This is a genomic window from Streptomyces sp. 3N207 (assembly GCF_052246355.1).
Taxonomy (GTDB): domain Bacteria; phylum Actinomycetota; class Actinomycetes; order Streptomycetales; family Streptomycetaceae; genus Streptomyces.
Genome location: NZ_JBQQBV010000008.1, coordinates 171,221 through 228,414 on the forward strand (window position 1 = coordinate 171,221; position 57,194 = coordinate 228,414).

A 57,194-nucleotide genomic window follows, 5' to 3' on the forward strand; every position below is an offset into this window, starting at 1 on the left:
GGCCCAGGCTCCGTCCCCGGCCGGGGCCGCGGCTCGGCCCCGGCCTCCGGAGGCGGCGCTCAGCCGAGGGGCGACCTCTGCGTCACGGCGTCGCGGACCACGTCCGGCTTGTTGGAGATGATGCCGTCCACACCCGCGTCGGCGACCTTACGGGCGGTGCCGGCGTCGTTCACGGTCCAGGTGAAGACCTCCAGCGTCTTGTTGTGGGGGCCCTTGAGCGCGTGAACGGCGTTCACGTACTTCTCGGTGGCGTCCGTGTAGGTGGGGTTGATCTGGTCGGTGAACTTGGCGTATTCCTTCAGGTCGCTGGTCTTCGGGGTGCCCAGGAAGCCCGTCTTCACCTGGGACTGCTGCTGGTGGATCCTCTTGACCGACGCCTTGTCGAAGCTCTGGATGATCAGCTTGTTCCTGGTGTTGAGGCCCAGAAAGCCCTTGGACCGCAGCGTGGCGAGGGTCTCGCGTTCGATGCCGGGGTAGAGGCCGGGCGACTTGAGCTCCAGCAGGAGCTCCTGCCCGTTCCTGTTCAGCCGGTCCAGGAACTCGTTCAGGGTGGGGATTTTCTGGCCCTTGAACTTGCTGCCGAACCAGCTGCCGGCGTCCAGCGTCTTGATCTCCTTGAGGGTGAAGTCGGAGACCTTCCACGGGCTGCGGTCCGGGAAGCGTTTCTCGACGTTCGTGGTGCGGGAGAGCGTGGTGTCGTGGATGACGATGAGCTTGCCGTCCTTGGTGCGCTGCACGTCGTTCTCGACCCAGTCGATGCCGAGATCGTGGGCCTTGTCGACGGCGGCGAGCGTGTTCTCCGGCGCGTAACCGGATGCTCCCCTGTGCGCAACCGGAACGGGGGCCTTGCGTGGCTTTCGGACACCAGGCTTCGAAGCAGGTGTCTCGGCGCCGGTGGGTTCGGCAGCGTAGGCGGGCTCGGGATCGGCGGGTTCGGGGTCGACGGGATCGACGACGGGCTCCGGTGTCTGTCTCGCCGACCGATCCGAGGCCGCGGCGGTCGGCGCGGCGGTGAGGAAGAGCGCGCTCATACCCAGCAGCGCACCTGCGGCGGTAGCGGTCAGCGGGCGTATCGACATGCGGGACTCCTCGCTTGTGCTGCACGGACTGCCGAAACAGTTCCCGATGCGCAATACAAACAAGCGGGGACAAAGTGGCGTAGAGCTGAACGAGCGGTGCATGAGCCGCTGACCTGCGACGGAACAAATTGGCAGCTATCTGCCAGTGGGGGGTAGTTTGCGGGCGGGAGCCCGCTGTCAGTGGTGAGTCGTACCGTTGTGAGCATGCGGCCCAACACCGAGATCCAACGCAAGGTGGCGCCCTTCGAGGTCGTCAGCCCGTACCAGCCCAGCGGCGACCAGCCGACCGCCATCGCGGAGCTCGCACAGCGGGTCACCGCAGATGAGAAGGACGTCGTGCTGCTGGGTGCCACGGGCACCGGCAAGTCGGCCACCACTGCATGGATGATCGAGAAGCTCCAGCGCCCGACGCTGGTGATGGCGCCGAACAAGACCCTGGCGGCGCAACTCGCCAACGAGTTCCGCGAGCTGCTGCCGAACAACGCGGTCGAGTATTTCGTCTCGTACTACGACTACTACCAGCCGGAGGCGTACGTCCCGCAGACGGACACCTACATCGAGAAGGACTCCTCGATCAACGAGGAGGTCGAACGTCTGCGCCACAGTGCGACGAACTCGCTGCTCACCCGGCGTGATGTGGTCGTCGTCGCCTCCGTCTCCTGCATCTACGGCCTGGGCACCCCGCAGGAGTACGTGGACCGCATGGTCCCGCTGAAGATCGGCCAGGAGGTCGACAGGGACGAGCTGCTGCGCCGCTTCGTCGACGTGCAGTACACCCGCAACGACATGTCCTTCACCCGGGGCACCTTCCGGGTCCGGGGCGACACCATCGAGATCTTCCCGGTCTACGAGGAGCTGGCCGTCCGCATCGAGATGTTCGGTGACGAGATCGAGGCCCTCTCCACCCTCCACCCGCTCACCGGCGAGGTGATCACGGACGACCAGGAGCTGTACGTCTTCCCCGCCTCCCACTACGTGGCGGGCCCGGAGCGCATGGAGCGCGCCATCGGCGCGATCGAGGCCGAGCTGACCGAGACGCTGGCCACGCTGGAGAAGCAGGGCAAGCTCCTGGAGGCCCAGCGGCTGCGGATGCGGACGACGTACGACATCGAGATGATGCGCCAGATCGGCACCTGCTCCGGCATCGAGAACTACTCGCGGCACATCGACGGCCGTGACCCCGGCTCCGCGCCGCACACCCTGCTGGACTACTTCCCCGACGACTTCCTGCTGGTCATCGACGAGTCGCACCAGACGGTCCCGCAGATCGGCGCCATGTACGAGGGCGACGCGGCGCGCAAGCGCACACTGATCGACCACGGCTTCCGGCTGCCCTCAGCGCTCGACAACCGCCCGCTGAAGTGGGAGGAGTTCCTGGCGCGCACCGACCAGACGGTCTACCTCTCGGCGACGCCGGGCCCCTACGAGCTGGCCCGCTCCGACGGCTACGTGGAGCAGGTCATCCGCCCCACCGGGCTGGTCGACCCGGAGGTGGTCGTCAAGCCGACCGAGGGCCAGATCGACGACCTGGTGCACGAGATCCGGCTGCGCGAGGAGCGCAACGAGCGGGTGCTGGTCACCACCCTCACCAAGAAGATGGCCGAGGATCTGACGGACTACTTCCTGGAGCTGGGCATCCAGGTCCGCTATCTGCACAGCGACGTGGACACCCTGCGCCGCATCGAGCTGCTGCGCGAGCTGCGCTCGGGCGAGTACGACGTGCTGGTGGGCATCAACCTGCTGCGTGAGGGCCTCGACCTGCCGGAGGTCTCCCTGGTGGCCATCCTGGACGCCGACAAGGAGGGCTTCCTGCGCTCCGGCACCTCCCTGATCCAGACCATCGGCCGCGCGGCCCGTAACGTCTCCGGCCAGGTGCACATGTACGCGGACCAGGTCACCCCCGGTATGCAGCGGGCGATCGAGGAGACCAACCGGCGCCGCGAGAAGCAGATCGCCTACAACGAGGAACACGGCATCGACCCCGAGCCGCTGCGCAAGAAGATCGGCGACATCGTCGCGGACATCGTCCGCGAGGAGATCGACACCGAGACGCTGCTGGACACGGGCTACCGCAAGCGGGACGAGACGGGCAAGGGCAAGACCAAGGCGCCCACCCCCGCCAAGAGCCGGGCCGCCAAGGGTGCCGCAGCCGGCGAGCTGACCGACCGGCCCGCCGCCGAACTGGCCCAGACCATCGAGGAGCTGACCGAGCGGATGCGCGCTGCCGCCGCCGAGCTCCAGTTCGAGGTGGCCGCCCGGCTGCGTGACGAGGTCGGTGAACTGAAGAAGGAGCTGCGCCAGATGAAGGAGGCGGGGCTCAAGTAACGCCGGGCACGGGGACCGCCCGCACGGAGCACTGTGGGTAGCGGCCCCGCGTGGAGTGTTGCAAGACCGACACAAGTCCAGGGCGGCCGTCCGGGCTGTCGGTGCCCTTGCGTAGGGTTCTGTGCCTGGTGGCCGTCGGCCGGTGGCGGCCCCGGTTCAAGAGAGGGGACGCACGTGTCGGTCAACTTGTCCAAGGGCCAGGGGATCAGCCTTCAGAAGAGCGACGGAGCCACGCTCACGGCGGTGCGCATGGGCCTGGGCTGGCAGTCCGCACAGCGTCGGGGGCTGTTCGGCAAGCGCTCGAAGGAGATCGACCTCGACGCGTCGGCGGTGCTCTTCGCCGACAAGCAGCCGGTCGACGTGGTCTTCTTCCGCCACCTGGTGAGCGACGACGGCTCGGTCAAGCACACCGGTGACAACCTGGTGGGCGGCGCGGGGCAGGGCGGCGACGACGAGGCGATCCTGGTGGACCTGCAGCGCGTTCCGGTCCACATCGACCAGATCGTCTTCACGGTCAACTCGTTCACCGGGCAGACCTTCACCGAGGTCGAGAACGCCTTCTGCCGCCTCGTCGACGAGACCAACGGTCAGGAGATGGCCCGTTACACCCTCACCGGTGGCGGCCAGTACACCGCGCAGATCATGGCCAAGGTCCACCGGCAGGGCAACGGGTGGCAGATGACCGCCATCGGTGAGCCCGCCAACGGCCGCACCTTCCAGGACCTGATGCCGACGATCCTGCCGAAGCTGTAACAGGCCGGGATTGCGCCGCAGGTGTGACGAGCCACAGGGGAGAGGCACGACGATGACGGCCGAGCTGGTCCGGGGGCAGAACCACCCGCTGCCCGGGACCCGGGTGGAGATCCGGGTGACGGCGGGCACCCCGATCGTCGCCGGGGCGACGCTCAACGACGAGCAGGGGCGGATGCGCGACGCGGGGTGGATCGCCCACCCCGCAGCGCCGCAGCTGCCCGGGATCGAGGTGTCCCGCCAGGCGGCGGCCGTGCACCACCTCGCCGTCGATCCGGGTGCACTGCCGCAGGACGTCCACCGGGTGAACATCCTGCTGGCCCTGCCGACGGTGCCGGGCGCCCCGGCCGGCTTCGCGGGTCTCGCCGCGCCGTTCCTCGCCGTCACCGGCCAGGACGGTGAGCAGATCGTCAGCTACACGGTGACGGGGCTGAGCGCCGAGTCCGCCGTGGTCGCCCTGGAGCTGTATCTGCGCCAGGACACCTGGAAGGTCCGGGCCGTCGGGCAGGGTTACGCCGACGGGCTGGCCGCGATGCTCGCCGACCAGGGCCTGGCCGAGGCGCACGCGCTCGCCGACACCATCAACGAGGCGGTGGCCGCCGGGATGGCCCGCTCGGTGGCGCCCGCACCGGACCGGCCGACCCGGCATGCAGCGGGCGCCCGCACGGAGGCGGGACAGTCCGCCGCGGCTCCGGCCCAGCCCGCTGCCGAGGCCCAGCAGTCCGCCGCCCGGGCCGGGACAGGCACCGGCGGCGGCCCGATCGACTACCGCCACCCGCGGCGCGCGACCGCCGCTCCGCAGCCCGCGGCCGGGCCCGCACAGTCCGCGGCCGTGCCTCCGCAGTCCGGTGCCGGGCCGCAGGGCGAGGGCGGCGACAGCTCCCAGCCCGTCGCCGGGGACGCCCCCGGCTGGTCGATGGAGGAGCGGCTCTACAACCAGGTCTGGGGCATGTTCGAGGACCTGGCCCGCAGTGTCGCGGCCTACCGCTCGGCCGTCGACTTCGCCGACTCCCGCATGGACCGCGAGCTCGAGGGCGTGCTCGACGATCCGCGGACCCGCACCGGCCCCGTGGCGGACGCCGCCCGCGCCGAGGCCCGGGCCAAGCACAGCGCGCTGGTGGAGCAGGCCCGTGCGGTGCTGGAGCGGGACATGGCCCAGCTGGAGGCCGAGTCCGAGGTGGTCGAGCCGGCGCTGCCGCCGGCGCTGGCCCGCTGGGACAATCCCGTCTGGCAGGCGTACGAGCCGCCCGCCGAGCGCCCCATGGCCCTCCGGGTGGGTGATCTGAGCATTCCGGAGCGCGCCGAGCTGTGCATCCCCATGCTGGTGCGGCTGCCGCTGGAGCGGGGCCTGTGGATCGACAGCGGTCGGCTGCGGGGCGGTGAGGCCGGTCTGGCGGACGCGGACGAGCTGCGCCGCCTCGCGCAGCTGACCGCCACCGCGCTGGCTGCCCGTATCGTCGCCGTACACCCCGCAGACGAGATGACCCTGCATGTCATCGACCCGGCAGGCTCGGCCGCCACCTCGCTGCTGCCGCTGGTGGAGTCCGGCGTGCTGCGGGAGCCGCCCGCCGCGGGTGCCTCCGGGGTGGCGCGCACCCTGGAGCGGTTGACGCAGCGCGTCGACCTCGTCCAGATGGCGGTACGCAGCCGGGCCACCGATGCCCTCCCGCCTGACCTGGATCTGGCCGACCAGCTGCTGGTCGTGCACGACTTCCCGCACGGCTTCGACGACCGCGCCGTCAACCAGCTGCGCTACCTCGCGGACGAGGGCCCCTCGGTCGGGGTCAGCCTGCTGATGGTCGCGGACCGGGACGAGGCGCGCGGTTACGGACCGGTTCTCGACCCGCTGTGGCGGTCACTGATGCGGCTGACGCCGGTGCCGGACGACCATCTCGCCGACCCGTGGGTGGGCCACGCCTGGACGTACGAGCCGCCGCTGGCGCCCAGCAACAGCCAGGTCGTGCCGCAGGTGCTGCGCCGTGTCGTGGCCGCGCGGCACTCCTCCGGGGGCTGAGCGGACGGGCCTGAGCGGCGGCCTGGGCCGGAGGGTGGAGCAGGCGGGCTGAGCCAGGGCTGAGCAAGGAGCGCTCAGCAGGTGGCGCTTCTCCGACAACCGGGGCCTGGGCTCCCCCAGATCCCCGGGCTTTACCTTTTCATGGGATTACTTTACTCTCTCTTCAACGGAGGGGAGTATTCCCAGCCACGCGGTGACCCCGTCAGTACGGGCCGGACAGGACGGTCCCGGGGCACCGGCCCGATCCGCTGTGGGCGGCGCGCTCGGGTGGAAGAGACCTCCGGCCCATGCTCGAATGCAAGCCGGAGGAATAGTTCATGGAGATATCCATGACCGTCTGGGCGCTGACCATCGTCGGTCTGTGCGCCCTCATCGCGGTCGACTTCTTCATCGGCGGCCGCAAGCCGCACGATGTCTCGCTCAAGGAAGCAGGCATCTGGACGACCGTCTGGATCGTCCTCGCCGCCATCTTCGGGCTCGGCCTCTTCATGTTCGGGGACGGTCAGACGTCCGGTGAGTTCTTCGCGGGCTTCATCACCGAGAAGTCGCTCAGCGTCGACAACCTCTTCGTCTTCGTGCTGATCATGGCGAAGTTCGCGGTGCCGTCCATCTACCAGCAGCGGGTGCTGATGGTGGGGGTGCTGATCGCGCTGGTGCTGCGCGGCGTGTTCATCGCGGCGGGCGCCGCGATCATCTCGACCTTCTCCTGGGTGTTCTTCATCTTCGGGGCCTTCCTCATCTGGACCGCCTGGAAGCTGATCCAGGAGGCCCGCTCCGGCGAGGAAGAGGAGGAGTTCGAGGAGAACAGGCTGCTCAAGGCGGTCGAGCGGCGCTTCCCCTCGACGGACAAGTACCACGGCACCAAGCTGTTCATCGTCGAGAACGGCAAGCGGCTGATGACGCCGATGCTGATCGTGATGCTCGCGATCGGCACCACCGATGTGCTGTTCGCGCTGGACTCCATCCCCGCGATCTTCGGTCTCACCCAGGACCCGTACATCGTCTTCACCGCGAACGCCTTCGCCCTGATGGGCCTGCGGCAGCTGTACTTCCTGATCGGCGGACTGCTGCAGAAGCTGGTCCACCTGTCCTACGGGCTCTCGGTCATCCTGGGCTTCATCGGCGTCAAGCTGGTGCTGCACGCGCTGCACGAGACCGGGGTGCATGTGCCGGAGATCAGCATTCCGGTCTCGCTGGGCGTCATCTGCGCCGTGCTGATCGTCACGACGATCACCTCGCTGATGGCCTCCCGTAAGCAGTCGCAGGCAGCCGAGGCTGCCGAGAGGGAGAAGGAAGAGCAGGCCCACGCCGACTCCTGATACAGCGGCCGGGAACCCACCCCGCGCCCTCCGGTCTCCGGCCCCGCCCCGCCACTCCTTCCGGTAGGGGGCGGGGCCGGGATCTTCCGGCAGGCTTTCCGCAGCGGCTCCGGGCTATCGGGTGACGGTCACCTTCTGCTCGGCGCGTTCTCCGTTGACGATCACCGAAAGAGTGACCGTGCCGGGACTGCGCCCGGTGAGGGTGCCGCCCGCCGGATCGTACGAGGCCACACAGCGGCCACGCGGCACGGTGCCCTTCACACACAGCCCCGGTGAGCCCGGCCAGTCCGCGCTCACCGGCCAGCCGACCGGGACCCGGCGCGCGGTCGGTCCGCTGCCCTGCTGCACCGTCGCCGACGCCCTGGCCTCGCCGCCCACCGCGAGCCGTTCGGGCGCGTCCAGCAACAGCGCGTCCACATGGGCGCGGGTCTGCGCCGAGATCCAGTCACCGTCGCGCGGGGGCCGTCCCTGGCCGACGCCCAGCAGCGACCAGCCGGTGAAGCCGCCCTTGTCCGGCGGTGCGGCGGGAGCCTTGCCCGAGTTCCCGTTCACCAGATACGGGACGCCGTCCACCCGGGAGGCGTCGAAGGCACCGACATGCCCCGCCACCAGCGCCGCGCCCTTGCCCGAGCGGCTGCGGAAATCGGCCAGCCACCGCTCCAGCAGATCGGCCTCCATCCGGTCGGTGAGCCTGCTGGCCCGCTGAGGCGTCGGATCGCGCGGCGGTACATGCTCGATCACGGCGACCGAGTCGATGTTCCGGTCCCGCGCCGCGTCGTCCAACTGCCGCCGCAGTTCCTGGAACTGTGCGTATCCACCGCCTCGTATCGTCAGCGACGAGGTGTCCAGCGTGATGAAGCGCGTCCCGCGGTGGTCGAAGGTGCGCTGCGCGGGGCCGAACTCCTTGACGAAGTTGGCGATCGAGCCGCCCATCACCTCGTGGTTGCCCGGCACGTAGTACCAGTCGACCGCGTCGCCCAGCTCCTCCTCCAGTATCTTCCGTGCGAACGCCAGATCAGCCGGGGCGCCCTCGTCCACCAGATCCCCGTTGACGAACAGGAAGTCGGGCCGTGCGGCGCGGATCTCGCGCAGGGTCCGGCGTGCCTGCCGTACGGCCTCGCTGTCCGGGTCGCGCGCCACGAACTGGGCGTCCGACATCACCGCGAACCGCCAGTCGCGGCCGGCCGTGTCGGCGGCGGTGGAGATCAGCGGATCGTGCGGGCGCCCGGCGGCCGGAAGGTCGACATCCGGCGGCGTCCGCGCGACCAGTTCGTCCAGTACCACCTCACCCTTGTACTGCGCGGTGGGACGGGTCTCGGCGAGGTAGAAACGGCGCAGCTTCAGCGGATAGGTCACCCCCTCCGGCACCTCGAAGGTGACCCGCTGCCAGCCCTTCCACTCCACCAGCGGTCCGCGCAGTATCTGGTCGGTGCCTGCCGCGTCCTTGAGATGGAGCGAGGGCCAGGCCCCCGAGCCGTCGCCCTTTATCCACATGGTGAAGCTGCGCGGCTGGCCGGAAATCTCCCGTTCGGCGGGCGGGTTGGCGTAGGCGGCGCGGGTGGCCGTCGACTGGGTGAAGTCGTAGCTGAGCTTGAGCCCGCCACCCTCCTGGCCGGCCGGCTCGGCCGCCACCGCGCCGGTGGCGCGGGCACCGCTGAACGACCACTTGGCCGCGTCGTCGAAATCGGCCACCTGCTGTTCCCGCAGCCCGACCGTGACGGCCAGCCGCGTCGTGTGTCCCCGCACCGTGACGGTCACCGTGCCCGAGGCGGAATCCTGCCCGGAACGGGTCCGGACGGTGAACGCACCGGCGGCGCTGTCCTTGTCCGGAACGATGGAGAAAAGCGAACGGTCGTACGACAGCTGCGCGTCGCCCGGCTCGATGGGCGCGCTGTTGCCGTCCGCGTCGTAACCGATCAGCCTGAACGACTCGCTCGCGGCGCCGTCCGCCAGCGCCACCCGGTCCGTGGTGGGCCGGAGGCGGTCGAGCTCGCCGAGGACGCGCAGCTCGGTGGATCCCTTCGCCGCGCCGGCACGTGCGGTGACATCGGTGCTGCCGGTCCGGCGCGCCGTGAAGACGCCCTGCCCGTCGACCCGGCCCACGTCCGGCCGCGTCGTGCGCCACCCCGGCCGCGGCGCGCCGTCGGCGGGGCCGTACGTCTCGTCGTACGGGGCGGCGGTCAGTTTGCGCGTCAGGCCGGGGAAGACGCGGTCGGGGTGGCCGCCCGGCATGTTGTCCGCCGTGGCCGCCTTGCCCGGGTCGACGGCCGTCTTCACCCAGAAGCCGGACAGTCGCCCTGAACCCTCGGGAGCGGTCAGCGCCAGACCGTCGGGTACCTCGCGCTCCTCGCCGTCGGAGGGCGAATTCTCCACCCCGAGCGTGGCGCCGCCCGGCTCGCGGGCCAGCAGGGTGGAGGAGCCGCCGCCGTCCAGGTTGAGGGCGTTGTAGGCGCCCAAGTCCCGCATCATCCGGCCGAGTTCGGTCAGCGTCACCCCGCCCGAGGCGGCCTGCCTGCCGTCCACCGTCAGCACATGCATCGTGCCGCCGTCCTTGGAGAATCCGACCGCTGTGCGGGGCGCCGCCGCGTTGTTCGGCCTGCCCTCCCAGTCCTGCGGCTTCCCGTCCTCGACCAGCACCCCGCGCCCGCCGACCGCCGTACGCGGCACGGACGAGCCGTCGTCGGTACGCACCCGGTACGTCCAGCTGACCGGGTCCCCGGTGTGCAGCTCGGCCAGCTGCTCGGCGCCGTCCCCCCGGCCGATGAGGACACCGACGCCCTCGGGGATGTCACCCTTTCCGGGCTTCTCGGCCACGGAGGCGACCTTGCCGTCCTCGACGGTCACCTCCGTCACGTCCGAGTCCTGGTCGACCGTCAGCGCCCGGTCAGCCGCGCCCCAGTTCGCGTCGTACAGCCCGATGCCGTCCTCGGGGACGTTCGCGGCGTCCCGGCCGCCGAGCGGTGCGGTGTCCTCCGGGAGGGTGACGGTGCCCTCGAAGTACAGGTCCAGGATGCGGCCCGCCGCCTCGGGGCCGACGCCGACCGCTTCGGAGACGCCCGGGGCGGGGGAGTGGGTGGGCTTGCCGTCGCGTACGCCGGGGCCGAGCGGGGCGCCCGTCTCGTGGATGTCGAAGAAGTCGGCGTTGAACGCGGCGACGGTGCGGCGTCCCTTGCCGGGGTCGTGCGCCTTGGCCAGCTCGCTGACCGTCCGGCGCTCGGTGACCTTGCCGGAGGAGAGGTAGTCGGCCGTGGCCCCGGTGCGGCCGCTGCCGAGCTTGAAGGTGAGGGCGTCGGCCCGCAGCCACTTGTCGGATTCGAGCCGGTCGAAGGAGGTGAGTTCGGCGCCGGGGGCGATGGGGCGGGTGGTGCGCGAGAGCTCCATGCCGTCGCCGTCGGCCACGGCTTCCGGCTCCGGTCGCGGCTCGTCAACGGCTGAGGCTGTTGTTGTCGGTCGGGCGGTGGATTCGTCGGCCGTCGCCAAGGCCGTGCCGGCCGGCAGCAGACCTGCCAGCAGCGCGGAGACGGCTGCTGGGAGCAGCGACCTGGCGAGTCTTGCGCGAGCGTGGACCTGTCTCACAACGTCCCCCACAAAGACCAGTGTTCTCGGCACTTTTTGCGCACAGTGCCGCACAGGGTCCCAAGGGGGACCTGTCCACACCAGAGGGACGGAAGGAAGTCGCAGGAAACGCTGCGTTTCTTCCACCGGTTGGCCGCAGGGGGCTCCACCAACCGTTAGCCCGCGATGAGCTTCCCCTTCTTCACCTTCACCGGTACCGAGGGCAGCGCCTTGGCGGCGGGGCCCTTTGCCACCTTGCCGGTGTCCACCTGGAAACGGCTTCCGTGCCGCGGGCACACCGCGACGTCACCGTCGATCTCGCCGAGCAGGGCTCCCTGGTGGGTGCACACGGCGCTGAACGCCTTGAAATCACCCTTCTCGGGCTGTGACACCACCATCTTCTGCTCGGCGAACAGCTTGGCGCCGCCCACCGGCACGGCTTCCGCGTCGCCCAGCTCGACAGGCTTGTCGGACGCCGGTGCCGCCGACTCCTCGTCGGATCCGCCGCCTCCGCCGCCTCCGCCGCACGCCGCGGCCGTCAGTCCCAGTGCGGCCAACGCGGCGCCGCACAGCACAGTGCGGCGCGTGGTCGGCGTTTCCTCGCTCGTCGTCACGCGCCGCACTCTAGTCCGCGGCACCGTTCGGCGCACCAGGCGTGCGCACTCGATCAGCTCTTGCGGGCTGCCGACTTCTTGGCGGCGGCACCCTTTGCGGCGGCGGTGGCCTTCTTGGCCGGGGCCTTCTTCGCGGCGGCGCGCTTCGCGGGGGCCTTCTTCGCAACGGGCTTCACCGGGTCCGCGTCGCTGACCCGGTCGCCCAGCACGTCGCGCAGGAACTTACCGGTGTGGCTGGTCGGCACCGCAGCCACCTGCTCCGGAGTGCCCTCGGCGATCACCAGCCCACCGCCGTTACCGCCCTCCGGACCGAGGTCCACGACCCAGTCGGCGGTCTTGATGACGTCGAGGTTGTGCTCGATGACCATCACCGAGTTGCCCTTTTCGACCAGGCCGTCCAGGACGCCGATCAGTTTCCTGATGTCCTCGAAGTGCAGGCCGGTCGTTGGTTCGTCCAGCACGTAGACGGTGCGTCCCGTCGACCGCTTCTGGAGCTCACTGGCGAGCTTCACCCGCTGCGCCTCGCCACCCGAAAGAGTCGGCGCGGACTGGCCGAGCCGCACATATCCCAGGCCGACATCGTTGAGCGTCCTGAGGTGACGGGCGATGGCGGGCACCGCCTCGAAGAAGTCCAGGGCCTGCTCTATCGGCATGTCCAGGACCTCGGCGATGTTCTTGCCCTTGTAGTGCACCTCCAGGGTCTCCCGGTTGTAGCGCGCACCGTGGCAGACCTCGCAGGGGACGTACACGTCCGGCAGGAAGTTCATCTCGATCTTGATGGTGCCGTCGCCCGCGCAGTTCTCGCAGCGGCCGCCCTTGACGTTGAAGGAGAAGCGGCCCTGCTGGTAGCCGCGGACCTTCGCCTCCGTCGTCTCGGCGAACAGCTTGCGCACATGGTCGAAGACGCCGGTGTACGTGGCCGGATTCGAGCGCGGCGTACGGCCGATCGGCGACTGGTCGACGTGCACCACCTTGTCGACCAGATCGTCACCCTCGACGCGGGTGTGCCTGCCGGGCACCGTCTTGGCACCCTGCAGCTCGCGCGCCAGGTGCGTGTAGAGGATGTCGTTGACCAGCGTCGACTTGCCGGACCCGGACACGCCCGTGACGGCGGTCAGGACGCCCAGCGGGAAGGAGACGTCGATGTTGCGGAGGTTGTTCTCACGCGCGCCGCGTACGGTCAACTGCCGTTCCGGGTCGATGGGGCGGCGCACCGGTGGGGTGGGGATCTCGCGCTTGCCGGACAGATACTCGCCGGTGACGGAGTCCTCGTTGGCCAGCAGTTGCTTCAACGGTCCGCTGTGGACGACCTTGCCGCCGTGCTCGCCGGCGCCGGGGCCGATGTCCACCACCCAGTCGGACGCCTTGATGGTGTCCTCGTCGTGTTCGACGACGATGAGCGTGTTGCCCAGGTCGCGCAGCCGCACCAGGGTCTCGATCAGCCGGTGGTTGTCGCGCTGGTGCAGCCCGATGGAGGGCTCGTCCAGTACGTACAACACGCCGACCAGCCCGGAGCCGATCTGGGTGGCCAGCCGGATGCGCTGGGCCTCGCCGCCGGAGAGGGTGCCTGCGGCGCGGTTGAGCGTCAGATAGTCCAGGCCGACGTCGACCAGGAAGCGCAGCCGTTCGTTGACCTCCTTGAGGACCCGCTCGGCGATCTGCCGGTCGCGTCCGGACAGCTTCATCTCGCGCAGGAAGTCGGCGCACTCGTTGATCGACATCGCGGAGACCTCCGCGATGGACCTGCCCTGCACGGTCACGGCCAACACCAGCGGCTTGAGCCGGGTGCCCTCACAGGCCGGGCAATGCACCTCGCGCATATAGCCCTCGAAGCGCTCCCGGCTGCTGTCGGTCTCCGCCTCCGAGTGCCGCCGCTTGACGAACGGGACGACGCCCTCGAACGCGGTGGTGTACGCGCGCTCCCGGCCGTACCGGTTGCGGTAGCGGACCTCCACCTGTGTCTTGTGGCCGTACAGCAGTGCCTTCTTGGCGCGCGCGGGCAGCCCCGCCCACGGGATGTCCGTACGGAAGCCGAGCGCGTCGGCCAGCGCGCCGATGAGGCGGCCGAAGTACTCCTTGGTGTGCCCGTGCGACCAGGGGTGCAGTGCGCCCTCGTCCAGCGACCTGTCCTCGTCGGGGACGATCAGCTCCGGGTCGACCTCCATCCGGGTGCCGATGCCGGTGCACACCTGGCAGGCACCGAAGGGCGAGTTGAAGGAGAAGGAGCGCGGCTCCAGCTCCTCGAACGAGAGGTCGTCCTGGGGGCAGTACAGGTGCTCGGAGTACATCCGCTCACGCTGCGGGTCGTCCGGCTCCAGGTCGACGAAGTCGAGGATGACCATGCCGCCGGAGAGGCCGAGCGCGGTTTCCACCGAGTCGGTGAGCCGCCGCTTGGCGCTGCTCTTGACGGTCAGGCGGTCGACGACCACCTCGATCGTGTGTTTCTCCTGCTTCTTCAGCTGCGGCGGCTCGGACAGCTGGATGGTCGCTCCGTCGACCCGGGCGCGGCTGTAGCCCTTGGTCTGGAGCTCGTTGAAGAGGTCGACGAACTCGCCCTTGCGCTGGCGCACCAGCGGGGAGAGCACCTGGAAGCGGCTGCCCTCCTCCAGGTCGAGCACCTTGTCCACGATGGCCTGCGGCGACTGGCGGGCGATCGGCCGGCCGCAGACCGGGCAGTGCGGCTTGCCGATGCGGGCGTAGAGCAGCCGCAGATAGTCGTAGACCTCGGTGATGGTGCCCACCGTCGAGCGCGGGTTGCGCGAGGTCGACTTCTGGTCGATGGAGACCGCGGGGGAGAGGCCCTCGATGAAGTCGACGTCGGGCTTGTCCATCTGCCCGAGGAACTGCCGTGCGTAGGCGGACAGCGACTCCACGTAGCGTCGCTGGCCCTCGGCGAAAATCGTGTCGAAGGCGAGCGAGGACTTCCCGGAGCCCGAGAGCCCCGTGAACACGATGAGCGAGTCACGGGGGAGGTCTATCGAGACGTTCTGCAGGTTGTGCTCGCGAGCGCCACGGACGAGAAGACGATCGGCCACGCCTGTTGGCACCTTTCGTGTGGGAATCGGGGCCCGCGACGGCGCGGGAACCCCGACCAAGAGTAGGACGGCGCCGCCCGGAGTGTCGTTCGCTTCCGGTTCGGGAGCCGGACCTGACTCTATAGCACGTGCTTTCGAATTCTGGCGGGCCTTGCCATCTTCCCCACGAACGAGGGACCCCAGTAGCTTTGGATCATGACCACGCCTGCGCACGACGCCGAACTCGTACGGACCGCGACCGGTCACCTCCTCAGCCACACCGTCAAGCTGGAGGCCCCCGAGGTGGCCGAGCCCTCGCATCTGCCGGGCTGGACCCGCGCCCACGTGCTCACCCACCTCGCGCGCAACGCCGAAGCCCTCGTCAACGTGCTGGCGGGCAAGCCGATGTACGCCGGCGCGGAAGCCCGCGAGGCGGACATCGAGCGTGGCGCCGGCCGCTCCCTCGACGAGCTCGTCGACGATGTCCGGGCCAGCTCCTCCCGACTGGAGAGCGCCTTCGCGGCACTCGGGGACGAGGACTGGAACCGCACCGTCACCCTCCGCAACGGTGTGACCGATCTCGCCTCCTCCATCCCGTTCCGCCGCTGGATCGAGGTCGAGCTGCACCACGTGGACCTCGGCATCGGATACACGCTGGAGGACCTGCCGGGCACCTTCGTGGACCGGGAGCTGGCCAACATGGCCCGCCGCTTCTCGGAGCACCCCGACATCCCGGTCGCCGTCGAGCTGCGCGCCGAGGACGGCAGGACGTGGCGCACCGGCGCGGCCGAAGCCGGCACGGAGGGCCCCCTCGTGGTGGCCGGCAGCCCCGTCGCACTGGTCGGCTGGCTCACCGGACGTACGAACGGCAGCGGCCTGTCGGCACGGGGACCGTTGCCGCCGCTGCCGGCGCTGTAGGTGCGCGCCCCAAAGGGGCGCGGGGAACTGCGCGACCAGCCACAACACACGCGCGGCCTGCAACGGGCAGGAAGGGGCAGCCCCGTCCCAGCAGGGGCTGGGTAGCTACGCCCCCATGCCGAGCAAGCAAAATGAGGCCGACGCGGCATAGGCTGGCGGCATGCCATACAGCGGAACGGTACAGGTCGGCGGCCCCGCGGATGTGCATGAGCTGCGAGATCTGATGATCTCCAAGGTCGCCGTCGGCCCCATGGACAACAACGCGTATCTGCTGCGCTGCCGGGCCACCGGCGAGCAACTGCTGGTCGACGCCGCGAACGACGCGCAGACCCTGCTCGGCCTCATCGGTGACGACGGCATCGCCTCCGTCGTCACCACGCACCGGCACGGCGACCACTGGCAGGCACTCGCCGAGGTGGTGGGGGCCACCGGTGCGCGCACCTACGCCGGACGGCACGACGCCGAGGGCATCCCCGTCCCCACCGATGTGCTGCTGGACGACGGTGACACGCTGCGCGTCGGCGAGGTCGAGCTGACAGCCCGCCATCTGACCGGGCACACCCCCGGCTCGATCGCCCTGGTCTACGACGACCCGAGCGGCCACCCGCACCTGTTCACCGGTGACTGCCTCTTCCCGGGCGGAGTGGGCAACACCTTCGGCAGCGCGGAGAACTTCGCCCGCCTCATCGACGACGTCGAGAACAAACTTTTCGGCCAACTCCCCGACGAAACCTGGGTCTACCCCGGCCACGGCGCCGATACGACGCTGGGCGCGGAGCGCCCGCACCTGGGGGAGTGGCGCGAACGCGGCTGGTAGTCGGCGGAGCGGTACCGGGAGGGCGTGGACACGGGTGCCACGCGCCTTCCCGTGGCGGCCGCACGCTGATCGTTGTCGGTGCGCGACAGTAGGGTGGGCCACATGGCAGACCCCTCCACCTACCGTCCCAAACCGGGAGAGATCCCCGACTCGCCCGGGGTCTACCGCTTCCGTGACGAGCACCGCAGGGTGATCTACGTCGGCAAGGCGAAGAGCCTCCGCCAGCGGCTCAACAACTACTTCCAGGACCTCGCCGGGCTGCATCCGCGCACCCGCACGATGGTGACGACGGCCGCCTCCGTCGAGTGGACCGTCGTGACCACGGAGGTGGAGGCGCTCCAGCTCGAGTACACCTGGATCCAGGAGTTCGACCCGCGGTTCAACGTCAAATACCGCGACGACAAGAGCTACCCGTCCCTCGCGGTGACGATGAACGAGGAGTTCCCCCGCGTCCAGGTGATGCGCGGCCCGAAGAAGAAGGGCGTGCGCTACTTCGGTCCGTACGGGCAGGCGTGGGCCATCCGCGAGACGGTCGATCTGCTGCTGCGCGTCTTCCCCGTGCGCACCTGCTCGGCGGGGGTCTTCAAGCGCTCCGCGCAGATCGGCCGCCCCTGTCTGCTCGGCTACATCGGCAAGTGCTCGGCGCCCTGTGTCGGCCGGGTCACCCCCGAGGAACACCGCGAACTCGCCGAGGAATTCTGCGACTTCATGGCCGGGCACACGGGTTCGTACCTGCGCCGCCTGGAGCGCGAGATGCAGGAGGCGGCCGAGGAGCTGGAGTACGAACGCGCCGCCCGGCTGCGGGACGACATCGACGCGCTCAAGCGGGCGATGGAGAAGAACGCGGTGGTGCTCACCGACGCCACCGACGCGGATCTGATCGCGGTGGCCGAGGACGAGCTGGAGGCGGCCGTCCAGATCTTCCACGTACGGGGAGGGCGGGTACGCGGCCAGCGCGGCTGGGTCACCGACAAGGTCGAGGAGATCGGCACCGCCGAGCTGGTCGAGCACGCCCTCCAGCAGCTCTACGGCGCCGAACAGGGCGACGCGTCCGTCGGCGGCGGCAGCGGGGGCGTGCCCAAGGAGGTGCTGGTCCCGGCGCTGCCCGAACCGGTGGAGCCGATAACCCAGTGGCTGACCGAACGCCGGGGCGCCCAGGTGAGCCTGCGCATCCCGCAGCGCGGCGACAAACGTGCCCTGATGGAGACGGTCAACCGCAACGCCGAGCACGCCCTGGTGCTGCACAAGACCAAGCGTGCCTCCGATCTGACCACCCGCTCCCGCGCCCTGGAGGAGATCGCCGAGGCGCTCGACCTGGACTCGGCGCCGCTGCGGATCGAGTGCTTCGACATCTCGCACCTCCAGGGCGACGACGTGGTGGCCTCCATGGTCGTCTTCGAGGACGGCCTGGCCCGCAAGAGCGAGTACCGCCGCTTCCAGATCAAATCCTTCGCGGGGCAGGACGACGTCCGGTCCATGCACGAGGTCATCAGCCGCCGCTTCCGCCGCTATCTGGTGGAGAAGCAGAAGACCGGCGAGTGGCCGGAGGAGGAGCTGGGCGGCGAGCTGGAGTCCGGCCCTGAGGGCGGGACCTCCCAGCCGCGCCCCGCCACCGGGACCGCGCCCCAGCAGCCGGCGCAGGGCGCCACCCGGGACGAGGAGGGCCGTCCCAAGAAGTTCGCCTACCCCCCGCAGCTGGTGGTCGTCGACGGCGGCCAGCCGCAGGTGGCGGCGGCGCAGGCAGCGCTGGACGAGCTCGGCGTCGACGACGTGGCCGTCTGCGGGCTGGCCAAGCGGCTGGAGGAGGTGTGGCTGCCCGGCGAGAGCGATCCGGTGGTGCTGCCGCGCAGCAGCGAGGGCCTCTACCTGCTCCAGCGCGTCCGTGACGAGGCCCACCGCTTCGCGATCCGCTATCAGCGGGGCAAGCGCGGCAAGCGGCTCCGCAGCAGCCCGCTGGATGCCGTGCCGGGTCTGGGGGAGACTCGTAAGAAAGCCCTGCTCAAGCACTTCGGCTCGGTCAAGAAGCTGCGTGCGGCCTCCGTCGAGGAGATCTCCCAGGTCCCGGGCGTGGGTCGGAAGACCGCCGAGACGGTCGCCGCGGCCCTCTCCCAGGCGGCGGCCCCGGGCCCCGCGGTGAACACGGCAACCGGTGAGATCGTTGAAGAAGAGTGAACAAGAACGAGTAAGAGTGAACCGGTGGCACGAAGATCGACATGTCGGGGGATGACAGCATGAGCGCGGAACGCGAGCAGCGCGGAGACGGAGCCGAAGTGAGTACGCCCCAACCGGCGCAGCCGGAGGAGGCGGCGGGCGCGACCATTCCGGAGCTGGTGATCATCTCCGGGATGTCGGGCGCCGGCCGCAGCACCGCCGCCAAGTGTCTGGAGGATCTGGGCTGGTTCGTCGTCGACAACCTCCCGCCCGAGCTGATCCCGACGATGGTCGAGCTCGGCGCCAGGTCGCAGGGGAACGTGGCCCGAATCGCCGTCGTGGTCGACGTACGCGGTCGTAACTTCTTCGACAACCTCAAGGGCTCGCTCGCCGACCTCGCGGCCTTCAACGTCGCCCGGCGGATCGTCTTCCTGGAGGCGTCCGACGAGGCGCTGGTGCGCCGCTTCGAGTCCGTGCGCCGCCCCCACCCGCTGCAGGGCGACGGGCGCATCGTGGACGGCATCGCCGCCGAACGCGATCTGCTGCGCGAGCTGCGCGGCGACGCCGATCTGGTGATCGACACCTCCAGCCTCAACGTGCACGAGCTGCGCGCCAAGCTGGACGCCCAGTTCGCCGGTGAGGAAGAGCCCGAACTGCGCGCCACCGTCATGTCGTTCGGCTACAAGTACGGGCTGCCCGTGGACGCCGATCTGGTGGTCGACTGCCGCTTCCTGCCCAACCCGCACTGGGTCCCCGAGTTGCGCCCCTACACGGGCACCAGCGAGGAGGTCTCCAACTACGTCTTCAACCAGCCCGGTGCCAAGGAGTTCCTGGACCGCTACACCGAGTTGCTCCAGCTGATCGCCGCCGGCTACCGCAGGGAGGGCAAGCGGTACGTCACCGTCGCCGTCGGCTGCACCGGCGGCAAGCACCGCAGCGTCGCCATGTCCGAGAAGCTGGCCCGCAGGCTCTCCGACGGCGGTGTGGAGACGGTGATCGTCCACCGCGACATGGGACGTGAGTGACGCCCATGGCCCCTAGCAGCCTGCGGCATCTGGTCGGACGGCGCGCGACACTGCGCGGCCTCACCTCCAAGCAGCCCAAGGTGGTGGCGCTCGGCGGCGGCATGGGCCTGTCGGCGTCGCTGACGGCGCTGCGCCGTATCACCGGAGACCTCACAGCGGTGGTCACCGTCGCCGACGACGGCGGCTCCAGCGGCCGGCTCCGCGACGAACTGGGCGTGCTGCCCCCCGGCGACCTGCGCAAAGCGCTCGCGGCGCTGTGCGGGGACGATGAATGGGGCCGCACCTGGGCCCAGGTCATCCAGCACCGCTTCGAAAGCAGAGGCGAGCTGCACGAACACGCGGTCGGCAATCTGCTGATCGTCGCCCTGTGGGAACAGTTGGGCGATCACGTCCAGGCACTCGATCTGGTCGGCAAGCTGCTGGGGGCGCACGGCCGGGTGCTGCCCATGTCCGCCGTGCCACTGGAGCTGCGCGCCAGCGTGCGCGGTCACGACCCCGCGCGCCCCGACGAGCTGTCCACCGTCCGGGGCCAGGCCACCGTCGCGCTCACCCGCGGTGAGGTGCAGGAAGTGCATCTGGTCCCCAACGACCCACCAGCGGTCCCCGAGGCCGTACGCGCCGTGCTGGACGCCGACTGGGTGGTGCTCGGCCCCGGCTCCTGGTTCTCCTCCGTCATCCCGCATCTGCTGGTGCCGGAGCTGCTGGAGGCACTGACCGGGACCAAGGCCCGGAAGGTCCTCTCTCTCAACCTTGCTCCCCAGCCGGGGGAAACGGACGGTTTTTCCCCGCAGCGTCATTTGGAGGTTTTGGCCCGACACGCACCTAAACTCGCCTTCGACGTGGTGCTGGCCGACCAGGATGCCGTGCCCGACCAGGACTCCCTGAGCGAGGCCGCCGACCAGCTCGGCGGGAAGGTCGAGCTGGCGCCGGTAGCGGCAGCTGGGGGCACCTCCCGGACCGAGTCCGGGGAAGGAGTCGCCCGGCACGACCCGGAGCTGCTGGCCGCCGCGTACGACCGTATTTTTCGGATGCATGGAAGGATCGGCCCATGGCGATGACGCCTGCGGTGAAGGACGAGATCTCCCGGCTCCCCGTCACCCGGACCTGCTGCCGGAAGTCAGAGGTCTCGTCGATCCTGCGCTTCGCGGGTGGGCTGCACCTGGTGAGCGGCCGGATCGTGATCGAGGCGGAGCTGGACACGGGCATTGCGGCGCGCCGGCTCCGCAAGGACATCCTGGAGATCTTCGGACACTCCTCCGACCTGGTGGTGATGGCCCCCAGCGGACTGCGCCGCAACAGCCGGTACGTCGTACGGGTGGTTGCGGGCGGTGACCAGCTCGCCCGGCAGACCGGCCTCGTCGACGGCCGCGGCCGCCCCATCAGAGGGCTGCCCCCGCAGGTGGTCTCGGGGGCCACCTGTGACGCGGAGGCGGCCTGGCGCGGCGCGTTCCTGGCGCACGGCTCGCTGACCGAGCCGGGGCGCAGCTCGTCGCTGGAGGTCACCTGCCCAGGGCCCGAGGCGGCGCTGGCCCTGGTCGGCGCGGCCCGCAGACTCCAGATCGCCGCCAAGGCCCGCGAGGTACGCGGCGTGGACCGCGTCGTCGTCCGGGACGGTGACGCCATCGGCGCGCTGTTGACCCGCCTCGGCGCCCATGAGTCGGTGCTGGCGTGGGAGGAGCGGCGGATGCGCCGGGAGGTGCGGGCCACCGCCAACCGGCTCGCCAACTTCGACGACGCCAATCTGCGCCGCTCGGCCCGCGCCGCCGTCGCCGCCGGTGCCCGGGTGCAGCGCGCGCTGGAGATCCTCGGCGACGAGGTGCCCGAGCATCTTGCCGCGGCCGGGCGGCTGCGGATGGAGCACAAGCAGGCTTCGCTGGAGGAGCTGGGTGCGCTCGCCGATCCGCCGCTGACCAAGGACGCGGTGGCGGGCCGGATCCGGCGGCTGCTGGCCATGGCGGACAAGCGCGCACAGGACCTCGGGATCCCCGGAACCGAGTCGAATCTGACCGAGGAAATGGTCGGCTGATCCGACCGGGCTGCGGTTGGCCCAGGGCCCGGCGCAATGGCCAGTTGAGCCGCCCCGTGCTCGCCTGAGCCGTCCGGATTTGCCCGCCCGGCCGATGTGAGCCCCGCCGCAATGGAGAGGTAGGGTCGGAGTCGGTCGGGGACATCCCAAACAGCCCTCGCCGGTGTCCGTACCGGCGTACCTAGCGAGGAGATCGGTTCGTGACGATCCGCGTAGGCATCAACGGCTTTGGCCGTATCGGTCGTAACTACTTCCGCGCGCTGCTGAACCAGGGTGCGGACATCGAGATCGTCGGTGTCAACGACCTGACCGACAACGCCACCCTGGTGCACCTGCTCAAGTACGACACCGTGCTGGGCCGCCTCCAGCAGGAGGTCAGCCACACCGAGGACACCATCACGGTCGGCAAGCAGACCTTCAAGACGATGGCGGAGAAGGACCCGGCCAAGCTCCCCTGGGGCGAGCTGGGTGCCGACATCGTGGTCGAGTCCACCGGCATCTTCACCAAGCGCGACGACGCTGCCAAGCACCTGGCGGCGGGCGCCAAGAAGGTCCTCATCTCGGCTCCGGCCAAGCAGGAGGACATCACGGTGGTGATGGGCGTCAACGCGGACAAGTACGACGCCGCCAACCACCACGTGATCTCCAACGCCTCCTGCACCACCAACTGTGTGGCGCCGATGGCGAAGATCATGGACGAGAACTTCGGCATCGAGCGCGGTCTGATGACCACGGTGCACGCCTACACCAACGACCAGCGCATCCTGGACTTCCCGCACAAGGATCTGCGCCGCGCCCGGGCCGCCGCCGAGAACATCATCCCGACCACCACCGGTGCCGCCAAGGCCACCGCGCTGGTCCTGCCGCAGCTCAAGGGCCGGCTGGACGGAATCGCCATGCGCGTCCCGGTCCCCACCGGCTCCGTCACCGACCTGGTGCTCGATCTCAAGCGCGAGACCACCAAGGACGAGGTCAACGCCGCCTTCAAGAAGGCCGCCGAGGGTCAGCTCCAGGGCATCGTCGAGTACACCGAGGACCAGATCGTCTCCTCGGACATCGTCAACCAGCCGCCGTCCTGCACCTTCGACGCCTCCCTCACCATGGTCGACGGCAACCAGGCCAAGATCATTGGTTGGTACGACAACGAGTGGGGCTACTCCAACCGGCTGGTCGACCTCACCACCTACGTCGGCTCCCAGCTCTGAACCCGGGCGGACCGAGGTGAACGACAGGGCTCGTGCGCCGCGCACGAGCCCTGTCCCATGCTGCGTTTTCTGCGTATTCCCCGGGTTGCTGCCCCGGGACCGAACCAGGAGCCATCCATGAAGACGATCGACGAACTCGTCGGCGAGGGCGTGTCCGGCAAACGGGTCTTCGTCCGTGCCGACCTCAACGTCCCGCTTGACGGCGGCACCATCAGCGACGACGGCCGGATCAGGGCCGCCGTCCCCACGATCCGCAAGCTCGCCGAGAGCGGCGCACGCGTGGTCGTGGCCTCCCATCTGGGCCGCCCCAAGGGCGCCCCGGACCCGCAGTTCTCGCTCGCGCCCGTCGCGCAGCGGCTCGGCGAACTCCTCGGCACCAAGGTCGCGTTCGCGGCCGACACCGTGGGGGACAGCGCGAAGGCCACCGTCGGCGAGACCGCCGACGGCGGGGTCACGCTGCTGGAGAACCTCCGCTTCAACGCCGGTGAGACGAGCAAGGACGACGCCGAGCGGGGCGCTTTCGCCGACGAGCTGGCCGCACTCGCCGACGCGTACGTGAGCGACGGCTTCGGCGCCGTGCACCGCAAGCACGCTTCGGTGTACGACCTCCCGGCGCGCCTTCCGCACGCCGCCGGCGATCTGATCGCCACCGAGGTCGGCGTGCTGAAGAAGCTCACCGAGGACGTCAAGCGGCCCTACGCCGTGGTCCTGGGCGGCGCCAAGGTCTCGGACAAGCTCGGCGTCATCGACCATCTGCTGGGCAAGGCCGACCGGCTGCTGATCGGCGGCGGTATGGCGTACACCTTCCTCAAGGCCAAGGGGTACGAGGTCGGCAATTCGCTGCTCCAGGAGGACCAGATCCCCGCGGTCAAGGGCTATCTGGAGCGCGCCGAGGAGCTGGGTGTGGAGTTCGTGCTGCCGGTCGACGTGCTGGCGGCCCCCGGCTTCCCCGATCTGAAGACCAAGGAACCGGCCAACCCGACGGTCGTGGCAGCGGATGCCATCCCCGCCGAGCTGGAGGGCCTGGACATCGGCCCGGAGAGCCGTAAGCTCTACGCCGCGAAGCTCGCCGATGCGGCCACCGTCTTCTGGAACGGTCCGATGGGCGTCTTCGAGCACCCGGACTTCGCCGAGGGCACCAAGGCCGTCGCACAGGGTCTGCTCGACTCTCCCGCCTTCACGGTCGTCGGCGGCGGCGACAGCGCTGCCGCGGTCCGTCAGCTGGGCTTCGACGAGAACGCGTTCGGACACATCTCGACCGGCGGCGGCGCCAGCCTCGAGTATCTCGAGGGCAAGACGCTTCCCGGCCTGGCCGCACTGGAGGATTGACGCGTGAGCGTCGCACGCGCGGCTGCCGGGCCGCGGACAACTACGAAACTCGCACTGCGCCGCGCGGGCGGAGAAGCGAACAAGGAAGGAGGGGCATGGCTACCCGTACCCCGCTGATGGCGGGCAACTGGAAGATGAACCTCAACCACCTCGAGGCCATCGCCCACGTCCAGAAGCTCGCCTTCGCGCTCACGGACAAGGACTACGAAGCCGTGGAGGTCGCGGTCCTGCCGCCCTTCACCGACCTGCGCTCGGTCCAGACGCTGGTCGACGGCGACAAGCTGCGGATCAAGTACGGCGCGCAGGACCTCTCGGCGCACGACTCCGGTGCCTACACCGGCGAGATCTCCGCTCCGATGCTGGCAAAGCTCAACTGCACCTTCGTCGCCATCGGCCACTCCGAGCGCCGTCAGTACCACGGTGAGGACGAGCCGGTCGTCAACGCCAAGGTGAAGGCCGCGATCAAGCACGGCCTGACGCCGATCGTCTGCGTCGGTGAGGAGCTGGCGGTCCGCGAGGCTGGCAACCACGTCAGCCACACCCTCGCCCAGGTCGACGGCGGTCTCAAGGACGTACCCGCCGAAGCCGTGGTCGAGCTGGTCATCGCCTACGAGCCGGTCTGGGCCATCGGCACCGGCAAGGTCTGCGGCGAGGAGGAGGCCCAGGAGGTCTGCGGCGCGATCCGCGGCCGGCTGGCCGAGCTGTACGACGAGGAGACCGCGCAGCAGGTCCGCATCCAGTACGGCGGCTCCGTCAAGGCGGGCAACGTCGCCAAGATCATGGCGCAGCCGGACATCGACGGCGCGCTGATCGGCGGTGCCTCGCTGGACGCGGAGGAGTTCGTCAAGATCGTCCGCTTCCGCGACCAGTGAGCCGGCCGTCGGTGATCGCCGCCGTGTGACGCGGGGCCGCAGCCCGTCGTAGTCTTGCGGGGGCCGGGCTCGTGCTCCGGCCCCCGTAAGCGTTCGTAACGTTAAGTGTCCAGCCACGATCCGAGAGAGTTGGTCCAGCCGTGGTCATGGGGTTCTCAATCGCCCTCATCGTCTTCAGTGCCCTGCTTTTGCTGCTGGTGCTGATGCACAAGGGCAAGGGCGGCGGCCTCTCCGACATGTTCGGCGGCGGTATGCAGTCCTCCGTCGGCGGCTCGTCGGTCGCCGAGCGCAACCTCGACCGGATCACGGTCGTCGTCGGGCTGGCATGGTTCGCCATCATCGTCGTGCTCGGCCTGCTGATGAAGTTCGAGAACTGAGCGCCGCGTCGTACGGATCCGATCCGGGCGGCATACGGGTCCGATCCGGCAAGCGGGACACGGCATTTGCCAGTTGCAGCCTGCACAACGGCTGACAGGGCGTTGCACCCCCTGCCTATCATGAGGGTTCGCGTCCGGTACCGACGCAGTAACTCCGGTCACCGGGCGTGCGTTGGGCCCTACGTACACTAGGGCGCCCGCAGCGGAGCGCGCAGTGCCGACGCTCCGTGGCACCGTGAGGCAGGGAGTTACGACCGTGGCAAGTGGCAACGCGATCCGGGGCAGCCGGGTCGGAGCGGGGCCGATGGGGGAGGCCGAGCGAGGCGAGTCCGCGCCCCGCCTCCGCATCTCCTTCTGGTGCTCCAACGGGCATGAGACCCAGCCGAGCTTCGCCAGCGACGCGCAGATCCCGGAGACCTGGGACTGTCCGCGCTGTGGCTTCCCAGCAGGGAAGGACCGGGACAACCCACCGGACCCCCCGCGCACCGAGCCGTACAAGACCCACCTCGCCTATGTGCGGGAGCGGCGCAGCGATGCCGACGGCGAAGCCATCCTCGCCGAGGCGCTCGCCAAGCTCCGGGGCGAGATCTGAGGCGGTCCGGGCCCATCCCCCGGCGCCGTCATGGGCCGTACAACACTCGTGACACCGAACGATGGACGGCTCGGCCATGCACCGAGGGGCGGTGCGCGGCCGAGCCGTCCATCGTCTAGGTTGGAGACGGCGGGGTTCGTTACGAGAGGAATGGGCTGGTTTCGCTGATGAACGCTGAAGGCCGCACCCGACTCGACCAGCTGCCCGAGTGGCAGGCGCTGTCCAAGCACCGCGACGAGTTCGGCCTCACGCACCTGCGGCGGCTGTTCGAGGACGATCCGGAGCGCGCCGAGCGCTACACCGTGCGGGTCGGCGACCTCCACATCGACTACTCCAAGAACCTGGTCACCGACGAGACGCTGCGCCTGCTGCGGCAGCTCGCCGAGGCGGCGGGAGTGGCCCGGCTGCGGGACGCGATGTTCGACGGCGAGAAGATCAACGTCACCGAGGACCGCGCCGTTCTGCACACAGCGCTGCGCACTCCCGAGTCGGCGACCGTCCGGGTGGACGGCGAGAACGTGATGCGCAAGGTGCACCAAGTCCTCATCCGGATGGGCACCTTCGCGAGCAAGGTTCGCGAGGGCCACTGGCGCGGCCACACCGGCGAGCGCATCAAGAACGTCGTCAACATCGGCATCGGCGGCTCCGACCTCGGCCCGAAGATGGCCTATGAGGCGCTGCGCCCGTACACCCGGCGGGACATCACCTTCCGTTTCGTCTCCAACGTGGACGGCGCGGACCTGCACGAGGCGGTCCGGGATCTGGATCCGGCCGAGACCCTCTTCGTCGTCGCCTCCAAGACCTTCACCACCATCGAGACCATCACCAACGCCAAAGCCGCCCGCGCCTGGCTGCTGGCCGGGCTCGAGGGTGGGGGCACCTCCCGGCCGGAGGCTGGGGGAGAAGCGGCCGTGGCCAAGCACTTCGTGGCCGTCTCCACCAATGCGGAGAAGGTTGCCGAGTTCGGCATCAACACAGACAACATGTTCGAGTTCTGGGACTGGGTCGGCGGTCGCTACTCGTACGACTCGGCCATCGGTCTCTCCCTGATGGTGGCCATCGGACCCGAGTGCTTCGGCGATATGCTTGCCGGCTTCCACCTCATGGACGAGCACTTCCGCACGGCGCCTTTCGAGTCCAACGCACCATTGCTGCTGGGCCTGTTGGGCCTGTGGTACGGCAACTTCCACGACGCCCAGTCGCACGCCGTACTGCCCTACAGCCACTATCTGTCCCAGTTCACCGCCTACCTCCAGCAGTTGGACATGGAGTCCAACGGCAAGTCGACCACCCGCGAGGGAGGCCCCGTCAACTGGCAGACGGGACCCGTCGTCTGGGGCACACCTGGCACCAACGGCCAGCACGCCTACTACCAGCTGCTGCACCAGGGCACCAAAATGATCCCCGCCGACCTGCTCGGCTTCGTCGACCCCATCGCCGAGCTCGGTGACCTGCGCGACCAGCACGACCTGCTGATGGCGAACCTGTTCGCCCAGGGCCAGGCCCTCGCCTTCGGCAAGACGGCGGAGGAAGTGCGCGCCGAAGGCGTCCCCGAGGCACAGGTGCCGCACCGCACATTCCCGGGCAACCGGCCCACGACCACCATCCTGGCCTCCGCGCTGACCCCCTCGGTGCTCGGCCAGCTCGTCGCCCTGTACGAGCACAAGGTCTTCGTCCAAGGCGCCATCTGGAACATCGACTCCTTCGACCAGTGGGGCGTGGAACTCGGCAAGGTCCTCGCCAAGCGCCTCGAACCCGCCCTCACCGAGGGCGCGAAGGTGCCGGGCCTCGACGCCTCCACCTCAGCCCTGGTCGACCGCTACCGCTCGCTGCGGGGCCGTACGGCCTGAGGGCGCGGGTGCACTTACGGGCGGGCGGCCTACGACCGGGCCGCCCGCTACCTCGAACGGCACCTCGGGCGGCTGTGGCGGAAGTGGCGAAGAAGTTGCCGTGCGAAAAGTAAGGACCCCGCCTTGGCGAGGCGGGGCCTGGTGGGGGGGAGTGGTTATTCGGTGGCCGGGAGGCGCGAGGCCGCGGTGGTGTCGAGGAGCCAGAGGGTGCGGGAGCGGCCGTGCGCCGCGGCGGCGGGGGCCTGGAGTTCGCCGGGGCCCGAGAGGGCCAAGGCGACGGCGTCGGCCTTGTCCTCACCCGCGGCGAGCAGCCACACCTCCTGCGCGGAGCGGATCGCGGGCAGCGTCAGCGTCAGCCGGGTAGGCGGCGGCTTGGGCGCCCCGTGGACTCCGACGACCGTACGCTCCGTCTCCCGCAGAGCGGGGTGCTCCGGGAAGAGGGAGGCGACATGGGTGTCGGGGCCGACGCCCAGGAGCAGCACGTCGAAGGCGGGGACCCGCACCGTCGGGTCGGTGCCCGCCGCGGCGGCGAGCTCCGTGGCGTACGCCTCGGCAGCCGCCTCGGCGTCGCCCACATAGCGGCCGTCGGAGGGCGGCATCGCATGCACCCGCGCGGGGTCCAGCGGTACCGCGTCCAGCAGCGCCTCGTGGGCCTGGGTGTGATTGCGTTCCGGGTCGCCTTCGGGGAGGAACCGTTCGTCGCCCCACCACACGTCCAGCCGCGACCAGTCGATCCGCTCCCGGGCCTCCGGTGAGGCGGCGAGGGCGGCCAGCAGGGCGTTGCCGTTTCGGCCACCGGTCAGGACGACGGATGCGGTGCCGCGTGCGGCCTGCGCCTCGGCCAGCCGCGTGGTCAGCCGCGCCGCGGTGGCCTGGGCGAGCGCCTCCTTGTCGGGGTGCACCAGCACCTCGCGGGCAGCGGTGCTCACTTCGTGGCCTTCTTCGAATTCGCCGGGTTCGAGCGGGACTTCGACTTCGCCGCCGCAGACTTCGCCGCCGCAGGCTTCGCCGCCGCAGGCTCCTCCGTCGGCTCCGAAGGGGAGGGCGGCTCCTGGTCCCCCGCCGTGGTGGCAGCCTCCGGCGGGGCCGGGGCCGGGGCCGGGGCCGGCGCCGGTGCGGCCGGGGTCGGGTGGGCCGGGTCGGGGCCGGAGATCTTGTTGATGCCGAAGCGGACGGCTTCGGCATACGCCTCGTCCGGGTCGAGCCGCCGCAGCTCCTCGGCGAGCAGCTCGGCCGTGCTGCGCCGCTGGAGGGCGACATGCCGGTCGGGCTGGCCGGGGACGGCGAGTTCGGCCAGGGCGCCGTTGGCGCGGTCGAGGCAGATCTGGCCCTCGACGGTCTCCAGGTGTACGCCGGTGATGCCGGGGCCTTCGGAGATCCGGCGTTCGACGGGGACCCGCAGTCGCTCTGAGAGCCAGAGGGCGAGCAGTTCGCTGGAGGGGTTGTACTCCTCGCCCTCGACGACGGCCGAGTTGATGGCGCTCTGCTTCTGGTCCAGCGAGGCGGCGAGCATGCTGCGCCACGGGGTGATGCGCGTCCAGGACAGATCGGTGTCGCCGGGTGCGTAGGTGCTGGCGCGCAGGCCGAGCGCGCCGACCGGGTCCTCCGTCGCGGCGGAGTCGGTGATGCGCCGTTGGGCCAGCTTGCCCAACGGGTCCTCGGAGGGGTTCACCGGTGCGTCCTCGGGCCACCAGACGACCACCGGGGCATCCGGCAGCAGAAGTGGCAGGACGACGCTGTGCGCGTGGGAGGCGAGTTCGCCGTGCAGCCGCAGGATGACCGTTTCCCCGGAGCCCGCCTCGCGTGCGTCGCTGCCGACGCGGACCTCCGCGTCGAGCCGGTGCTGTGCCCGGTCGCGGGGGGAGCGGCCGAAGCGGCGGACGACGACGAGGATCCGCGAGGGGTGCTCCTTGGAGGCGCCGCTGGCGGCCTTGAGCGCGTCGTAGTGGTTGCCCTCGTCGGTGACGATGACGAGGGTCAGCACCATGCCCATGGCGGGCGAGCCGAGGGAGCGGCGCGCCTTGACCAGTTCGGCGTTGATGCGGCTGGACGTGGTGTCCGTCAGGTCGATGTTCATGGCCGCCGCCAAATCCGTCCGTCGCGTGCGAGCATCTCGTCGGCGGCCTGGGGTCCCCAGGTGCCGGCGGGGTACTGCTCGGGCTTGCCGTGGGTGTCCCAGTGCTGCTCGATCGGGTCGAGGATCTCCCAGGACCGTTCGACTTCCTGGTGGCGGGGGAAGAGGTTCGCCTCGCCCAGCAGGACGTCGAGGATGAGGCGTTCGTACGCCTCGGGGCTGGTCTCGGTGAAGGACTCGCCGTAGGCGAAGTCCATCGTCACGTCCCGGATCTCCATCTGGGTGCCGGGCACCTTCGAACCGAAGCGGATCGTCACGCCCTCGTCCGGCTGGACGCGGATGACCAGCGCGTTCTGGCCCAGTTCCTGGGTGTCGGTGGCGTCGAAGGGAGAGTGCGGGGCGCGCTGGAACATCACCGCGATCTCGGTGACGCGGCGGCCCAGCCGCTTGCCGGTGCGCAGATAGAACGGGACGCCGGCCCAGCGCCGGTTGTCGATCTCCAGCTTGATCGCGGCGTAGGTGTCGGTATTGGAGTTGGGGTCGATGCCGTCCTCGTCCAGATAGCCGGGCACCTTCTCGCCGCCCTGCCAGCCTTCCGCGTACTGGCCGCGCACGGTGTACTTGCCCAGGTCCTTCGGCAGCCGTACGGAGTTGAGGACCTTGAGCTTCTCGGTCAGCAGCGCCTTGGCGGCGAAGGAGGTGGGCTCCTCCATGGCGGTCAGGGCGAGGAGCTGGAGGAGGTGGTTCTGGAGGACGTCGCGGGCCGCGCCGATGCCGTCGTAGTAGCCGGCGCGCCCGCCGATGCCGATGTCCTCGGCCATCGTGATCTGCACATGGTCGACGTAGCTGCGGTTCCACAGCGGCTCGAACATCGTGTTGGCGAAGCGGAGGGCCAGGATGTTCTGGACCGTCTCCTTGCCGAGGTAGTGGTCGATCCGGAAGACCTCGCTGGCCCGGAACACCTCGTGGATGACGGCGTTGAGCTCCTGTGCCGACTTCAGATCGTGGCCGAACGGCTTCTCGATGACGGCGCGCCGCCAGGAGTCGGGTCCGGCGTCGGAGAGGCCGTGCTTCTTGAGCTGGGAGACGACGGTGGGGAAGAACTTGGGCGGCACCGAGAGGTAGAAGGCGAAGTTGCCGCCGGTCCCGCGGGACTTGTCCAGCTCGTCGATGGTGCCCTTGAGGGTCTCGAACGCCTGGTCGTCGTGGAATTCACCGGAGACGAACCGCATGCCCTGGGCGAGCTGCTGCCAGACCTCCTCGCGGAAGGGGGTGCGCGAGTGCTCCTTGACCGCGTCGTGCACGACCTGGGCGAAGTCCTCGTCCTCCCAGTCGCGCCGGGCGAAGCCGACGAGGGAGAAACCCGGTGGGAGGAGCCCGCGGTTGGCGAGGTCGTACACCGCAGGCATCAGCTTTTTCCGTGACAAATCGCCCGTGACGCCGAAGATCACCAGGCCCGACGGCCCCGCGATGCGCGGGAGCCGTCGGTCCTGAGCGTCACGCAGCGGGTTGGCTGTGCCGCTCGCGCTGCTCAATTCGGTTACGCCTCCTTCGGGGCAAGGCGCTGAAGCTCGGCCTCGGTGGACTTGAGCAGGTCGTTCCAGGAGTCCTCGAACTTCTGCACGCCCTCGTCCTCGAGCACCTTGACGACGTCGTCGTAGGAGATGCCCAGCTTGGCGATGGCGTCGAGGACGGCCTTGGCCTCCTCGTAGGTGCCGGCGATTGCGTCGCCGGTAACCTCGCCATGGTCGGCGACGGCCTGCAGGGTGGCCTCCGGCATGGTGTTGACCGTGTTGGGCGCCACCAGCTCGGTGACGTACAGCGTGTCGGGCAGCGACGGGTCCTTCACACCGGTCGAGGCCCACAGCGGACGCTGCCGGTTGGCGCCGGCCTTGTCCAGTTCGTACCAGCGGTCGGAGGCGATGACCTCCTCGTACGCCTGGTAGGCGAGCCGGGCGTTGGCGACGGCCGCCTTGCTCTTCAGCTCCTTGGCCTCGTCCGTGCCGAGCGCCGCGAGCCGCTTGTCGAACTCGGTGTCGACGCGGGAGACGAAGAACGAGGCCACGGAGTGGATCTGCGACAGGTCCATGCCCAGGCCCTTGGCCTTCTCCAGGCCCGCCATGTAGGCGTCCATGACCGCGCGGTAACGCTCCAGCGAGAAGATCAGCGTGACGTTGACGCTGATGCCCTTGCCGATCGTCTCGGTGATCGCGGGGAGACCGGCCTCGGTGGCCGGGATCTTGATGAAGGTGTTCGGCCGGTCCACCAGCCAGGCCAGCTGGCGGGCTTCGGCAATGGTGGCCTTGGTGCTGTGCGCCAGGCGCGGGTCGACCTCGATGGAGACCCGGCCGTCCTTGCCGCCGGTCGCTTCGTGGACCGGACGGAGGATGTCGGCGGCGTCCCGGACGTCCGCGGTGGTGATCATGCGGACGGCCTCGTCGACCGAGACCCGGCGGGCAGCCAGGTCGGAGACCTGCTGCTGGTAGCCGTCGCCCGCCGAGATCGCCTTCTGGAAGATGGTGGGGTTGGTCGTCACGCCGACCACGTGCTGCTCGTCCATCAGCTCGCCGAGGTTGCCCGACGTGATGCGCTTGCGCGACAGGTCGTCCAGCCAGATCGCGACGCCTTCGTCGGAGAGGCGCTTCAGTGCGTCTGTCATGGGATTCGCATCTCCTGTGCTTGTCTTGTTGGCTTTGGGTTTGTCGGGGCGCTCCCCGAAGCCCGGTGGCGGGCTTCCCGGAGCCCTCGGCTGTCAGCGGGCAGCCGCCTGGAGCGACTCCTTCGCCGCCAGGTGCACGGCCTCGGCGGTGAGACCGAACTCCCGGAAGAGAACCTTGCCGTCCGCGGAGGCACCGAAGTGCTCCAGCGACACGATCCGGCCGGCCTCGCCCACGTAGCGGTGCCAGGTCAGGCCCACGCCCGCCTCGACGGCGACGCGCGCCTTGATGTCCGGCGGCAGCACGCTGTCCCGGTAGGACTGCTCCTGCTCCTCGAACCATTCCAGGCACGGCATCGAGACCACCCGGGTCGGCACGCCCTGCTCCTGGAGCCGCTCGCGCGCCTCGGCGGCGAGCTGCACCTCCGAGCCGGTGCCGATCAGGATCACCTGCGGGTGACCGCCCTCGGCCTCGAACAGCACATAACCGCCCTTGGCCGCGGCCGGGTTGGCCTCGTAGGTCGGCACGCCCTGCCGGGTCAGCGCGATGCCGTGCGGCGCCGGCTTGCTGCTGTGCCGGCGCATGATCTCGGCCCACACCGTCGAGGTCTCGTTGGCGTCCGCGGGACGGACGATGTTGAGACCGGGGATGGCGCGCAGCGCGGAGAGGTGCTCGACCGGCTGGTGCGTCGGACCGTCCTCGCCCAGACCGATGGAGTCGTGCGTCCACACATAGGTGACGGGCGCCTTCATCAGCGCGGCGAGCCGGACGGCCGGGCGCATGTAGTCGGAGAAGACCAGGAACGTTCCGCCGTAGATCCGCGTGTTGCCGTGCAGTGCGATGCCGTTCATCGTCGAACCCATCGCGTGCTCGCGGATGCCCCAGTGCACCGTACGCCCGTACCGGTCGGCGCCCGGCAGCGGGTTGCCCTCCGGCAGGAACGAGGTCTGGGCGAACGTGGTGTTGTTGGAGCCCGCGAGGTCGGCCGAGCCGCCCCACAGTTCGGGGACGACCGGGCCCAGCGCCTTGAGCACGCTGCCGGACGCCTTACGCGTGGCGACCGACTCGCCCGCCGGGAAGACAGGCAGCGCCTTCTCCCAGCCTTCGGGCAGCCGGCCCTCGCGGATCCGGTCGAACTCGGCGGCGAGCTGCGGGTTGGCGGTGCGCCATACGGCCAGCCGCTTCTCCCACTCGGCCTGCATCGCGCGGCCGCGGTCGCTCGCCTTGCGGACGTGCGTGAGGACCTCGTCGGAGATGTGGAAGTGCTTGTCCGGGTCGAAGCCGAGCACCCGCTTGGTGGCTGCGACCTCTTCCTCGCCCAGCGCCGAGCCGTGGGCCGCCTCGGTGTTCTGCGCGTTCGGGGCCGGCCAGGCGATGATGGAGCTCATCGCGATGAAGGAGGGGCGCTCGGTCTCGGCCTGCGCCGCCTTGAGCGCCTGGTACAGCGCCTTCGGGTCGAGGTCGCCGTCCGCCTGCTGCTCCACGCGCTGTACGTGCCAGCCGTACGCCTCGTACCGCTTGAGTGTGTCCTCGGAGAACGCGGTCGCCGTGTCGCCCTCGATCGAGATGTGGTTGTCGTCCCACAGCACGATCAGGTTGCCGAGCTTCTGGTGGCCGGCGAGCGAGGACGCCTCGGCGGAGATGCCCTCCTCCAGGTCGCCGTCGCTGGCGATGACCCAGATGGTGTGGTCGAACGGGGACTCGCACTCGGCGGCCTCCGGGTCGAACAGCCCGCGCTCGTAGCGTGCCGCCATCGCCATGCCGACCGCGTTGGCGACACCCTGGCCCAGCGGCCCGGTCGTCGTCTCGACGCCCGCCGTGTGCCCGTGCTCGGGGTGGCCGGGGGTGCGGCTGCCCCAGGTGCGGAACGCCTTGAGGTCATCCAGCTCCAGGCCGTATCCGGCCAGGAAGAGCTGGATGTACTGGGTCAGGCTCGAGTGGCCTGCGGAGAGGACGAAGCGGTCGCGGCCGGTCCAGTCCGGGTCGGTCGGGTCGTGGCGCATCAGCTTCTGGTAGAGCAGGTACGCGACGGGCGCCAGGCTCATGGCCGTACCGGGATGGCCGTTACCGACCTTCTGCACGGAATCCATGGCCAGGACTCGAACCGTGTCCACGGCCTGTTGGTCCAGGTCGGTCCACTCAAGGTCTGTGGTGGTCGGCTTGGTGCTCACCCTGCGTCAGGGCTCCTCTCCACATGTTCGATGGCCGGTGTGTGTGCGCTCACCGGGCGGTGTCGAGCGTACCTCTGCCGGGACGTGCGACTTTTCGACAGTTCACTCTGTGGTCGTCACCGGGTGATCGCCCCGCGCCGCGGCCGACGATTGCGGGAATGTTGCGTGAACGGTGAAGAGATAGTTGCTATTCCCATCGATCGGCAGCGAGCGGCTCGGGAGCACCACTCCCAGGCTGACGTCTGTTCCCCCGATCCGCCCGCCGAACACGGCCCGATTGCACCGGACCGGGCCTGCGAAGGCGGCGCGTGGCCCGGAGCCAACACGGTGACCCCCCATGACTGGGGAGATATCGCCAACGTCTAAAGTGGCGTGGTACGCGCGAGCTTGACCCGGGCCTGCACCTTTTCTGCTGTGCGCCCGTGCGGGTTCGCTTTTCCTTATAAGGCGATCAGGGGTGTCCGTGACGGCCGTCGAATCCCGTTCTGCGGGGACGCTGGAGCCCAGCGGCCACCGGCCGCTCGGTGCCCGCGTAAAGGCGTTCATCGAGCTGACCAAGCCGCGGATCATCGAGCTGCTCCTCATGACCACCGTCCCGGTCATGTTCCTCGCGGCCCAGGGTGTTCCCGACCTCTGGCTCGTGGTCATCACCTGCCTCGGCGGCTATCTGTCCGCAGGCGGCGCCAACGCCCTGAACATGTACATCGACCGCGACATCGACGCGCTGATGCACCGCACCGAGCGGCGCCCCCTCGTCACGGGGATGGTCAGCCCGCGCGAGTGCCTGTTGTTCGGCATCAGCCTTGCTGTGGCCTCCACCCTGCTGTTCGGGCTGCTGGTCAACTGGCTGTCCGCCGCGCTGTCGTTGGGCGCGCTCCTCTTCTACGTCGTCGTCTACACGATGATCCTCAAGCGGCGCACCTCGCAGAACATCGTGTGGGGCGGTATCGCCGGCTGTCTGCCCGTCTTCATCGGCTGGTCAGCGGTCACGAACGAGGTGAGCTGGGCCGCCGTCATCCTCTTCCTGGTGATGTTCTTCTGGACGCCGCCGCACTACTGGCCGCTGTCCATGAAGGTCACGGAGGACTACAAGCGGGTCGGCGTGCCCATGCTCCCGGCCGTCGCCGGGAATGTGGTCGTCGCCAACCAGATCGTCGTCTACAGCTGGGTGATGGTCTTCGTCTCCCTGCTGCTGTGGCCGCTGGGCTACGTCGGCTGGTTCTACCCGCTGGTCGCGGTGGCGTCGGGCGGACTGTGGCTCTGGGAAGCGCACGCGCTGCGGGCCCGCGCCCGCGCCGGTCTGACGGGGGCCAAGCTCAAGGAGATGCGGCTCTTCCACTGGTCGATCACCTATGTCTCGCTGGTCTTCGCCGCGGTGGCCATCGACCCGTTCCTTCGCTGAGCGCCGCGCTTCGCCGAGGCCGCACACAGAACGGCCCCTCCCGGTCGCGGGAGGGGCCTTGCTCGTTTCCGTACTCTCTTCGGCCGCAGCAGCACTCTCTTCGCACCGCAGCAGCACCGCGAAGAAGGTGGCGGAAATGGCGGAGTTGCTGGGGAATCGGCGGAGCTACTGGTTCGAGGGGCCGCCCAGCTGGGCCCCGGCCATGCGAGCCCACTCGTACGGGCCGGTCCGCACGTGCTCGGCCATCTCGCCGTCGAAGCTCTCTTCGAGGGTGGCGCCGGCGGCCTCCACCGCCTGCTCGGCAACCTCCTTGGAAGGCGCCATCAGGTCGCCCCAGGTGCCGTCCGCACCGACCAGGGAGATACGGAAACCGACCTGACCCACGTACGCGATCTGCGCCTCGGCACTGCCCCCGTGCCGCCGCGCGAAGGCGCCGATCTGCTTGGCGAGCCGGGCCGCCCGTTTGCTGCTGTCTGCTGCCATGGGGCAGATGCTACCCGCGGGTAGCCAAATCGGCGAGAGGGGGAGCCGCAGCGGACTCCGAGGCCGGGGCGGCGTCCTTCGCGTCCGCCGGGAGTCCGCGCTCCCGGGTGGAGAGCACCACCCGCAGCACCCCGATCCACACCAGGGTCGAGCCCAGCAGATGCAGCCCGACCAGCAGCTCGGGCAGATCCGTGAAGTACTGCACGTATCCGAGGACGCCCTGCCCGAGCAGGACCAGGATCAGATTGCGCGCGGTGCGCCGGGGGCCCATGGGGGCGTCCATGACGCGCAGGCCCACGTAGAGCACCACAGCCAGGGCCACCACGATCCAGGCGAGGGTGGCATGCGTCTGCGTCGCCAGCTCCACGGCGACCGGCATCCGCTTCACATCGCTGCTGTCCCCCGCATGCGGCCCCGAACCGGTGACGACGGTGCCGGCGACGATGAGGCAGCCCGCGAAGAAGGTCAGTACATAGGTGAGCTTCTTGACGGGCTTCCCCACCAGCGGACGGGGCGGCGCGTCGCCCTCCCGGGCGCGCAGCCAGGTCAGGGTGGTGACGGTCAGCAGCGCGGTCGCGGCCAGGAAGTGGCCGGCGACGACGAACGGGTTCAGCTTCACCCACACCGTGATGCCGCCGACGACGCCGTTGCTCATGATGACCCAGAACTGCGACCAGGCGAGCCTGCTCAGCCCCTTGCGGGCGGGCTTGGCCGCCCGTACGGCGATGATGGTCCAGCCCGCCGCGGCGGAGACCACCCAGGCCATCATGCGGTTGCCGAACTCGATGGCACCGTGGATGCCCATCGCGGAGGTGGTGGTGAGGCTGTCATCGGTGCACTTGGGCCAGGTGTCGCAGCCCAGCCCCGAACCGGTGAGCCGCACGGCCCCGCCGGTGACCACGATGACGATGCTCATCAGCAGCGAGATGAGGGCCGCTCGCTCCACGGTGCGGGGCGAGGGGGTCCAGCGCGCGGCGATGTACGCGATGGGGTTACGTACGAGTTCGAGCAGTTTCGGCACGGAGCCATGGTAGGGCGCCGCTTGTGCGTGCATTCACGAGGGGCCGTCTTCGGGCTCACTCCCACTTGAAGAAGCGTGCCGCGGCGCCCAGCCCCAGCACCGCCCATACGGCCAGCACGCCGAGGTCGCCCCATGGCACTCCGGCCCCATGCTGGAGCACGTCGCGCAGGCCGTCCGAGAGAGCGGAGATCGGCAGCAGCTGGAGCACGCTCTGCGCGGCATCCGGGAACTTGTCCAGCGGGACGATGACACCGCCGCCGACCAGCAGCAGGATGAAGACCAGATTGGCCCCCGCCAGCGTCGCCTCCGCCTTGAGTGTCCCGGCCATCAGCAGACCGAGCCCGGAGAAGGCCGCTGTGCCGAGCAGCAGCAGGAGCAGTACCGTCGCCGGGTTGCCGTGCGGCGACCAGCCCAGCGCGAGCGCCACCACGGTCAGCAGCAGCACCTGGAGGGCCTCGATGACCAGCACGGAGCAGGTCTTCGCCGTCATCAGCCCCCAGCGGGGCAGCGGCGAGGCGCCGAGCCGCTTCAACACGCCGTAGCGGCGCTCGAAGCCGGTGGCGATGGCCTGCCCGGTGAACGCGGTCGAGAGCACCGCGAGCGCCAGGATCCCCGGCGCCAGGAAGTCGACCCGCGAGCCCTTTCCGGTGTCCACGATGTCCACGGCGCTGAAGAGCACCAGCAGCAGTGTCGGAATGATGACGGTGAGCAACAGCTGCTCCCCGTTGCGCAGCTGCGTCCGGGTCTCCAGCCACGCCTGTGCCCGCACCATGCGCGACAGCGGCGCGGCACCGGGCTTGGGCGCATAGGTCCCGGCGGTCCCTGTGCCACTCATGACCGCAGCCCCTTCCCCGTCAGCTCCAGGAAGACGTCCTCCAGCGTGTGGCGCTCCACCGAGATGCGGTCCGGAAGGACACCGTTCTGGGCGCACCAGGAGGTCACGGTGGCGAGCAGCTGGGGGTCGACGGTGCCGGTGAGGCGGTAGCTGCCCGGGCTGAGCTCGACCGCGACGGTGTCCGCGGGGAGGGCCTTGAGCAGCGACGCCAGATCGAGTCCGGGGCGGCCGGCGAAGCGCAGGGTGTTCTCCGCGCCGCCCTTGCACAGCACCTCGGGGGCGCCCTGGGCGATGACCTTGCCGCCGTCGACGATGGCGACGTCGTCCGACAGCTCCTCGGCCTCGTCCATGTAGTGGGTGGTCAGCAGCACCGTCACGCCGTCGGCGCGCAGGTCGCGGACCAGGTCCCAGGTGGCGTGGCGGGCCTGCGGGTCGAGTCCGGCGGTCGGCTCGTCAAGGAAGACCAGTTCGGGGCGGCCGACCAGGGCCAGCGCGAGCGCGAGGCGCTGCTGCTGGCCGCCGGAGAGCCGGCGGTACGGGGTACGGCCGCAGCCCCCCAGGCCGAGACGTTCGATGAGCGCGGTCACATCGAGCGGGTGCGCATGCAGCGTCGCCATATGGCGCAGCGTTTCCTCCACCCGTGCCGTCGGGTAGATCCCGCCGCTCTGGAGCATCACCCCGATGCGGGGCCGCAGCTCGGCACCCTGCGTCACCGGGTCGAGCCCGAGCACCCGTACGGTGCCGGAGTCCGGCCGGCGGTAGCCCTCGCAGGTCTCGATGGTGGTGGTCTTACCCGCTCCATTGGGGCCGAGGAACGCGGTGACGGTGCCCCGCGCGACGGTCAGATCGAGCCCGTCGACGGCGGTCCTGCTGCCGTACCGCTTCACCAGCCCGGCGACTTCCACAGCCGCTGAACTTCGCATGCAGTGCAGTCTAAGGAGCGGCTCGCGTCACTCTTCTGGCGGGCTGGACGGGCTGTCGCGGCGGGCTGTGCGGGCCTGGGCCGCTCCTCCTGGTTAGGTCTGCCTTACGTGATGCACCCCATTGGGGCTGGTCATGGCCGTCGCTTGCCGGGGTCTGGCGAATTAAGCAACAATGACGTTGTGAAAAAGAGGGAGCAGGCTCGGGAGGACCGACCGATGGCCGCACGGGCCACCGGCGCGGACGCCGGATCCGGCCCCTCGACATCACAGGATGAACAGCACGGCACGAGGAACAAGGTCGCGCGCTCCATTCTCGACCACGGCCCGTCCACCGCGGCCGAGCTGGCGCTGCGCCTGGAGCTGACCCAGGCCGCCGTCCGCCGTCATCTCGACGCACTCGTCGCCGAGGGCGTCGTGGAGGCCCGCGCCAAGCGGGTCTACGGCTCGCGCGGCAGGGGGCGCCCCGCCAAGGTCTTCGCTCTGACCGACTGCGGCCGGGACGCCTTCGATCAGGCGTATGACCAGCTGGCCGCCGACGCCCTGCGGTGGATCGCCCAGACCGCCGGTGGCGGGGAGGTCGGGGAGGCGGCGGTCGCGGCCTTCGCTCGTGCCCGCGTCGAGGCGCAGGCGGAGAAGTACCACGAGGCGCTGGAGAGCGTTCCGCCGGAGGACAGGGCGCAGGCGCTGGCGCGTGCGCTGTCCGAGGACGGGTACGCTGCCACGGCGCGTGCCGCGCCCGCGCAGGCGGGCGAGCAGCTCTGCCAGCACCACTGCCCGGTGGCCCACACCGCCGAGCAGTTCCCCCAGCTGTGCGAGGCGGAGACGGAAGTCTTCTCCCGGTTGCTCGGTACGCACGTCCAGCGTCTGGCGACCATCGCGCACGGTGACGGAGTGTGCACGACGTTCATTCCCAGAGCGCATCGGCATCCGAAGACCGCCGCGGCCAAGCCCCCGGCAGCCAGGACGCCCGAACCATCCAAGACCAGCAACGCCAGCAACGCCACCAAAGCGAACGAGGCCGGGAGGAACCCCGCATGACCGCTCCTACGGAGACTGCTCACCCCGAGCTTGAGGGGCTGGGCAAGTACGAGTACGGCTGGGCCGACCCCGATGCCGCGGGCGCAGCCGCCAAGCGTGGCCTCTCCGAGGATGTCGTCCGTGACATCTCCGGGAAGAAGAACGAGCCCGAGTGGATGCTCAAGCTGCGACTCAAGGGCCACAAGCTCTTCGAGAAGAAGCCGATGCCGAACTGGGGCTCGGACCTGTCGGGTATCGACTTCGACAACATCAAGTACTTCGTCCGGTCCACCGAGAAGCAGGCCCAGAGCTGGGAGGACCTGCCCGAGGACATCAAGAACACCTACGACAAGCTCGGTATCCCGGAGGCGGAGAAGCAGCGCCTGGTCGCCGGTGTCGCCGCGCAGTACGAGTCGGAGGTCGTCTACCACCAGATCCGCGAGGACCTGGAGAAGCAGGGCGTCCTCTTCCTGGACACGGACACCGCGCTGCGCGAGCACCCCGAGCTGTTCCAGGAGCACTTCGGCACGGTCATCCCGGCCGGTGACAACAAGTTCGCCGCGCTGAACACCGCGGTGTGGTCGGGCGGCTCGTTCATCTACGTGCCGAAGGGCGTGCACGTCGACATCCCGCTCCAGGCGTACTTCCGGATCAACACCGAGAACATGGGCCAGTTCGAGCGGACGCTGATCATCGTCGACGAGGACGCCTACGTGCACTACGTCGAGGGCTGCACGGCGCCGATCTACAACTCGGACTCGCTGCACTCGGCCGTCGTCGAGATCATCGTCAAGAAGGGCGGCCGCTGCCGCTACACGACGATCCAGAACTGGTCGAACAACGTCTACAACCTGGTCACCAAGCGCGCCGTGGCCTACGAGGGCGCGACCATGGAGTGGGTCGACGGCAACCTCGGCTCCAAGGTGACGATGAAGTACCCGGCGGTCTACCTCATGGGTGAGCACGCCAAGGGCGAGACGCTGTCCGTCGCCTTCGCGGGCGAGGGCCAACACCAGGACGCGGGCGCCAAGATGGTCCACATGGCCCCCCGCACCTCCTCGAACATCGTCTCCAAGTCGGTGGCCCGGGGCGGCGGCCGCACCTCCTACCGCGGTCTCATCGAGATCGGCGAGGGCGCCGAGGGCTCCAAGTCCAACGTGCTGTGCGACGCGCTGCTGGTCGACACCATCTCGCGGTCCGACACCTACCCCTACGTCGACGTCCGCGAGGACGACGTGACGATGGGCCACGAGGCGACGGTCTCCAAGGTCAGCGACGACCAGCTGTTCTACCTGATGAGCCGCGGGCTGTCCGAGGACGAGGCGATGGCGATGATCGTGCGCGGCTTCGTCGAGCCGATCGCCAAGGAGCTGCCCATGGAGTACGCGCTGGAGCTCAACCGGCTGATCGAGCTGCAGATGGAAGGCGCGGTCGGCTGACGCCCTCCGCCGTCGGTTCCCTGTGAGGCAGCACCCTTTTTGACCAAGAAAGCGAGCAACACGACAGCCATGGCTGAGGCCCAGAATCTTCCGGTCGGGTCCAACACCACCGGAGCCATCGCGGTGGCCGCAGAGTCCACCACCGCCACGAGGATGAGCGCGCCGCCGTCCTTCGACGTGGCGGACTTCCCGGTGCCGCACGGCCGCGAGGAGGAGTGGCGCTTCACTCCGCTGGACCGGCTCAAGGGCCTGCACGACGGCACGGCGCAGGCGACCGGCACGATCAAGACCGAGGTGTCGGCGCCCGACGGCGTCACCGTCGAGAAGGTGTCCCGGGACGACGCGCGCATCGGGCGCGCCGGCAAGCCGGTGGACCGGGTGGCGGCCCAGGCGTTCTCCTCGTTCGAGAAGGCCGGCGTCATCACGGTGCCCAAGGACGCGGTGCTGACCGAGCCGGTGCGGGTCAACCTGCACGGCGAGGGCGGTGTCACCTACGGGCACACCGTCTTCGACATCGGCGCCTTCGCCGAGGCCGTCATCGTCATCGACCACACCGGGGACACGGTGCGCTCGGCCAACGTCGAGTTCGTCCTCGGTGACGGTGCCAAGGTGACCGTCGTCTCCGTCCAGGACTGGGACGACACCGCCGTGCACTGCTCGCAGCACAACGCGCTGGTGGGCCGGGACGCGACGTTCAAGTCGGTCGTGGTCACCTTCGGCGGCGACGTGGTGCGGCTCAACCCCCGGGTCAGCTACGGCGGCCCGGGCGCCGAGGCCGAGCTGTACGGGCTGTACTTCACCGACGCGGGGCAGCACCAGGAGCACCGTCTGCTGGTCGACCACGACACCCCCAACTGCCGCAGCAATGTCGCCTACAAGGGCGCGCTCCAGGGCGACGAGGCGCACGCGGTGTGGATCGGTGACGTGCTCATCCGGGCCGAGGCCACCGGCACCGACACCTACGAGCTCAACCGGAACCTGGTGCTCACCGACGGCGCGCGCGTCGACTCGGTGCCCAACCTGGAGATCGAGACCGGCGAGATCGTCGGCGCCGGCCACGCCTCGGCGACCGGCCGCTTCGAGGACGAGCAGTTGTTCTACCTGATGGCGCGCGGCATCCCCGAGCGCGAGGCGCGCCGCCTTGTGGTGCGCGGCTTCTTCGCCGAGCTCGTCCAGCAGGTCGGCCTGCCGGACGTGGAGGAGCGCCTCATCGCCCGGATCGAGGCGGAGCTGGAGGCATCGGTCTCATGAGTGAGGAAGGCTTCGTCAAGGCGGCTTCGCTGAGCGAGCTGGAGGAGGACACCCCGCTGCGGGTGGAGCTGGGCGGCGTCCCGGTCTCCCTCGTCCGCACCGAGGGTGAGGTCTTCGCCATCAACGACATCTGTTCGCACGCCAACGTGTCGCTCTCCGAGGGCGAGGTGGACGAGTGCAGCATCGAGTGCTGGCTGCACGGTTCCCGCTTCGACCTGCGGACCGGAAAGCCCTCCGGACTGCCCGCCACCCGCCCCGTGCCCGTGTACCCCGTAAAGATCGAAGGGGACGATGTGCTCGTCTCCGTCACACAGGAGTCCTGAAGTCCCCATGGCAACGCTTGAGATCAACGACCTGCACGTCTCCGTCGAGACCGAGGGCGGCCCCACCGAGATCCTGCGCGGCGTCGACCTGACCGTGAAGCAGGGCGAAACGCACGCGATCATGGGCCCGAACGGCTCCGGAAAGTCCACGCTGGCCTACTCGCTGGCGGGGCACCCGAAGTACACCGTCACCGGCGGCTCCGTGAAGCTCGACGGCGAGGACGTCCTGGAGATGTCCGTCGACGAGCGCGCCCGCGCCGGCGTCTTCCTCGCCATGCAGTACCCGGTCGAGGTTCCCGGTGTCTCCGTCTCCAACTTCCTGCGCACCTCCGCCACCGCCATCCGCGGCGAGGCCCCCAAGCTGCGTACCTGGGTCAAGGAGGTCAAGGAGGCCATGGAGCGCCTCTCGATCGACCCGGCGTTCGCCGAGCGGAACGTCAACGAGGGCTTCTCCGGCGGTGAGAAGAAGCGTCACGAGATCCTTCAGCTCGAACTGCTGAAGCCCGCGATCGCGATCCTGGACGAGACCGACTCCGGCCTCGACGTGGACGCGCTGCGCGTCGTCTCCGAGGGCGTCAACCGCGTCCGCGAGTCCGGCGAGGTCGGCACCCTGCTGATCACGCACTACACGCGCATCCTGCGCTACATCAAGCCCGACTTCGTGCATGTCTTCGCCAAGGGCCGTATCGCCGAGTCCGGCGGTGCCGAGCTGGCCGACAAGCTGGAGGAAGAGGGCTACGAGGAGTACGTGAAGGGTGGTGCCACTGCGTGACACAGCTCCCGGGTCTTCTGGACACCGAGGCGATCCGTAAGGACTTTCCGATCCTGGACCGCCTGGTGCACGACGGGCAGAAGCTCGTCTACCTGGACAACGCCGCCACTTCGCAGAAGCCGACGCAGGTGCTCGACGCCCTGGCCGACTACTACGAGAAGCACAACGCCAACGTCCACCGGGGCGTGCACGTGCTGGCCGAGGAGGCAACGGCGCTGTACGAGGGCGCGCGCGACAAGGTCGCCGCGTTCATCAACGCGCCCAGCCGCGACGAGGTGATCTTCACCAAGAACGCCTCCGAGTCGCTCAACCTGGTGGCGAACATGCTCGGCTGGGCCGACGAGCCCTACCGCGTCGAGCGGGACACCGAGATCGTCATCACGGAGATGGAGCACCACTCCAACATCGTCCCGTGGCAGCTGCTGTCGCAGCGCACCGGCGCGAAGCTGAAGTGGTTCGGCCTCACCGACGAGGGCCGGCTGGACCTGGCCGGGATCGAGGAGCTGATCACCGAGCGCACCAAGGTGGTCGCACTCACCCTCGTCTCCAACATCATGGGCACCTTCAACCCCGTCGAGGACATCGTGCGGCGGGCCCAGGAGGTGGGCGCGCTGGTCGTGGTGGACGCCTCGCAGGCGGCCCCGCACATGGTGCTGGACGTGCAGGCGCTCCAGGCCGACTTCGTCGCCTTCACCGGGCACAAGATGTGCGGCCCCACCGGAATCGGTGTGCTGTGGGGGCGCCAGGAGCTGCTCAACGACCTGCCGCCGTTCCTCGGCGGCGGCGAGATGATCGAGACCGTCACGATGCACTCGTCGACGTACGCTCCGGCACCGCACAAGTTCGAGGCGGGCACCCCGCCGGTCGCCCAGGCCGTCGGTCTTGGCGCCGCGGTGGACTATCTGACCGCGATCGGCATGGACCGTATCCAGCAGCACGAGCACGCGCTGACGGAGTACGCCGTACGCAAGCTGCAGGAGATCCCGGACCTGCGGATCATCGGCCCCGCCACGGCCGAGGACCGCGGTGCGACGATCTCGTTCACGCTGGGTGACATCCACCCGCACGACGTGGGGCAGGTCCTCGACGAGCAGGGCATCGCGGTGCGCGTCGGCCACCACTGCGCCCGCCCCGTCTGCCTGCGGTACGGAATTCCTGCGACAACGCGAGCGTCGTTCTATCTGTACTCCACGCCCGCCGAGGTGGACGCCCTGGCGGACGGGCTGGAACACGTACGGAATTTCTTCGCTTAGGGGCTGTCGGTGAAGCTGGACTCGATGTACCAGGAAGTGATCCTGGACCACTACAAGCATCCGCACGGACGTGGGCTGCGCGACGGCGACGCCGAGGTGCACCACGTCAACCCGACGTGCGGTGACGAGATCACCTTGCGTGTGCGGTACGACGGCGACACCATCGAGGACGTGTCGTACGAGGGCCAGGGCTGTTCCATCAGCCAGGCCAGTGCCTCGGTGCTGAACGAGCTGCTGGTCGGCAAGGAACTGGCCGAGGCCCGCAGGATCCAGGAGACCTTCCTGGAGCTGATGCAGTCCAAGGGCCAGCTGGAGCCGGACGACACGATGGAGGACCTGCTGGAGGACGCCGTGGCGTTCGCCGGGGTCTCGAAGTATCCGGCGCGGGTGAAGTGCGCGCTGCTGAGCTGGATGGCGTGGAAAGACGCAACGGCGAAGGCGTTCAGCGGAGCAGGTGCGACGGCGCAGGCGCTGGGGAACGAAGCCGACTCGGCCAAGGAGAAGACGGCATGACCGAGATGACCACCAAGCCCGCGAGCGAGGAAGAGGTCCGCGAGGCGCTCATGGACGTCGTCGACCCTGAGCTGGGCATCGACGTCGTCAACCTCGGCCTGATCTACGGAATCCACGTCGATGACGCGAACAGCGCGACCATCGATATGACGCTCACCTCGGCGGCCTGTCCGCTGACCGACGTCATCGAGGACCAGGCACAGTCCGCCACCGAGGGCATCGTCAACGAACTGAAGATCAACTGGGTCTGGATGCCGCCGTGGGGTCCCGACAAGATCACCGACGACGGCCGCGAGCAGCTGCGGGCGCTGGGCTTCAACGTCTGAGAGCTCCCGCACCCGTTTCCGTACGTCAGCAACGGCCGCGTACCCCCTGGGGTACGCGGCCGTTCGCGTGCGCGGAAAATCGTGTGTACGGCCGTACGCAACGTTGTGTACAGTCGTACGTATGGCGTATCTGATGTTGGCGGGAGCGATACTGGCCGAGGTGCTGGGGACGACCTCGATGAAATACAGCGACGGCTTCAGCAAGCTGGTGCCCTCGCTGGTCACGGCGGTCGGCTATCTGGTGGCGTTCGTTCTGCTCGCGCAGGCCCTCAAGAGCATGTCCGTAGGGAATGCGTATGCCATCTGGTCCGGCGCCGGGACGGCGGCCATCGCACTGATCGGCATGGTGTTCATCGGCGAGGCGGTCACCGCCGCGAAGATCCTCGGCCTGTTGCTGGTGATCTGCGGGGTGGTCGTCCTCAACCTGGGAGGAGCGCACTGATGGGGCGGCGATACGACCCCGAACGCCGGCAGCGCATCATCGATGCCGCGATCCGCATCGTGGAGCTGAAGGGCATCGCGGCCCTCAGCCACCGCGCGGTCGCGGCCGAGGCCGATGTGCCGCTCGGCTCCACGACGTACCACTTCGCGAGCCTGGACGATCTGCTCGTCGCGGCGCTGGAGCAGGTCACCTGTGGGCCGCAGTCCGCGATCGAGAGCTGGGACAGGGAACTGGCGGGCGACGAGCCGCTGCTGGACGCGCTGACGCGGATTCTGGAGGAGTACGCCTCGGGTGCGCACGGGCGGATCCGGCTGGAGTACGAGCTGTATCTGGCCGCGCTGCGCCGCCCACCCGTCCAGCCGGTCGCGGCGGCCTGGATCGACGACTGGGTCGAGGTGGTCGGACGCCACACCGCCGACCCCGCCACCGCGCGGGCGCTGGCGGCGCTCATCGACGGACTGCTGCTGCAGTCCCTGCTCACCGACCGGCCCTTCGACCGGGGGGAGGTCCGCTCGGCGCTCGCCCGGGTGATCGGCGACCCCGGCGCGGGCACGGACAGCGATCGTTCGCAGCGCCCTCCCGGTCACCGCTCGTAGCGCCCTCCCTGGCGACCGCTCGACCTGTGGACCGGTTCGTCATCGCGGGCCGAGTCCGGATAGCGTTCGAGGTATGACCGAAGCACCCACCTCTCCCAGCACCACCGGCGCCGTCGCTGCCGGGCTCGCCACCATCGCAGCCGACGGTTCCGTACTCGACACGTGGTTTCCGCGGCCGGAGCTCGTCGCCGAGCCCGGGCCCGCCGGAAGCGAGCGGCTGAGCGCCGAGCGCGCCGCGGAGCTGCTCGGCGAGAGCGCGCCGCAGGCCCTCGGCGAAGACCCCCGCCGCGGGGTCGAGGTCGTGGCCGTCCGTACGGTCATCTCCTCCCTGGACGACAAGCCCCTGGACGCGCACGACGTCTATCTGCGGCTCCACCTGCTCAGCCACCGGCTGGTCAAGCCGCACGGCCTCAGCCTCGAAGGACAGTTCGCCCACCTGGCCAACGTCGCCTGGACCAACCTCGGCCCCGTGCCGGTGGACCAGGTCGAGGAGGTCCGGCTGGCCGCCCGGGCTTCGGGTGCGTACCTGAACGTGACCAGCGTGGACAAGTTCCCGCGGATGACCGACTACGTCGTACCCAAGGGCGTGCGCATCGGTGACGCCGACCGGGTCCGGCTCGGCGCGCACCTGGCCGAGGGCACCACGGTGATGCACGAGGGCTTCTGCAACTTCAACGCCGGCACCCTGGGCACCTCCATGGTCGAGGGCCGGATCAGCGCGGGCGTCGTCCTCGGCGACGGCACCGACCTCGGCGGCGGCGCCTCGATCATGGGCACCCTCTCCGGCGGCGGCAAGCAGGTCATCTCCATCGGCGAGCGCTGCCTGATCGGCGCCGAGGCGGGCATCGGCATCTCGCTCGGTGACGACTCCGTGGTGGAGGCCGGGCTCTACGTCACGGCCGGTACCCGCGTCACCCTCCCGGACGGGAAGATCGTCAAGGCGCTGGAGCTGTCCGGCGCCACCAATCTGCTCTTCCGCCGCAACTCGGTCACCGGCGCCGTCGAAGCCCTGCAGCGCAGCGGCTCCTGGGGCGGCCTGAACGAGGCGCTGCACAGTCACAACTGAGCACCGATGGGGAGGGCAGCGGTAGCCGCTGTCCCGCACACATGCCCGTAGGCCATAGGCTTGCGGGCATGCGTGATCTCGGGGCCGGACTGCGGTATTTGGGGCGGGGACAGCAGTGGGTGCTCGCCCACGGACGGTGGTTCGGGTTCGGGCTGTTGCCCGCCCTGATCACCCTCGTCCTCTACGCGGCGGCCCTCACCGCGCTGGGCTTCTACGCCGACGACATCGCCACCTGGGCCACTCCCTTCGCCGACGACTGGGGCTCGACCGGCCGGGCACTGACCCGCGGCGTCTTCGCGGTCATGCTGTGGGTCGGTGTGCTGATGCTGGCCGTGGTGACCTTCGCCGCCGTCGCGCTGCTGATCGGCGAGCCCTTCTACGAGAAGCTGTCGGAGAAGGTGGAGGAGAGCGAGGGCGGGCTGCCCGCGGGCACTGTCGACCACCCCCTGTGGCGGGAGCTGTGGATCGCGTTGTGCGACAGCGTCTACGTCCTCTTCCGGACGCTGCTGTTCACCATTCCGCTGTTCTTGCTCGGCTTCGTCCCGTTCATCGGCCAGACCGTCATTCCGGTGCTCGGCATCTGCGTCTCCGCTTTCTTCCTCACGGTGGAGCTCGCCTCGGTCGGACTGCAGCGCCGGGGCGTCCCGGTGAAGGAGCGGCTGGTGATGCTGCGGCAGCGGAAGGCGCTGGCGCTGGGCTTCGGGGTGCCCTTGGCGCTGGCCTTCCTGGTGCCGCTGCTGGCCGTTCCGCTGATGCCGGGGGCTGTCGCTGGGGCGACGCTGCTGGTGCGGGACCTTACGGGGACCCGACCCACGGGCGCCTCCGGCGTGGGAGGGCCCGGTCAGGGTGTTCCCGGCGCCCCCGGGGTGCCCAGCCCGTACGGGGCGCCGCCTTCCCCGTACGGGGCGCCCCCGCCGCCGTACGGTCAGCCGGGGCGCCCCTGACGCCGTTCCGCCGTTCCGCCGTTGCGGCTTGGGCGCACCTCCTATCGCCGAATGCGGACGACCGAGGGGTCGTGGTCGCTGGTCTGGTCGGTGAACTCGGCGTTGATGTGGACGATGTCGTAGTCGGGGCGGCCGGCGGCCGGGCTGGTCAGCAGGTGGTCCAGGGCCTGGGAGTTGCCGTTGAAGACGTAGCCGTAGCGCTCGTTCTCGGGCAGCCGGTCCATGGGGCTGGTCAGCGCGTTGCCGGAGCGCAGGGTCTTCAGCGAGGGCGAGAACGGGAAGTCGTTGAAGTCGCCGCCCGCGACGACCAGGGCTTTCGGGTCGACATCCCGGATGTCCCGCACGAAGCCGTTCAGCAACTCGGCCTGTTCGACGCGCTGCGGCTCCGAGTGCCGAACGGGCGGCTGGAAGCGGCCCTCCATGGGCTGGTCGCCGGCCAGATCGCCGCCGCCCTTGGAGCTGAAGTGGTTGGCGACCACGAAGACCCTACGGCCTTGGAAGCGGAACTCACCCGCCAGCGGCTTGCGGCTGGCCTTCCATGCTTCGTCCTGCGGCGCGATCCGGCCCGGCGAGACGGACAGCGCGGGCTTGCCGCCCTTGTCCTGCACCTTCACCGGGGTGGTGGTGTCGCCGCCGGGACGGTCGGTGAAGGAGACGCGCTCGGGGTTGTAGAGGAACGCGACGCGTATGTTGCCGCCGGGCTGGCCCCCGTCGGCCTTGTCCGCCGGGTCGATCTGGCGCCACTCGTAGGAGGGACCGCCGGCCTTCTTGACCGCCTCGGTCAGCATCTTCAGCGTCTTGTCGGCGGCGACGGTGCCGTCGTCGTCCGGCCCGGTGTTGTCCTGGACCTCTTCGACGGTGACGATGTCGGGCGAGGAGAGATTGGTGACCAGCCCCTCGGCCAGTCGATCGAACTTGGCGGGCTCGGTCTTGGGGGAGAGGTTCTCGACGTTGTACGTCGCCACTGCCAGTTCGCCCCGGCGCTGCTTACGGGTCCGCTCGCGCTTCAGTTCGTTGTCCCGGTGCTCGCCGAGCGTGGTGGCGCGCAGCGTGTAGCCGCCGAACTGCTCGAAGTCCAGCGGGCCTTCGGTGCTGCCGCGCAGTTCGTCGCCCACATCGGCCTTGGGGAAGGGGTGCTCGGCCGGCGGGAGCAGCGAGGAAACCTTCATGCGGGCGCCGTTCTGGTCCGCGTAGGAGCCGTAGAGAGTGCCGCCGCGCGGGGTGGGGTTCTGCTTCGGGTCGGTGGTCACCCACAGATCGTGGTAGCGGGAGGTGGGACCGGTGACCCGTACATCGCGGACGGAGACCCGCATGCCCTCCAGCGACTCGTAGCGGTCCAGCGCGTACCGGTTCGGCCGCAGCGTACGGCCCTCGATGCTGTCGCCGTCCGCGTCGGGGGCGTACGCCTCGGGTATCGAGCGCGCGGAGAGCCGTATTGCGCCCGGGAGCTTGCCGCGCGAGACGCTGTCCGCCGTCTTCCAGGACGCGTCGGTCAGTTCGGTGACCGACTGGCTGCCCGCGTCCTTGCCGCCGGGGTAGTACTCCTGGACCTTCCCGCTCACACGCAGCGCGTCCCCGGCCGAGACGCCGGGGCTTTTCTTCCCGGTGTAGACGAAGATCCCCTCGCTGGTGGCCCCGTCCCGGTCGGGGCGCGGGTCCTGGAGCCAGAAGCCACGCGTCTCGCCGAAGTCGCGTACGGCGGTGACGATTCCGGGGACGTCGGCGACCCGCTGCCCGGCGAACGGGGACAGCCGGGTTCTGCCCTGGATGTCGTGGATACGCGGCGAGGCTGCGGAATCCGCGGCGGAGGACGGTGCCGCGGCGCCCGGCGACGCGGGCAGGACGAGCAGTGTGCAGCAGACGGCGGCGGCGGTGAGCGTCGCGCTCCGGTTCAGCCGGGACAGCGAGCGGGACGACGAAGGGGACGGCACGGAGGGCCTCCGAAGTACGTGGGGGAACACTGACGTCTCTACGCGGGCATGCGCCACGCGGGCACTCACAACGTGGGGCATTCTCTACGCGCGTAAAGCATGGCGGGCCAACGGCAGTTGTCAAGGTCGTGACAGCGCTGGGAAGCAGGCGATCACTTCCCGGCCACCTCTCCGTTACATGGCCGGTGCACGATTCGGGCACCCGGGGACAGAACCCGATTACGCTGGGTCCTCGCACCGTCCGGCAATCCGTAGGACCCGTAGGAGATGAACCCGCACATGACCGGTGACGACCGTCCCACCCTGCCGCCCGTACGGCTGCCCTCCGATGCCGAACTGGCGCGGGACGCGCTGGCCGCACCGATCCTGGCGCGCGCTGTGGAACTCACCCGCTGGGCGCGCTCCGGCGGACCCGCGGGCGCGGGCATTCCGGTGGGAGCGGGCGGCGAACTCCTCTCCGAGCAGTTGAAGGAGGCCGCCGTACACCTGGGCCTGTCGGGTGATGAGGAGGCCCCGGCGCTCGCCGCCGACGCGTGGAATTTCGCGGTCGACACCGGGCTGTTGATCGTCGACGAAGACGGCACGGACGGGGCGGGAGACGGCCCGGACGGTGACGAGACGTCCGCCAGCAGCGACGAACCGGTGGGCGTGGCGACGCCGGATGCGGAACTGGGCGGCCTGACCGGCGACCCCGGAGCCTCCGTACCCGCACCGGACGAGATCCTTGAACTGTGGCGTACGGGCCTGGAGACGGTCCTCGCCGACGCGGCCACACCGAGCTTCGAGGAGCTGCTGGGCGGTATCGAGGGCGCCATCGGCGAGGACGGCGAGATCGACCCGGACGCCATCGACCTCGACGCCATGGACTGGAACCCGGAGGAGGAGACCGAAGCGCTCGACAGCGCCCTCGGCAACCTCTATCTGCTCACCGCCACCGATCCCGCCGTCGCCGCCGGCTCGATGGTGCCGCTGCCCGTGCTGGCCGCCTCGATGACCGTGCCCGAAGGCATGGACGAGCCCACCGACGAGGTGCTGGAAGAGGTCTCGACCGCGATGATGCGGCTGGACGAGCAGTTCCGGATGCTGGAGCCGACCGGGCTGGTCGCCTACCAGCCGGTGGACGAGGCCCTCACCCGCGAGGCCGCCGACGGCGAGGGGGGCGAAGGTGCCCACGGCGCGGAGGAGTTGGGCGCCGACCTCGACGAGGAGGACGTCTCCCGGTACGGCATGGTGCGGCTCACCCCGCTCGGCCTGTACGGCGTACGCGAACGGATGCGGGAAGCGGGCCTGCACGTACCCGCGGTCGGCGACCTCGCCGGTGCCGAGGCGGAACAGCTGCTTGCCGCCCTGCCGGTCTACACGGAGGAGAACGCACGCAGCGAGATCGAGACATGGTTCGCGGCCCGCGCCGCTGACGGCGCGGGCGGGGACGGCGGCACCCTGGCTGCCGCGCGTGAACTGCTGGCGGCGGCCCGCGGCAGTGACGAGGCGGCGCCGGTCCGCCGTCTCGCCTGCCAGCAGGCCCTCTCACTCGCCGGGCCCGAGGCCGAGCCCGCGCTGCGCGAGGTGCTGGACGACCGGCAGTTGGGCGGGCTCGCCCGGGTCTGGCTCGCCGAGCGCGGCGCCGGGGATGTGCCGCCGCCGGACGAGGAGATGGTGTTCTGGCTGACCATCGACACCATCGCCGCGCAGGTCGCGACGGCCGGCGAACCGGACGAGCTGCGCGAGCTGGTGCGGGATCTGGTCGATCAGCACGCGGGGTTCTTCGACAAGGCGTGGCGGGTCGAGCACCCCGCCACCGGCGATGTGCTGGAGACCATGGGCCGGGTGCATCCGGACAAGCGGGTCGCCAAGGATGCCCGCAAGGCCGCCTTCAAGGCCCGCTCCCGCTGAGTCGCTGTCGCGTGAGGGCTGCCCCCACTGAGCTGCTTCCCCGTGAGGGCTGCCTCCGCTGAGGCCGTGTCCCGCGGATTTTGCCCTGCCCCCTGCCCCCTGCCCCCTCCGTTGTCCCCCCCGGTGAGGGGGTGCCCCTTCCTGTCCGTCGCGGGCTGCGGGTGTGTTGTGGCTTGTCGCGCAGTTCCCCGCGCCCCTGACGGGGCGCGTCTCCCTGTGGTGCCGGCGACCGGTCTACCGTTGGGCGGCCATCGGGCAGATTGTCTACGCACTGCTGCCCGCCGGTGCGGCGGTCACTCCGCCTCGGGGCCCCAGACCAGGTGATTGCCGCCCTGCCACTCGATGACCGACTCGTCGTAGAGATCGACGGTGGCGATGTCCAGGCCCGCGCGGGCAAGGTACTCGATCAGGTCGGTCAGGCCGTAGGCCGTCCCCAGCGTCTCGCCGCGCGCGGTGACGCGGCGACCGCCGCCGGGAGAGGGAGGGTGGACGACGACGAGCGCGCTCATACCTCCAGGCTGCGCCAGCGGCTGCGGTGACGCACCTCGGGCCGGGCGGGTACGGCACCCCCTCAACGGTCGTCCGGCCGAGCGTCTGCAACGGGTGGCCCGGCGGCGCGCGGGCGGGTGAGTGCGCGCTCCAGCGCCTGCTCGGCCAGTGCGCGTGCCGTGCCGACCGGGTCGTCGACGACCGAGAGGCCGCGCAGCACCACGGCACCCTCGTGCAGCAGGGCCAGTTCGTCGGCCAGCCGGCCGGGATCGGCCGCGCCGGCTGCGCCGGAGAGCTCGTACAGATAGCCGCGCAGCCAGCGCTTCTGTCCGGTGATCACGCGGCGCCCCGGGTGTGCGGGGTCGGGCAGTTCGGCGGCGGCGTTCACGAAACCGCAGCCGCGTGGGTTGTGCTGCCGTGTCCACTCCGCGAGCGCGTCGAAGGTGGCCAGCAGCTGCTCGCCGGTCCCGGTGTCCGCAGCGTGGGCGTCCACCCACGAGGTCAGCCAGGCGCGCCAGCGCAGGTCGCGTTCGTGCAGATACGCGGTGATCAGCGCGTCCTTGCCGCCGAACCGGTCGTAGAGGGTCTTCTTGGTGGTGCCCGCCTCCTTGGCGATCAGGTCCACACCGACGGCTGTGATGCCGCGCTCGTAGAAGAGGGCGCTCGCCGCGTCCAGGATCTTCCGCGCGCCGGGGGTCAGTTCCTCCGGCGCCCCCGCGGCTGCCCGCTTCGACCCCGTCTTCGTCTCCGTATCCACTGCCTCCCGGCTCCCTTCGGCCGACGGACCCGTGCACCCGAGCCGATCAGCACCTTGAGGTAAACAGACCTGTCTACTGCACTGTACTCCCCGAGTCGAGTAGACCGAGCTGTTTACCTGGCTGGCGGCGACGGTAGGGCCGCAGGGGATCCGGACCGGGCGTACGAGTGCGGCGTACGGGACCGGCACCCCGGCCCCGGCAACCGGGCCCACGGCGGAAACCCGGGGTCACCGGGGAATCCCTGACCACGGCAAAGGAACCGCAAAGCCGGGCCAGTCGTTACCCCCGGCATGACCGCAATGACTCCCGGCTCCAATCTGCCGCTGGCCGCGCCGCGCGTGGCGGTGGACGTAACCGCACCCAGCAAGCTCGACGTCTCGGCACTGCTGCTGAGCCCGGAGGGCAAGGTCCGCTCGGACGAGGACTTCGTGTTCTACAACCAGCCCACCGCTCCCGGCGTGACGCACAGCAGCGGCGCCACCGACACCATCACCGTGGAGACCGGCGCGGTGCCCGCCGAGATCGACAAGGTCGTCGTCACCGCGAGCCTCGACGCCCCCGGGGCCACCTTCGCCGGGACCGAGCCCACCGCCACGGTCCGCGACGCCGCGACCGGCGCGGTGCTCGCCACCTTCACCCCGCCGCAACTGGGCGCCGAGACGGCCCTGCTGGTGGTGGAGGTCTACCGCAGGAACGATGCCTGGAAGGTACGGGCCGTCGGGCAGGGGTACGCCAACGGGCTGGGCGGTATCGCCTCCGACTTCGGGGTGAACGTGGAGGAGCCCGCCGCCCCGCCGACGCCGACCGCCCCGGCGGCGCCCGCAGCGCCGCCCGCGCCGCCGGTGGCCGCCCCCGCCGCCCCTGCCGCGCCCTCGGCCCCCTCGGCCCCGTCCGCACCTGCCGCCCCGGCGGCTCCTGCCGGGGCGGGCGCCGGGGCGGGGAAGATCAACCTGGACAAGGGCCGGGTCAGCCTCCAGAAGAACCAGACGGTCTCGCTGGTCAAGGGAGGGCAGCCGCTGCTGACCTCGGTCCGGATGGGGCTCGGCTGGGAGCCGGTCTTCCGCGCGGGCAGGCCGGCCAAGGACATCGACCTCGACGCCTCGGTGATCGCCTACGACGCCAACCGCAAGAAGATCGATTCCTGCTACTTCGGCAAGCTGGCCATCCTGGGCGGCGTCATCCAGCACTCCGGCGACAACCTCACGGGCGAGGGCGCCGGGGACGACGAGGTGATCACCGTCCACCTCGGCGACCTCCCGCCCCAGGTGACGGGGCTGGTCTTCACCGTGAACTCTTTCTCGGGCCAGAAGTTCACGGACGTCGCCAAGGCGTACTGCCGCCTGCTCGACGCCTCCGGCGGGGAACTGGTCCGCTTCGATCTGACCCAGTCCGAGCCACGTACGGGCGTCCTGATGGCCAAGTTCGTCCGCCAGTTCACCGGCGAATGGGAGATGACGGCGCTCGGCGAGTACGTCGACTCGCGCACGGTGCGCGGCATGGTGAAGCCGGGCGCCGCGGCGCTGTAGAGCCTGCGGCGCCCGGCATTCACCGGGGGAGGTCAGAAGTCGAAGACGGGGCCCGTCGCGAGGTGCATGGCGCAGGCGTTGGGGAACGTCTTCTTCCAGTTGACGGCCTGCTTCCGGTGGCTGCCGTGTGCGGCGACGGTCACCGGGGCGTACTGCTTGGTGCAGTTGCCGCGCTTGCGGGGCAGTGCGGCGAGATTGCCGTTCGCCTTGTCGAGCGCGGCGCACGCCTCGGCGGCCTTCGGGTGGCGCCCGCGCGGGGTGGGCTCGCACTGGAGCAGGAGGCCCCGGATCGACGCCTTCCCGGAGCCGGAGATGGACAGAAAGACGCCCTGGGTCTTGCGGTCGCCCTTGTGACTGCTGTGGCTGCCGTCTGTGGTGGCGCTCGCGGCGCCGACGGCAGGCGCGGTCTGTACGGCCAGCAGCGGCACGGCCAGAGCGGCTGCGGCCATCGCGGTGCGGACGAGGTGCCGGTTGGAGATTCGAGTGCTCACGGCCCGCTAACGAGGCCGGGCGCCGGGAGGATACGGGGCACGCAGCCGCGTTGCGGCGCGCGCTCGGCGGGGTGCGCCTGCGGGCTCCCCGCGTGCCGTGCGGCACGCGGGGAGCCGCACTCAGGACTGAGGCCGACGGCCGTGGTTGGCCGCGTTGTTGCGACGTGCCTTCTTCTTGCGCCGACGCTTGGACGACATGGCGCCTCCTTTCACGCGGTGGATGTATACCTCCGCGTTTCTACCACCCGCCCCGCCCTTCGCACCCCCGCCCCCGTCAACCGGGGAGAGACAGAAATCTCTTCCCGCCGCAACGGCGAGCGACCACGTGGGGGTACCTACCGGCCGGAGGCTGGGGGAGCGGGTCCGGCGGCAATGCGACGGCCGTATCCCTCGCGCTCGACGACCCCGTACTCAGCGGGGATCGCGGGAGTGGCCGAACAGCAGGCGGTAGACGATCAGCAGGACGAGGGAGCCGGCGATGGCGGCGACCCAGAGGCCGGGGTCGACGACGTTGTTGGCTATCGGGCGGTCCAGGAAGGTTGCGGAGAGCCAGCCGCCGATGAAGGCGCCGGCGATGCCGATGAGGACGGTGCCCACCAGGCCGCCCGGATCGCGGCCGGGCATCAGGATCTTGGCCACCGTGCCCGCGATCAGGCCGAGGACGATCCAGCTCAGCACACCCGAGTGCGCCAGGTCGGAGAGCACGTCGGAGCCCGAGTTGTCCGATTCGGAGTCGGCGAGCTGGGTGAGCGGAGCAAGGTGGGCG

The 57,194-nt window shown here is 69.9% G+C and carries 49 protein-coding genes; 31 read left to right on the top strand and 18 right to left on the bottom strand.

From position 1 onward, the window contains the following. Positions 1-59: 59 nt before the first annotated feature. Positions 60-1,079 (bottom strand): glycerophosphodiester phosphodiesterase family protein, encoded by a 1,020-nt coding sequence (locus ACTWP9_RS14980; protein ID WP_443246615.1) that lies wholly within the window; start codon positions 1,077-1,079, stop codon positions 60-62. A gap of 204 nt (positions 1,080-1,283) precedes the next feature. Here ACTWP9_RS14980 and uvrB point away from each other — a divergent pair, with 204 nt between their 5' ends. The 4 genes from uvrB to ACTWP9_RS15000 all read left to right on the top strand — a co-directional run bounded on the left by uvrB (position 1,284) and on the right by ACTWP9_RS15000 (position 7,487). Beyond that, positions 1,284-3,404 carry an excinuclease ABC subunit UvrB gene (gene uvrB, locus ACTWP9_RS14985; protein ID WP_443246616.1) on the top strand — a complete coding sequence of 707 codons (2,121 nt, stop codon included), beginning with the start codon at positions 1,284-1,286 and terminating at the stop codon, positions 3,402-3,404. A gap of 174 nt (positions 3,405-3,578) precedes the next feature. After that, positions 3,579-4,157 (top strand): TerD family protein, encoded by a 579-nt coding sequence (locus ACTWP9_RS14990; RefSeq protein ID WP_443246617.1) that lies wholly within the window; start codon positions 3,579-3,581, stop codon positions 4,155-4,157. Between the two features lie 52 nt (positions 4,158-4,209). Next, complete coding sequence (locus ACTWP9_RS14995; RefSeq protein WP_443246618.1) at positions 4,210-6,168, top strand: TerD family protein; 1,959 nt, start codon at positions 4,210-4,212, stop codon at positions 6,166-6,168. 317 nt (positions 6,169-6,485) lie between these two features. Continuing rightward, positions 6,486-7,487: a TerC family protein gene (locus tag ACTWP9_RS15000; protein WP_443246619.1), complete on the top strand. Its 1,002-nt coding sequence runs from the start codon at positions 6,486-6,488 to the stop codon at positions 7,485-7,487. A 114-nt stretch (positions 7,488-7,601) separates the two neighbouring features. On the opposite strand, the gene ACTWP9_RS15005 is transcribed toward ACTWP9_RS15000, so the two are convergent. The 3 genes from ACTWP9_RS15005 to uvrA all read right to left on the bottom strand — a co-directional run bounded on the left by ACTWP9_RS15005 (position 7,602) and on the right by uvrA (position 14,691). Next, on the bottom strand, positions 7,602-10,868 hold the full coding sequence (locus ACTWP9_RS15005) for a phosphodiester glycosidase family protein (protein WP_443246735.1): 3,267 nt from the start codon (positions 10,866-10,868) through the stop codon (positions 7,602-7,604). A gap of 350 nt (positions 10,869-11,218) precedes the next feature. Next, the gene (locus tag ACTWP9_RS15010; protein ID WP_443246620.1) at positions 11,219-11,665 is read right to left on the bottom strand and encodes a Rieske (2Fe-2S) protein; all 447 of its coding nucleotides are present in this window, start codon (positions 11,663-11,665) and stop codon (positions 11,219-11,221) included. A gap of 44 nt (positions 11,666-11,709) precedes the next feature. Beyond that, on the bottom strand, positions 11,710-14,691 hold the full coding sequence (uvrA, locus tag ACTWP9_RS15015; RefSeq protein WP_443246621.1) for an excinuclease ABC subunit UvrA: 2,982 nt from the start codon (positions 14,689-14,691) through the stop codon (positions 11,710-11,712). A gap of 195 nt (positions 14,692-14,886) precedes the next feature. Here uvrA and ACTWP9_RS15020 point away from each other — a divergent pair, with 195 nt between their 5' ends. The 12 genes from ACTWP9_RS15020 (at position 14,887) to pgi (ending at position 27,832) form a co-directional block, all read left to right on the top strand. Beyond that, positions 14,887-15,588: a maleylpyruvate isomerase family mycothiol-dependent enzyme gene (locus ACTWP9_RS15020; RefSeq protein WP_443246622.1), complete on the top strand. Its 702-nt coding sequence runs from the start codon at positions 14,887-14,889 to the stop codon at positions 15,586-15,588. A gap of 160 nt (positions 15,589-15,748) precedes the next feature. Further along, entirely contained in the window at positions 15,749-16,405 is a 657-nt protein-coding gene (locus ACTWP9_RS15025; protein WP_443246623.1) for an MBL fold metallo-hydrolase, read from the top strand. A 102-nt stretch (positions 16,406-16,507) separates the two neighbouring features. Then, the gene (uvrC, locus tag ACTWP9_RS15030; RefSeq protein WP_443246624.1) at positions 16,508-18,577 is read left to right on the top strand and encodes an excinuclease ABC subunit UvrC; all 2,070 of its coding nucleotides are present in this window, start codon (positions 16,508-16,510) and stop codon (positions 18,575-18,577) included. A 59-nt stretch (positions 18,578-18,636) separates the two neighbouring features. Next, positions 18,637-19,581 (top strand): RNase adapter RapZ, encoded by a 945-nt coding sequence (rapZ, locus tag ACTWP9_RS15035; RefSeq protein WP_443246625.1) that lies wholly within the window; start codon positions 18,637-18,639, stop codon positions 19,579-19,581. Positions 19,582-19,586: 5 nt separating this feature from the next. Next, complete coding sequence (locus ACTWP9_RS15040; protein WP_443246626.1) at positions 19,587-20,639, top strand: gluconeogenesis factor YvcK family protein; 1,053 nt, start codon at positions 19,587-19,589, stop codon at positions 20,637-20,639. Next, positions 20,630-21,607, top strand: a complete 978-nt coding sequence (gene whiA, locus ACTWP9_RS15045) for a DNA-binding protein WhiA (protein ID WP_016468208.1) — start codon at positions 20,630-20,632, stop codon at positions 21,605-21,607. The genes ACTWP9_RS15040 and whiA overlap by 10 nt, the downstream gene beginning before the upstream one ends. Before the next feature lie 200 nt (positions 21,608-21,807). Next, on the top strand, positions 21,808-22,812 hold the full coding sequence (gene gap / locus ACTWP9_RS15050; protein WP_443246627.1) for a type I glyceraldehyde-3-phosphate dehydrogenase: 1,005 nt from the start codon (positions 21,808-21,810) through the stop codon (positions 22,810-22,812). A 117-nt stretch (positions 22,813-22,929) separates the two neighbouring features. Then, the gene (locus tag ACTWP9_RS15055; RefSeq protein WP_443246628.1) at positions 22,930-24,141 is read left to right on the top strand and encodes a phosphoglycerate kinase; all 1,212 of its coding nucleotides are present in this window, start codon (positions 22,930-22,932) and stop codon (positions 24,139-24,141) included. Positions 24,142-24,236: 95 nt separating this feature from the next. Further along, positions 24,237-25,013, top strand: coding sequence for a triose-phosphate isomerase (tpiA, locus tag ACTWP9_RS15060; protein ID WP_443246629.1), 777 nt, complete (start codon positions 24,237-24,239; stop codon positions 25,011-25,013). Between the two features lie 140 nt (positions 25,014-25,153). Continuing rightward, on the top strand, positions 25,154-25,390 hold the full coding sequence (gene secG, locus ACTWP9_RS15065; protein WP_443246630.1) for a preprotein translocase subunit SecG: 237 nt from the start codon (positions 25,154-25,156) through the stop codon (positions 25,388-25,390). 256 nt (positions 25,391-25,646) lie between these two features. Continuing rightward, the gene (locus tag ACTWP9_RS15070) at positions 25,647-25,982 is read left to right on the top strand and encodes an RNA polymerase-binding protein RbpA (protein ID WP_162465822.1); all 336 of its coding nucleotides are present in this window, start codon (positions 25,647-25,649) and stop codon (positions 25,980-25,982) included. Between the two features lie 167 nt (positions 25,983-26,149). Further along, a complete protein-coding gene (gene pgi / locus ACTWP9_RS15075) occupies positions 26,150-27,832 on the top strand; it encodes a glucose-6-phosphate isomerase (RefSeq protein WP_443246631.1) in 1,683 nt (560 codons plus the stop codon). A 155-nt stretch (positions 27,833-27,987) separates the two neighbouring features. Here the strand turns inward: pgi and pgl are convergent, their stop codons facing one another. The 5 genes from pgl to tkt all read right to left on the bottom strand — a co-directional run bounded on the left by pgl (position 27,988) and on the right by tkt (position 34,734). Then, positions 27,988-28,761, bottom strand: a complete 774-nt coding sequence (gene pgl, locus ACTWP9_RS15080) for a 6-phosphogluconolactonase (RefSeq protein WP_443246632.1) — start codon at positions 28,759-28,761, stop codon at positions 27,988-27,990. Beyond that, on the bottom strand, positions 28,758-29,909 hold the full coding sequence (gene opcA, locus ACTWP9_RS15085) for a glucose-6-phosphate dehydrogenase assembly protein OpcA (RefSeq protein WP_443246633.1): 1,152 nt from the start codon (positions 29,907-29,909) through the stop codon (positions 28,758-28,760). Before opcA ends, pgl begins: the two co-directional genes overlap by 4 nt. Beyond that, positions 29,906-31,441 (bottom strand): glucose-6-phosphate dehydrogenase, encoded by a 1,536-nt coding sequence (gene zwf, locus ACTWP9_RS15090; RefSeq protein ID WP_443246634.1) that lies wholly within the window; start codon positions 31,439-31,441, stop codon positions 29,906-29,908. The genes opcA and zwf overlap by 4 nt, the downstream gene beginning before the upstream one ends. Before the next feature lie 5 nt (positions 31,442-31,446). Beyond that, positions 31,447-32,565 carry a transaldolase gene (tal, locus tag ACTWP9_RS15095; protein WP_443246635.1) on the bottom strand — a complete coding sequence of 373 codons (1,119 nt, stop codon included), beginning with the start codon at positions 32,563-32,565 and terminating at the stop codon, positions 31,447-31,449. A gap of 93 nt (positions 32,566-32,658) precedes the next feature. Then, on the bottom strand, positions 32,659-34,734 hold the full coding sequence (gene tkt, locus ACTWP9_RS15100; RefSeq protein ID WP_443246636.1) for a transketolase: 2,076 nt from the start codon (positions 34,732-34,734) through the stop codon (positions 32,659-32,661). A 457-nt stretch (positions 34,735-35,191) separates the two neighbouring features. Here tkt and ACTWP9_RS15105 point away from each other — a divergent pair, with 457 nt between their 5' ends. Beyond that, the gene (locus tag ACTWP9_RS15105) at positions 35,192-36,136 is read left to right on the top strand and encodes a heme o synthase (protein WP_443246637.1); all 945 of its coding nucleotides are present in this window, start codon (positions 35,192-35,194) and stop codon (positions 36,134-36,136) included. 165 nt (positions 36,137-36,301) lie between these two features. Here the strand turns inward: ACTWP9_RS15105 and ACTWP9_RS15110 are convergent, their stop codons facing one another. From ACTWP9_RS15110 to ACTWP9_RS15125, 4 genes are read right to left on the bottom strand one after another with little or no spacing between them, the layout of a single operon-like run. Continuing rightward, positions 36,302-36,619, bottom strand: a complete 318-nt coding sequence (locus ACTWP9_RS15110; protein WP_443246638.1) for a hypothetical protein — start codon at positions 36,617-36,619, stop codon at positions 36,302-36,304. A 10-nt stretch (positions 36,620-36,629) separates the two neighbouring features. Beyond that, positions 36,630-37,640, bottom strand: a complete 1,011-nt coding sequence (locus tag ACTWP9_RS15115) for a COX15/CtaA family protein (protein WP_443246639.1) — start codon at positions 37,638-37,640, stop codon at positions 36,630-36,632. Between the two features lie 55 nt (positions 37,641-37,695). After that, positions 37,696-38,475, bottom strand: coding sequence for an ABC transporter permease (locus ACTWP9_RS15120; protein WP_443246640.1), 780 nt, complete (start codon positions 38,473-38,475; stop codon positions 37,696-37,698). Then, a complete protein-coding gene (locus ACTWP9_RS15125; RefSeq protein WP_443246641.1) occupies positions 38,472-39,398 on the bottom strand; it encodes an ABC transporter ATP-binding protein in 927 nt (308 codons plus the stop codon). The genes ACTWP9_RS15120 and ACTWP9_RS15125 overlap by 4 nt, the downstream gene beginning before the upstream one ends. 216 nt (positions 39,399-39,614) lie before the next feature. Here ACTWP9_RS15125 and ACTWP9_RS15130 point away from each other — a divergent pair, with 216 nt between their 5' ends. From ACTWP9_RS15130 to ACTWP9_RS15185, 12 genes are all read left to right on the top strand, one after another. Next, complete coding sequence (locus tag ACTWP9_RS15130) at positions 39,615-40,436, top strand: helix-turn-helix transcriptional regulator (RefSeq protein WP_443246642.1); 822 nt, start codon at positions 39,615-39,617, stop codon at positions 40,434-40,436. Continuing rightward, positions 40,433-41,854 carry a Fe-S cluster assembly protein SufB gene (sufB, locus tag ACTWP9_RS15135; protein WP_443246643.1) on the top strand — a complete coding sequence of 474 codons (1,422 nt, stop codon included), beginning with the start codon at positions 40,433-40,435 and terminating at the stop codon, positions 41,852-41,854. Before ACTWP9_RS15130 ends, sufB begins: the two co-directional genes overlap by 4 nt. 69 nt (positions 41,855-41,923) lie before the next feature. Continuing rightward, a complete protein-coding gene (gene sufD, locus ACTWP9_RS15140; protein ID WP_443246644.1) occupies positions 41,924-43,105 on the top strand; it encodes a Fe-S cluster assembly protein SufD in 1,182 nt (393 codons plus the stop codon). Continuing rightward, positions 43,102-43,428, top strand: coding sequence for a non-heme iron oxygenase ferredoxin subunit (locus tag ACTWP9_RS15145; protein ID WP_443246645.1), 327 nt, complete (start codon positions 43,102-43,104; stop codon positions 43,426-43,428). Before sufD ends, ACTWP9_RS15145 begins: the two co-directional genes overlap by 4 nt. A 7-nt stretch (positions 43,429-43,435) precedes the next feature. Next, the gene (sufC, locus tag ACTWP9_RS15150) at positions 43,436-44,200 is read left to right on the top strand and encodes a Fe-S cluster assembly ATPase SufC (RefSeq protein ID WP_099879447.1); all 765 of its coding nucleotides are present in this window, start codon (positions 43,436-43,438) and stop codon (positions 44,198-44,200) included. Then, the gene (locus ACTWP9_RS15155; RefSeq protein WP_443246646.1) at positions 44,197-45,453 is read left to right on the top strand and encodes a cysteine desulfurase; all 1,257 of its coding nucleotides are present in this window, start codon (positions 44,197-44,199) and stop codon (positions 45,451-45,453) included. Before sufC ends, ACTWP9_RS15155 begins: the two co-directional genes overlap by 4 nt. 9 nt (positions 45,454-45,462) lie before the next feature. Next, on the top strand, positions 45,463-45,966 hold the full coding sequence (gene sufU / locus ACTWP9_RS15160) for a Fe-S cluster assembly sulfur transfer protein SufU (RefSeq protein ID WP_443246647.1): 504 nt from the start codon (positions 45,463-45,465) through the stop codon (positions 45,964-45,966). Further along, positions 45,963-46,292, top strand: a complete 330-nt coding sequence (locus ACTWP9_RS15165) for a metal-sulfur cluster assembly factor (RefSeq protein WP_027736579.1) — start codon at positions 45,963-45,965, stop codon at positions 46,290-46,292. Before sufU ends, ACTWP9_RS15165 begins: the two co-directional genes overlap by 4 nt. 121 nt (positions 46,293-46,413) lie before the next feature. Then, the gene (locus tag ACTWP9_RS15170) at positions 46,414-46,734 is read left to right on the top strand and encodes a DMT family transporter (protein WP_443246648.1); all 321 of its coding nucleotides are present in this window, start codon (positions 46,414-46,416) and stop codon (positions 46,732-46,734) included. Next, positions 46,734-47,330: a TetR/AcrR family transcriptional regulator gene (locus ACTWP9_RS15175; protein ID WP_443246649.1), complete on the top strand. Its 597-nt coding sequence runs from the start codon at positions 46,734-46,736 to the stop codon at positions 47,328-47,330. The genes ACTWP9_RS15170 and ACTWP9_RS15175 overlap by 1 nt, the downstream gene beginning before the upstream one ends. 73 nt (positions 47,331-47,403) lie before the next feature. Next, positions 47,404-48,396 (top strand): 2,3,4,5-tetrahydropyridine-2,6-dicarboxylate N-succinyltransferase, encoded by a 993-nt coding sequence (gene dapD, locus ACTWP9_RS15180; RefSeq protein WP_443246650.1) that lies wholly within the window; start codon positions 47,404-47,406, stop codon positions 48,394-48,396. Between the two features lie 68 nt (positions 48,397-48,464). Then, positions 48,465-49,340: an EI24 domain-containing protein gene (locus ACTWP9_RS15185; RefSeq protein WP_443246651.1), complete on the top strand. Its 876-nt coding sequence runs from the start codon at positions 48,465-48,467 to the stop codon at positions 49,338-49,340. 41 nt (positions 49,341-49,381) lie between these two features. Here ACTWP9_RS15185 and ACTWP9_RS15190 read toward each other — a convergent pair whose 3' ends face one another. Next, a complete protein-coding gene (locus ACTWP9_RS15190) occupies positions 49,382-51,271 on the bottom strand; it encodes an endonuclease/exonuclease/phosphatase family protein (RefSeq protein ID WP_443246652.1) in 1,890 nt (629 codons plus the stop codon). A gap of 279 nt (positions 51,272-51,550) precedes the next feature. Between ACTWP9_RS15190 and ACTWP9_RS15195 the strand changes: the two genes are divergently transcribed. Further along, a complete protein-coding gene (locus ACTWP9_RS15195) occupies positions 51,551-53,164 on the top strand; it encodes a hypothetical protein (RefSeq protein WP_443246653.1) in 1,614 nt (537 codons plus the stop codon). 293 nt (positions 53,165-53,457) lie between these two features. Here the strand turns inward: ACTWP9_RS15195 and ACTWP9_RS15200 are convergent, their stop codons facing one another. Both ACTWP9_RS15200 and ACTWP9_RS15205 read right to left on the bottom strand, forming a co-directional pair. Continuing rightward, positions 53,458-53,673 (bottom strand): hypothetical protein, encoded by a 216-nt coding sequence (locus ACTWP9_RS15200; RefSeq protein ID WP_443246654.1) that lies wholly within the window; start codon positions 53,671-53,673, stop codon positions 53,458-53,460. A 62-nt stretch (positions 53,674-53,735) separates the two neighbouring features. Beyond that, positions 53,736-54,410 carry a TetR/AcrR family transcriptional regulator gene (locus ACTWP9_RS15205; RefSeq protein ID WP_443246655.1) on the bottom strand — a complete coding sequence of 225 codons (675 nt, stop codon included), beginning with the start codon at positions 54,408-54,410 and terminating at the stop codon, positions 53,736-53,738. A 300-nt stretch (positions 54,411-54,710) separates the two neighbouring features. Here ACTWP9_RS15205 and ACTWP9_RS15210 point away from each other — a divergent pair, with 300 nt between their 5' ends. Continuing rightward, the gene (locus tag ACTWP9_RS15210) at positions 54,711-55,937 is read left to right on the top strand and encodes a TerD family protein (protein WP_443246736.1); all 1,227 of its coding nucleotides are present in this window, start codon (positions 54,711-54,713) and stop codon (positions 55,935-55,937) included. Positions 55,938-55,969: 32 nt separating this feature from the next. Here ACTWP9_RS15210 and ACTWP9_RS15215 read toward each other — a convergent pair whose 3' ends face one another. Further along, the gene (locus ACTWP9_RS15215) at positions 55,970-56,428 is read right to left on the bottom strand and encodes an SSI family serine proteinase inhibitor (protein ID WP_443246656.1); all 459 of its coding nucleotides are present in this window, start codon (positions 56,426-56,428) and stop codon (positions 55,970-55,972) included. Between the two features lie 411 nt (positions 56,429-56,839). After that, on the bottom strand, positions 56,840-57,052 hold the full coding sequence (locus tag ACTWP9_RS15220) for a GlsB/YeaQ/YmgE family stress response membrane protein (protein WP_443246737.1): 213 nt from the start codon (positions 57,050-57,052) through the stop codon (positions 56,840-56,842). Positions 57,053-57,194 lie beyond the last annotated feature (142 nt).

Excerpts from the sequence above, each read along its gene's own strand:
- sufC (WP_099879447.1), top strand. The coding sequence starts at position 43,436 with ATGGCAACGCTTGAGATCAACGACCTGCACGTCTCCGTCGAGACCGAG.
- ACTWP9_RS15165 (WP_027736579.1), top strand. The coding sequence starts at position 45,963 with ATGACCGAGATGACCACCAAGCCCGCGAGCGAGGAAGAGGTCCGCGAG.
- opcA (WP_443246633.1), bottom strand. The coding sequence starts at position 29,909 with ATGAACATCGACCTGACGGACACCACGTCCAGCCGCATCAACGCCGAA.
- tal (WP_443246635.1), bottom strand. The coding sequence starts at position 32,565 with ATGACAGACGCACTGAAGCGCCTCTCCGACGAAGGCGTCGCGATCTGG.
- pgi (WP_443246631.1), top strand. The coding sequence starts at position 26,150 with ATGAACGCTGAAGGCCGCACCCGACTCGACCAGCTGCCCGAGTGGCAG.
- ACTWP9_RS15120 (WP_443246640.1), bottom strand. The coding sequence starts at position 38,475 with ATGAGTGGCACAGGGACCGCCGGGACCTATGCGCCCAAGCCCGGTGCC.
- ACTWP9_RS15175 (WP_443246649.1), top strand. The coding sequence starts at position 46,734 with ATGGGGCGGCGATACGACCCCGAACGCCGGCAGCGCATCATCGATGCC.
- sufD (WP_443246644.1), top strand. The coding sequence starts at position 41,924 with ATGGCTGAGGCCCAGAATCTTCCGGTCGGGTCCAACACCACCGGAGCC.
- ACTWP9_RS15195 (WP_443246653.1), top strand. The coding sequence starts at position 51,551 with ATGACCGGTGACGACCGTCCCACCCTGCCGCCCGTACGGCTGCCCTCC.
- ACTWP9_RS15000 (WP_443246619.1), top strand. The coding sequence starts at position 6,486 with ATGGAGATATCCATGACCGTCTGGGCGCTGACCATCGTCGGTCTGTGC.
- ACTWP9_RS15130 (WP_443246642.1), top strand. The coding sequence starts at position 39,615 with ATGGCCGCACGGGCCACCGGCGCGGACGCCGGATCCGGCCCCTCGACA.
- ACTWP9_RS15025 (WP_443246623.1), top strand. The coding sequence starts at position 15,749 with ATGCCATACAGCGGAACGGTACAGGTCGGCGGCCCCGCGGATGTGCAT.
- ACTWP9_RS15110 (WP_443246638.1), bottom strand. The coding sequence starts at position 36,619 with ATGGCAGCAGACAGCAGCAAACGGGCGGCCCGGCTCGCCAAGCAGATC.
- uvrC (WP_443246624.1), top strand. The coding sequence starts at position 16,508 with ATGGCAGACCCCTCCACCTACCGTCCCAAACCGGGAGAGATCCCCGAC.
- uvrB (WP_443246616.1), top strand. The coding sequence starts at position 1,284 with ATGCGGCCCAACACCGAGATCCAACGCAAGGTGGCGCCCTTCGAGGTC.
- rapZ (WP_443246625.1), top strand. The coding sequence starts at position 18,637 with ATGAGCGCGGAACGCGAGCAGCGCGGAGACGGAGCCGAAGTGAGTACG.
- ACTWP9_RS15040 (WP_443246626.1), top strand. The coding sequence starts at position 19,587 with ATGGCCCCTAGCAGCCTGCGGCATCTGGTCGGACGGCGCGCGACACTG.
- ACTWP9_RS15220 (WP_443246737.1), bottom strand. The coding sequence starts at position 57,052 with ATGCCCGGCCGCGATCCGGGCGGCCTGGTGGGCACCGTCCTCATCGGC.
- ACTWP9_RS15145 (WP_443246645.1), top strand. The coding sequence starts at position 43,102 with ATGAGTGAGGAAGGCTTCGTCAAGGCGGCTTCGCTGAGCGAGCTGGAG.
- tpiA (WP_443246629.1), top strand. The coding sequence starts at position 24,237 with ATGGCTACCCGTACCCCGCTGATGGCGGGCAACTGGAAGATGAACCTC.
- ACTWP9_RS15210 (WP_443246736.1), top strand. The coding sequence starts at position 54,711 with ATGACTCCCGGCTCCAATCTGCCGCTGGCCGCGCCGCGCGTGGCGGTG.
- ACTWP9_RS14980 (WP_443246615.1), bottom strand. The coding sequence starts at position 1,079 with ATGTCGATACGCCCGCTGACCGCTACCGCCGCAGGTGCGCTGCTGGGT.
- ACTWP9_RS15185 (WP_443246651.1), top strand. The coding sequence starts at position 48,465 with ATGCGTGATCTCGGGGCCGGACTGCGGTATTTGGGGCGGGGACAGCAG.
- ACTWP9_RS15125 (WP_443246641.1), bottom strand. The coding sequence starts at position 39,398 with ATGCGAAGTTCAGCGGCTGTGGAAGTCGCCGGGCTGGTGAAGCGGTAC.
- ACTWP9_RS15200 (WP_443246654.1), bottom strand. The coding sequence starts at position 53,673 with ATGAGCGCGCTCGTCGTCGTCCACCCTCCCTCTCCCGGCGGCGGTCGC.
- whiA (WP_016468208.1), top strand. The coding sequence starts at position 20,630 with ATGGCGATGACGCCTGCGGTGAAGGACGAGATCTCCCGGCTCCCCGTC.
- ACTWP9_RS15020 (WP_443246622.1), top strand. The coding sequence starts at position 14,887 with ATGACCACGCCTGCGCACGACGCCGAACTCGTACGGACCGCGACCGGT.
- ACTWP9_RS15170 (WP_443246648.1), top strand. The coding sequence starts at position 46,414 with ATGGCGTATCTGATGTTGGCGGGAGCGATACTGGCCGAGGTGCTGGGG.
- ACTWP9_RS15005 (WP_443246735.1), bottom strand. The coding sequence starts at position 10,868 with ATGGAGCTCTCGCGCACCACCCGCCCCATCGCCCCCGGCGCCGAACTC.
- ACTWP9_RS14995 (WP_443246618.1), top strand. The coding sequence starts at position 4,210 with ATGACGGCCGAGCTGGTCCGGGGGCAGAACCACCCGCTGCCCGGGACC.
- dapD (WP_443246650.1), top strand. The coding sequence starts at position 47,404 with ATGACCGAAGCACCCACCTCTCCCAGCACCACCGGCGCCGTCGCTGCC.
- sufB (WP_443246643.1), top strand. The coding sequence starts at position 40,433 with ATGACCGCTCCTACGGAGACTGCTCACCCCGAGCTTGAGGGGCTGGGC.
- ACTWP9_RS15055 (WP_443246628.1), top strand. The coding sequence starts at position 22,930 with ATGAAGACGATCGACGAACTCGTCGGCGAGGGCGTGTCCGGCAAACGG.